The following is a 56,884-nucleotide window of genomic DNA, read 5'->3' on the forward strand; positions in this document are numbered from 1 at the left end:
CGCGAGATCGCCCGGGCCGCCGACATGACCAGCGGCAGCCTCTATCACTATTTTCCGAACAAGTCGGAGCTGCTCGCGGCGACGGTCGCGGAAATCGACCTGATCGCATCCCGACGGCTACGCGAGGCCGCCGACCGCTCCGGTGACGTCGTCGACCGCCTCGAGGCGGTGCTGGACGAGCTGGGCCGGTTGCTGCGCGAGTATCCGTATCTGGCCGCGTTCGATCGAACGATGCGAGCCGAAATGTCGGCACACCCACGCAGCGGCCGGACACGGAATCCGGGGTCAAAAGCGTTGCGCGACATCATAAATGACATCGTCGAGGACGCCCGGGAGCGCAAGGCGCTGCCGCCGGGCACCGACCCGGACGCCGCGGCCAACGCGATCTACGCGCTGGCTCGCGGCCTGACGGAACGTGCGGCCAGCCTGGCGCCGGACGCCCACGCGGCCGCCCTGGAGTCGGCCAAAGAACTGATCAGGGGAACGCTTTTCGCGTCGCAAGCGAGTCGCCGAGAGTCCACAGCGCGACACCGATCAAGACGAGGTCCTTGAGCAGGAACTGGCCCGGCAGCGCGGACAACACGGGCAGGCCGTCGGCGTGCGTCGAAACCACGCCGGGAGTGGTGAACAGGAAGCTCAGCGTCCCCATGAATAGCACCACCGCCAGGGCGCTGCCAACCGCGGATGCCCGCGGCCACACCGGGCGCAGCGCAATGAGAAGCGCGGCAACGATTTCCATGGTTCCCAGCCCGTGCGCGACCACGGTGACGCTGGCCACGTGGTAGATCCAGCTCATCAGCGGGCTGTGCTCGATGAGCACCCGGGATTCCATCTTCACGTATTTGCCGAACCCTATCCAGGCCAAGACGACCACCAACCCGTAGCGGCTGATGAGCTGTCCCGATCGGGTGAGCAGCTGCGAGAGGCGATGCGGTGTCACGGCGGCGGCCGGGGCGCGGACGATCATCGGCGAAGGGTCCTTCCTGCGGGGCGGCGGGCGACCGGACGTCGACCCATAGAGACCCACGAACGACACCCAGATTGGGTTCAGCCGCCCAATCTTTTCAGTGCCGCGGCGATGGACTACCGGCCCGCGTAGCGATCGCGCAGCTTGGCCAGCGTCGCCTCGATGCCCGCGGCATTGGCCTTCCGGAAACCCATCCGTTCGTAGTACTTCAGCCCGTTCTTGACCGCGCCGGCCCGGCTGTAGTCGAACGTCTCGGTGACCCGCGTCCGGGTCGGCGAGAGCGACTCGAACTGCCAGCGCCAGCGGTGCCCCACCGGATGACGCCATTCGACCAGTTCGTTCGGTTTGAGCGCGGTCACGGTGCTGGTGATGCGGTACGGCACGCCATACATCTTCATGTGCGTCGAAAACTTCGAACCGACAGCCAGTTCCGCCGGGACTTTGATGTTGTCGCCGACCGTGCCCGACCCATCCAACTCGTGGTGACGCCGGGGGTCCGCCGCCATCGCGTACAACTCCGCGGCCGGCGCGTCCACTTCAACCGACCGACTTACCTGTCGGGGCCCCGCATCGACAACGTTGACGGTCATGACGGTCTCCTTCCGGGCGTCCATGGCGCCGGATCGACGCTACGCTTCGCCGAGTTGAATTTTTGCAACCGTTCGAACAACGACGTTCAGCATGGAGGCGTTCGGTGAGCCGGTCGATTGAGGGAAGGGTGGCGCTGATCACCGGCGCCGCGCGAGGACAGGGACGTGCGCACGCGGTGCGACTCAGCGCCGAAGGCGCCGACATCATCGCGGTCGACATCGCGGGGCCGTTGCCGCCCAGCGTTCCCTACGATTCGCCGACGCCCGACGACCTGGCCGAGACGGCGCGACTGGTGAGCGCCAACGGCAGGAGGGCAATCACGGCGGCGGTCGACATCCGTGACCTCGACGCGCTGACGGCCGCCGTCGCCGCGGCCGTCGGCGAACTGGACCGGCTCGACATCATCGTCGCCAACGCGGGGATCTGCAGTCCCGCGCCGTGGGATCAGATCACCCCGCAGGCGTTCCGCGACACCATCGACACCAACGTGATCGGCACTTGGAACACCGTGATGGCCGGCGCTCATCACATCATCGACGGCGGTCGGGGCGGCTCGATCGTCCTCATCGGGTCCGCCGCCGGCATCAACATGCAGTCGTTCATGATCCACTACACGGCGAGCAAACATGCCGTCGTCGGGATGGCGCGCGCGTTCGCCGCCGAACTCGGCCGGCACAACATCCGCGTCAACAGCCTGAACCCGGGAGCGGTCGCGACCCCGATGGGCACGGGCCGGATGCGCGACGCGTTGCGATCGGCCGCCGACTCCTACCCGCACCTACGGGGCCTGCACAAACCGCTGCTGCCCGACGGCATCGCCCAGCCCGAAGACATCTCCGATGCGGTCGCCTGGCTGGTGTCCGACCAATCCCGGCTGGTAACCGCGAGCCAGGTGTCGGTCGATATCGGCGTCGGCTACGTCTGATCGGGGTCCTCCCGCGGCGCGTTCACCCGCCGTCCAGGCAGAATGGTGCTGCCCGCGGTAACGGCATCCGGCGCGGGAACACCCACGGCACGGCGACGCGTTTGGCCGTACCCCCGCGGGTATAAGGCCCGGAAGGAGGGTGATGGCGACGAGCGAGTACCGGGTGACCGGCATGAGTTGCGGGCACTGCGAGGCCGCCGTCCGGGCGGAGGTCAGCCAGGTCCCCGGCGTGGACGGAGTGGACGTGAGCGCGCGCACCGGCCGGCTCGTCGTGGCGAGTTCTGTTCCCGTCGACGCGGAGGATGTGCTGAGGGCCGTCGACGAGGCCGGTTACCAGGCGGTCCTGGTCGCGTGAAACCTGCCCCACCGACCGCAGTCCACAGCTTCGACCTCGAGATCGCGGGGATGACCTGTGCCTCGTGCGCGACGCGCATCGAGAAGAAATTGAACAAGCTCGACGGGGTCGATGCGCGGGTGAATTACGCGACCGAGAAGGCAGCCGTCATCGTCCCCGCCGGATACGACCCGCGGGCGATCGTCGCCGAAGTCGAGAAGGCCGGCTACACGGCCGCGCTGCCGACACCGAAACCCGCGCCCGAGGCACCGGAGACCGCCGAACTCGCGGCGCTGCGCACCCGGCTGATCGCCGCGATCGTGCTCGCGGTCCCGGTGATCGCGATGGCGATGATCCCGGCGCTGCAATTCCGTCACTGGCAATGGGTGTCGCTGGCGCTGGCCGCACCGGTCGTCGGATGGGCGGGCCGCCCGTTCCACGCCGCGGCGTGGGCGAACCTCAAGCACGGCGCCGCCACGATGGACACGCTGGTCTCGGTCGGGACGCTGGCGGCGTTTCTCTGGTCGCTCTACGCCCTCGCCCTGGGGACGGCCGGACGGCCGGGCATGCGCCACGGCTTCGAGCTGACCGCCGCGCGTGGCGACGGCGCGGCCGACATCTATCTCGAGGTTGCCGCCGGAGTGACCCTGTTCGTCCTGGCGGGCCGCTACTTCGAGAAGCGCTCCAAACGGCGCGCGGGTGCCGCGTTGCGGGCCCTGCTGCGGCTCGGCGCCAGGGACGTCGCGGTGCTGCGGCACGGCGCCGAGACGCGCGTTCCCACCGATCGGCTGGGGATCGGCGACGAGTTCGTCGTGCGCCCGGGCGAGAAGATCGCGACCGACGGGACCGTGGTCTGGGGATCCTCGGCGGTGGACGCCTCGATGCTCACCGGCGAGCCCGTCCCCGTCGAGGTCGGCGAGGGCGACCCCGTCACGGGCGGCACCGTGAACGCAGGCGGCCGTTTGATCGTCCGCGCGACCCGCGTCGGGGACGACACCCAGCTGGCCCAGATGGCCAGGCTCGTCGAGGCGGCGCAATCGGGCAAGGCCGAGGTGCAGCGGCTCGCCGACCGGGTCGCGGGCGTGTTCGTCCCGATCGTCATCGCGATCGCGGCGGCCACCCTCGCGATCCGGCTGGCCGCCGGCTCTCCGCTCGCGGCGGCGCTGACGGCCGCGGTCGCGGTGCTGATCATCGCGTGCCCGTGCGCGCTCGGGTTGGCGACGCCGACCGCCCTGTTGGTCGGCAGCGGTCGCGCGGCCGAGCTCGGCGTGCTCATCACCGGACCGGAGGTCTTGGAGTCGACGCGCAAGATCGACACCATCGTCCTGGACAAGACGGGCACCGTCACCGCCGGGACGTTGACTCTGGTCGACGTGATCGCCGGCGCGGGCACCGATCGCGCGGCGCTGCTGCGCTGTGCCGGGGCCGTGGAGCACGCCTCCGAGCACCCCGTCGCGCGCGCGATCGCCAAGGCCGCCGCGGCGGAAGTCGGCGCCCTGCCCGTCGCCCGCGACTTCGCGAACGTGGGAGGCCGGGGCGTGCGCGGCGTCGTCGACGGCCGCGCCGTCGTTGTCGGGCGGGAGGGTCTGCTGGCCGAGCGCGGCCAGTGTGCCGACGCGGAGCTCTCGGCCGCCAAAGCCCGCGCCGAGCGCGAGGGCAAGACCGCCGTCGCCGTCGGGTGGGACGGTCGCATGCGCGGCGTCCTGGTGCTGGCCGACACCGTCAAACCCACCAGCGCCGGGGCAATCCGGCAGCTCAAGGCCCTGGGATTGACCCCGATCCTGCTGACCGGCGACAACAAGACCGTCGCGCGGCGCATCGCCGACGAGCTCGGCATCGCGCACGTTATCGCCGGTGTGCTGCCGGCCGACAAGGTCGCCACCGTCGAGCGCCTGCAATCCGAGGGCAACGTCGTCGCCATGGTCGGCGACGGCGTCAACGACGCCGCGGCCCTGGCGGCCGCCGATCTGGGGCTGGCCATGGGGACCGGCACCGACATCGCGATCGAGGCCGCCGACCTGACCCTGGTGCGTGGCGACCTGAGGGCCGCGGTGGACGCGATCCGCCTCTCCCGGCGGACGCTGCGCACGATCAAGACGAACCTGCTCTGGGCCTTCGGCTACAACGTCGCCGCCATCCCGTTGGCCGCGCTCGGCCTGCTCAACCCGATGCTCGCGGGCGCCGCGATGGCGCTGTCCAGCGCGTTTGTCGTCGGCAACAGCCTGCGGCTTCGCTCGTTTGCAAGCACGATGCGCGACGATCCTGTGGGATAGTTGATCGGGCCCACCGCGTCCGCAAGCCACGGCCGGTGGGTTTATTCGCAGAACGATCGGATTGAGCGAAGGTCACGACCGTTGCCCCATTTCGTCGAACAGTGGTCCCTGCTGCACGGCTGGCTGCCGGCGGCGGCGCAGGCCCTGGCGCTGCTGGCGGTCATCGGCGCCGTCGGGTGGCGCAGGCGGCGCTGGCGGGGCTGGGCGCTGCCGGCTGCGCTGGCCGCAGCGGCGGCGGTCACGGCGTTGTCCTATTGGTACATCACGTCGATCGGCGTGGCCGGGGACCCGGCGCCCCTGTTGCTGTGGTTGTGGGTGGCGATGAGCGGGCTCGCGGCCGCCGTGCTGCTGCTGGGCTGGCCGGGCGCCCGCTGGTGGCGTCGTGCGCTGGCGGTGGCGTCGGTACCGCTGTGCGCGCTGTGCGCGGCGCTCGCCCTGAACGGCTGGGTCGGCTATTTCCCCACCGTGGCGGCCGCATGGGATCAGCTGACGTCGCAGCCGCTGCCCGATCAGATCGACCGGCTGAGGGTCACCGCGATGCAGCTCGAGGGGACCAAACCGGCCAAGGGCGTCGTCGTTCCCGTAACGATCAGCGCCGACGCATCGCACTTCCCGCACCGCCAGGAGCTGGTGTATCTCCCCCCGGCCTGGTTCAACAGCAACCCGCCGCCCCGGCTGCCGGCGGTCATGATGATCAGTTCCGCGTTCAACACGCCGGCCGACTGGCTTCGCCCCGGCGGCGCGTTCACCGCGATCGACGACTTCGCCGCCGCCCACCACGGGTTCGCCCCGGTGCTGGTGTTCGTCGATCCCACCGGTTCGTTCGACAACGACACCGAGTGCGTCAACGGCAGCCGCGGCAACGCCGCCGATCACCTGACCAAGGACGTCGTGCCCTTCGTGGTGTCGAACTTCGGCGTCAGCGCCGACCGGTCGAATTGGGGCGTCGCCGGATGGTCGATGGGCGGCACCTGCGCCGTGGACCTGGCCGTCATGCATCCCGAGCTGTTCAGCGCGTTCGTCGACATCGCCGGCGACCGCAGCCCGAGCATCGGCACCAAGGAGCAGACCGTCGCCCGCCTGTTCGGCGGCAACGGCGACGCCTGGGCGGCCTTCGACCCGGCCACGGTCATCGGCCGACACGGCCGCTACACCGGGCTGTCGGGATGGTTCGACGTGCCCGCGTCGTCCGGTGCGCGCACCGTCGCCCAGGAAGCCGATCCCGACCTCGCCGCTCCCAGCACCGACCCCGCCGCCAACCCGGAGGGCCAGGACGCCGCCGCCAACTCGTTGTGCGCCGCCGCGGCGGCCAACGGGATCAGTTGCGCGGTCGTCACCCAGCCCGGCAGGCACGACTGGCCGTTCGCCGCCCAGGCGTTCGCCGCGGCGCTGCCGTGGCTGGCGGGGACGCTGGGAACCCCGAGCGTCGAGCCCGTGCCCTTGCCGCGGCGCGGCGGCGGGGCTGCGCATTGATCCCAGCTAAGCAAGACCGTTACCCTTTCGAGGCTGAATTCACAGCTGACCCTCCTGTAACGAATCCGGCGTGCGCGAACCGGCACTGGTACCGTTCGCTGCTGTGGCGGCGGAGTTTGGCACCGAAGGCATCCGGGGTACCGGGGCGCGTGTGCCGACATCGCACCGCAAAAGACCCACGCGGAACCGCGCCTTCGCCATCACCGCATTCGGCGGCGCCTCGGGCGGGGGCCGCGGCACGCCGGAGCTGAACCGGCGCCGTTTCCTCGGCGCGCTGGCCGCGGCGACCGTCGCCGGCGTGGGGGCGGCCCGTCTGGTGGTCGACCCGCAGCCCCGGACCTTCGCGCAGGCGCCCCCGGCGAACGTCGCGGCAACCTCGGGCCCGATCGCGCCGTCGACGCTGCTGCCGCCGCCCGCGCTCAGCGCTCGCATCCCGCTGCCCGGTGGCGGAGCCCTGACCAAGATCCCTGGCGAGGGCGATCTGCTGGCGCTGACCGTCGACGACGGCGTCAACAGCGAGGTGGTGCGCGCCTACACGCAGTTCGCCAAAGACACCGGCGTGCGGCTCACGTTCTTTGTCAACGGGATCTACAAGTCCTGGACCGAAAACCGGCAGATGCTGCGGCCGCTGGTCGACTCCGGGCAGATCCAGCTGGGCAACCACACCTGGTCGCACCCGGACCTGACCACCCTGCCGAAGGATCAGATCGCCCAGCAGCTCACCCGCAACGACGACTTCCTGAAGAAGACCTACGGCATCGGCGCCAAGCCCTACTGGCGTCCCCCCTACGCGAAGCGCAACGCCGCCGTCGACGCGGTGGCCGCGGACCTCGGTTACACCGTCCCGACCCTATGGTCGGGTTCGCTGTCGGATTCCACGCTGATCACCGAGGACTACATCGTGAAGATGGCCGATCAGTACTTCACCCCGCAGTCCATCGTCATCGGGCACCTCAACCACCCGCCGGTCACCCACGTCTACCCGGAACTCGTGGACATCATCCGCGACCGGAACCTGCGTACCGTCACCCTCAACGACGTCTTCCTCAAGACGCCGTAGCGGCCGCCATCCGGCTCAGGCGCGCGTCGAGCGTGGCGTGGAAATGCCCGATCGCGCTCTCGTGACGGCCGAACTCCACGAACTCGTTCGCGCCGGAGCGCAACCCGCGCTGTACGCCCTCCGACATCTCGTTGTCCTCGGCGAGGCCCCGCTCGATGAAGCTGCCCGCGCCCACCAATCGTTTGGACGGGTCGACAGACGCCCGCTCGGCGACTTCGGGTTTCACCATCGAATAGGTGCTCACCGTGGTGCGATCGACGTCCACCGGGTCGATCACGACCACGGAAACCACGTCAGGGAATGTCGCCACCATCACGTTGGGGAACAAGTGATAGACGTAGGTGATCCGCGCGTCGACGTTCCAGGTCGACTCCGGGCGGTCCCGGAGTCGCTCGATATTGCGGTACGGGAAGGTGAGTCGGCTATTCGGGCCGAACGTCTCCACGACATTGAGGTCGTCGTATTGCACCGGGTAGAAGGTGTCTCGGTGCGTTGAGCGGAGGTGATAGCCCTCCAGAAACTGTTCGACGAGAACCTTCCAGTTCATCGCCCGCACAGTCGAATCCGTATAAACGAGCCGCTGCGCCGGCAGCAATTTGTCGCGCCAGGGGCTCCCGTCGGTCAGCGCGGCCATCGGATCGGCGTCGTCGAGGCCCGGCGGGTCGAGCGGATCGATCACGATCAGCCCGTCCACCTCGCGGCTGGGGACCTCCACGAGGCCCCGGCCCGCCGAGTCCAGGTCGGGGAACGCCTCGGAGTGCGGAACGTGCGCAAGCGACCCGTCCAGCCGATAGGTCCAGCCGTGGTAGCGGCAGACCAGTGCATGCGAGCAACCGGCGCCTTCGACCAGCGCGAAACCGCGATGCCGGCAGGCGTTGCGGAACACCCGGGCCCGTCGATCGTGCCCTCGCACCGCGAACAGGGGCGCACCGAACGCGACTCGCTCGACATGGTCGCCCGGTGTGGCGATCGCGGCCGACGGGGCGAAGACGCTCGGCATCGCACGAAGCAGCCGGACTTCCTCCGCGAATCGTGTTGTGCTCAAATAGTTTTCGACCGGCTCACGCCATGGCGCACCCTCGTCGGTGGTACCGGCGTCGATGTGGGCCAGGACGCGCCGGACGATCTCGACATCGTCGGCGAGCACCGACTTCGTCGGCGAGCTCATGCGGCTCAGTATCACAGCATGGTCGTCACGTGTCAATCAATGAGTGATATGTTTCGTTCCGTGGGCGACCTCATCGACGCTCAACCGCTCAGCGCGCGCTCGGTGCTGGCCTCGGCCCTGCTCGGATCCGACGGCGGGCGCCTGACGGTTGCGGAACTGGTCGCCGTGGCCGCGCTGTTCGGCATCAGCGCGGGCGCGGCGCGCACGTGCCTGTGGCGGATGGTGTCAAACGGCGAACTGACCGCCGACGGCGGCAGCTATGCGCTCGCGGGCCGTTTGTCGGAGCGCCGCCAGCGCGTCGACGAGGCCTCGCGCATCGACGCCGCAGCCGCGCAGAAATGGGACGGGACATGGGAATTGGCGATCGTCGCACTGGAACGCCGATCGGCGGCCGAACGCCTCGAGCTCCGAAAGGCCGCGGCGGCCCTGCATTTGGCCGAGCTTCGTGAGGGTGTGTGGATCCGCCCGGACAACCTTGATCCGCAACGGCTTCCGACATTCCGGGCGGTGGTCGACCAGCAATGCACCCACTTTTACGGCGCCGCGACGGATATGACCGACGACGCCGTGCGATCGCTGTTTTCCCTGGACGAGTGGGCGGAGGACGCCGCGGTCCTCATCGATGCCATGGACGCCGCGCTCGAGACGGACGAGCGCGACGATCACACCGGAAGCTTCACCTACCAGTTCGCGCTCTCTATCGCGGTGGTGCGACACCTGCAACTCGACCCGCTGCTGCCCGTGGAGATCACCGGCGACCGCTGGCCGGGGCACACGCTGCGCAGCACCTACCGCCGTTTCGATCGGGCGTTCAAACGACGAATGAACAGCGCTCACGGCGCTTTCCGTCGACCCTAGCGCCGATGCTTCACAGCGAATCGACAACCTGTTTCGCCTCGCGCAGGCCGGCGCCGGTGAGTTCACGGAACAACTTGATGGCGGCGATCGCGTTCCCGGACCGGGCGAGGGCGGCGACTTCGGAGGGCACACCGCCCTCGAACTGCCCGACCGGGGTGCTGCCCACGTCGCTCCCGAATGTCGGGCACGGGACCCCGAGCCGTTCCGACAACAGACGCACCTGCTGTTCGAGCAACGCGAGACGGCGGTAAACGTGGGCATCTTCCATAGCTCACGATTATGCAATCGCGACGGGCGACTCGGCCCAGTTTCGGTCCCTAAGCCTGTTGGTCGACCGTCGGCCGGTGCAACTCGTTGACCACCGTGCCGACCCACCGCCGCACATGGGCGGGACTGCGCCAGTCACCGGCCCTCTTCTTCGCCATCGCACTGGCGGGAAAACCCTTTGCATCCGGTTCGAGCCGACCGCCGAAGGTCACGTGACCGCGGGCGCCCACGCGATGCAGCAACTTCGCGACCTGAGCCGTGGGCGGGATGTCACGCTTTTCGGCCGAATCGTCGAGCGGACCGCTGCTGACCAGCCAAACGGGCAACCCGCGCAATGCCAGGGTATTTCGGCGCACGAACCTTCGCGCGTCGCGGTGCCACCTGTTGGCGTACAACGCGCCCGCGACGATCACCGCATCGATGCCGTCGAGCCCGCCGGCGTGCTTGGCGGGGTGTACCACCGCGTCGCATCCCGCATCGGTCAGCGCGTCGCTGATCATGGTGGCCAGCCCGCCGGTGCCGCCCCGCTTGGATCCGAAAGTCACCAAAACGCGCATCACTTGATCCCCGCCTCGGCATCGGCCTTTATCGCGTCGAGCGTCGCGCGCATGATGTGCGCGACGAATGGCCGAACCAGCCACCAGTAACGAACGAACCGCCGGTGTGAATCGGAATCGGTTGTGGTGGTTCGACATTGGTAGCTCAGCAGTGTGTGGCCGTCACCGTAGGGTGCCACCGAGAAGTTCGCGGCGATCTTTCCCCAGCCCCGCTCGGCGAATCCGGCGAAATCCTCCGGCGCCACGTCACGCCACTCGATGACCGGCCGCCAGAACTTTCCCACCGCTCCGAACGCGATCTCGCGGTCCGGTCGTTCGCCGAGCGGTAGCCATCCCGGCAGCCCTGTCTTCTCGCTCATCACCAGCCGCGGTGGCGGCGGGACGGCCTTGCCCAGCAGCCGCTCCGGCAAGCCACGGACCCACATCGACGCCGACAGCAACGGCGTGCGGACGGTGAGCAGGTCCAGGGACCTGGCGGCCTGAAACGTGGTCGCCGGATCGGCGGCCACCATCACGTGCTCGGCGATCATCGCGTCGTAGGTCGGGACCGCCGATTCGATCAGCATGCGTTCTGCGCCAATCGCTGCCATGGTGGGATTGTTCAACCGAACGTCGCCGAGTCCTAGGGCCACTGGTCCTTTATCGCGAGGACGGTGGGCACGGATCAGCGATCCCGGTGAGCGGTCTCGGCGCGTTGCTTGATGCCCAGCATCATCTTTCGGACCATGGCGAAGTGCAGCGGTTCACCCACTGCGTAATCGACGATGGCGCCGAGCGCGCACAAGAGGCCGAAGTCCCTGGGGGCCAGCAACCGCAACCAGCCGGCGTCGCGCTCGCGCACCAGCAGGCGGGTGCGATCGTTGGGCAACGGCAGCAAGACGAATGCCCAGGTGCCGATCACCAGCGCATGGTTGGGCTCGAGAACCGTCACCGGGCTTCCGATGCGCACGGAACCGACCGACCCGGTGTCGATCCGGTCACCGATCTCGACCTGCTGCAATTCGGGATGGATGCGAGTGGCCGAGTGACGCCCCTCGACGTAGTGCACCGTTCCGGGGAACAGGTAACGCTCGACCCAGTCGTAGCTGTAGAAGCCCGCCCTGCGATCACCGATCTGCACCAGCCAAGGCCAAACCGCGGCCGGCGGTGCATCGATCGTCACCGCCCGGGTGCGATGGCTCATCACGTCCTGCGCGATGTCGTCGCCCGGCAACCGCATCCGCCGCTCGGCTTCGGTCGCGCCCCAATCCAACAGGGCGCGCCGAACCAGCACGTCGTAGCCGATCAGCCCGGTGACGGGGACAGCCCAGCGCCAGCGCGTCATTGCACCCGGCATTCGGTCGCCGTCCGGGGCGTGATCACGATGTACGCGGCCCGCGATTGCAGGTAATACCGCACCCGCAGCGCCCATAGCCTCAGGTGGCTCAGCTCCACCGCCGCGAACTCCGGTCGAAGGTAGTAGCGCCACGCTATCCGCGCGAGCACCGCGGGCGGCGGCGCACCCCGCACCGCTCGGGCGTATCCGCGCACGAGGAGCCGGTCTGAGTCCCCGCCCTCCCCGCCGAGCAACAGGGCCACCCCCGGGGAAGCGACGACATTGCGCACCGTCCAGGATGCCGCCGAGGTTGTCGCATAGATGCGGCCCCGGAAGGTGACGAACCACAGCGGCACCGCGAACGGTGTTCCCTGCTCCGAACGGCTGGCCAGGATCATCACCCGCGAGCTGTCAAGCGCCGCTTGCAGATTCGGCGAATGCAGGGGCTGGGCGTGGTGCTCGTCGCCGGCCGGCAACGATGTCGGCGGTGACGGTGAGCTCGTGGGCGGCGGGCCCGGGACCTCGCGCAGCGAGCCATAGTCCCAGGCCACGATTCGCCTGGGCACGACGCGATAGGTGGACCGGCCGACCGCCTCGGCCGTACCCCGGACGGTCAGCGAGCGCAGCCGGAACCACTGGGGGCCGTCGTCGGCGATCACCACGACATTGCGACCCGCCAGATCAGGGCTGCCCTCCGGCACCCGCGCGATGCGGGGTGACGACGCGGGATCGACGGGCCGCTCGAGGGTCACGGTCACCGGCACGACCACGAGTTGGTCACCGCCGAAGGCGACCAACGCCGCGCGTGGAGGGCGGATTGCCAAGTCCGCCACCGCGCTCGCCTCGACATCGCGGGTTATCACGAGCGGCGCCCTCCCGGGAGGTCACGACCCAATGGGTTCAGTGGCTTCAGTGGCTTCGGCGGCTTCAAACCAGCTGTCGCACGACCGATTCTGTCATCCCGCCGGCAGGATGTTCTGGTTGATGTGGAACACGTTGCCCGGATCGTATTGCGCCTTGATCTCGGTGAGGCGCTGGTAATTCGGGCCGTAGGTCGCGCGGACCCGGTCCTGGCCCTCGTCCATCATGAAGTTGACGTAGGCACCGCCGGCCGAGTGCGGGTGAATGGCTTCCCAGTACTCCTTCGTCCAGCGCTTCAACACCTCGGCGTTGGCCGGGTCGGGGTCGACGCCGGCGATGACCTGTGAGAAGTTCACGTCCCGGTAGGCCCACGCGGTGGCGGTCTGGCCGACCCGATGGACCGCGCCGTCGACCGGGTACAGGTGCATCGTCGAGTGCATCGTCGGCAGCTCCTCGGTGAAGTGGGCATGGGCCGCCACCGCGGCGTCCGGCACCGTACGGATGAAGTCCCCGCGCCAATACCATTGCAGGCCTTTGGGATACAGCGTATCGAAGGTGGACTGCAGCACGGGATAGGGGGCCGTGGTCACGCCATCGAAGGCCGGCCGCATCTGCCGGACCGGCGCGAACGCCTCGTCGGCCCGAGCGGGATCGCCGGTGTAGCACCACATCACGGCGCACACCTTGTGCAGGTGAAAAGCCTCGGGAAAGTGCGGCGACGGCGGCACCGTCATGCTCGCGAAGAAGCCGTAGAGCTCCTCGTCCTGGGCCGGCAGGAAGTCCCGGTACCAGCCGAGGATGTCGGCGGTGGCCGACGACGGCCACGCCGTGGGACCGCAGATCACGGTGTGCACCGGATGCAGCCGGAACGTGAACGATGTGACCACGCCGAAGTTTCCGCCGCCTCCGCGCAGCGCCCAGAACAATTCGGGGTGCTCCGCCTCGGATGCGGTCACCACGCGACCGTCCGCCAGCACGACCTCGGCCTCCAACAAGTTGTCGATGGTCAGGCCGTACTTGCGGGTCAGGTAGCCGTGGCCGCCGCCCAGGGTAAGCCCGCCGACGCCGGTGCTGGAGATGATGCCGGACGGCGTCGCGAACCCGTGCGCGTGGGTCGCGCCGTCCACCCGCCCCCACGTGGCCCCGCCCTGCACGCGGGCGACGCGCCGTTCGGCGTCCACGTCCACGCGGTTCATCGGCGAGAGATCGATGACGAGTCCGCCCTCGACGCAACCGAAACCGGGTCCATTGTGGCCGCCGCCGCGAACGGCGACCGCGAGGTTCGACGTGCGGGCGTGGTCGAGAGCGCCCGCGATGTCGGTCGGGCTCGCGCAGCGCACGATCACCGCGGGCCGCTTGTCGATCATGGCGTTGTGCAACGCCCGAGCCTCGTCGTAGCCGGCGTCACCGGGGAGGATGACCCTCGCCCCGAATCGGCCACGTAGTTCCTCGGTTGCGGTTGTCAGGCTCATGGCCGCATCTCCTTGTTTGCTCCCGGGTAGTGATGCCGCGACGCTACGACGGGAGAAGGCCACGCGTCATGACCACAACGGAGCATTTCCGGGACACTCAACGATAGTCACATCTGACTATCGACCGACGGACATCAGCGCGGTTACCTTGTTTGCATGGCGCAGTGGGTGCCGCCACCGCTTCCGGCGGAACTGGTGGCACGCCGTCGCGGCCCGCTGGTGGGTCGCGACGCCGAACTCGCGGCGTTCGAGCGGGCCTGGGAGCGCGTCGAGCGCGGCGACCGCCAGGCGGTGTTCATCGGCGGTGAGCCCGGGGCGGGCAAGACGCGGTTGGCCGCCGAGGTGGCCGGGACGCTGGCCGACCACGACGTCGCGGTGCTGGCGGGCCGCTCGACGGCCGACGACGACGTCCCGTACGCACCGTTCGCCGAGGCGCTGGATCGCATGCTGACCGCCGCCCCTGTCGGCTCGATGGCAAACCTGCTCGCCGACGCGGGGCCCCAGCTGCGGCGGCTGTCCGCCCACGTGGACCGGCACGTGCCCGAGGCCGAGCCGGCGATGGACGTCGGGTCGCCGCGGCAGGCGCTCTTCGACGCCTTGACGGGCTTTTTGCGCCGCCTGGCGGCCGACCGCCCGATCGCGTTGATCCTCGACGACCTGCATTGGGCGCAGCTGCCCACCCTCGCGATGCTCGAACGCGTCCTGATCGGCTGCGCCGATGTCCGCTTGCTGGTGGTGTCCACGTTCCGCACCACCGAACCCGACCGCTCCGACGAGCTCACCACCCGGGTGGCCGAACTGCACCGCTTCGAGGGGGTCCGGCGCCTGGATCTCGCCGGGCTGGACACCGAGGCGATCGCCGAGTTCGTCAGCCGGACCCAGCAGCTGGCCCCCGCGACCGCTCGCACGGCCGCCGCCCTGCTGCGCGACAAGACCGGCGGCAACCCGTTTTTCCTGACCGAACTCGTCAACGACCTGGAGAACCGCGGCGGGCTGGCCATGTTGAGCGCTCACCGAACCGTGCCGTCTTCCATCGGGGACGCCATTGCCCGCCGCCTTGCCGGACTGGGGGCCGGCGTCCGTGGCGTCATCGAACAGGCCGCGGTGCTGGGCGAAACGTTCGACCTGCCCGCCCTCGTCGCCGCCAGCGAAACCGATCTGCCGGCGACCCTGGCCGCCGTCGACTCCGCCGAAGCCGTCGGGCTGATCCGGCCGGTTCGCGACTCCGACGGCGACTTCTCGTTCGTGCACGCGCTCACCCGCGAGGCCGTGTTCGGTGGGATGGCGGCCTCGCGACTGCGAATCATGCACGCACGCGCCGCCGAGGCGCTCGAGGGGCGCGCGGACCCGTCCGTCGTTCCCCGCCTGGCGAACCACTACCTGCGCGCGCACGTGCTGGGCTACCACGAGCAGGCGTTGCGCTACGCGCACCAGGCGGCCCGGATGGCCGAACAGAGCCTGGCTTACGAGGACGCGGCGAGGTGGTTCGAGCGGGCGGCGTCGCTGCCCGAACTGAGCCGCGCCGACCGGGCGCGGCTGGACCTCGATGCGGCAGCAAATCATGTGCGCGCCGGCGATTTCGCGCGCTCGCGGGCGATCTACGAACGCCTCAGCGCGATGGACGACCCGCTCATCCGCCTGGGGGCAGCCGTCGGTTACGAGGAGGCGAATTGGCGCCGGGGACAGTCTGATTCGACGGCGGCCGACCTGCTCGCGTCGGCGCTGGAATCCTGCGGGCTGACAACCGACGACCTGCGCTACATCCAGGCGCTCGGCAGTTTCGGGAGGGCGCTGGCATTCGCGGGCGAGGCGGAGCGCGCACGCGAGATCGGCAACAAAGCCATCGACTGTGCGCGAGCCGCCGGCGATCCCGCGGTCTTGATGCACACCCTGAAGGCCAGCCTGTGGCACGGGCTCACCCCGGAGCTCTGCGAAATCCAGGCGGAGCGTTCGGCCGAGGTATCGCGCATGGCGCTGGCGCGCCGCAACTACGAGGTGCTGGGCGCGTCGTCCCACTTTCGCGCCATGGTCAGCTATCTGGCCGGCCGGCCCGACGACCTGGCCGCATCGTCCGCGGACATGCGCCGGGCCGGCGACGCCATCGGACAGCCGGTCTTCGGTTTCGTCGGCGCCTGCGTCGAGCAGGCGCTGGCCTACCTGCGCGGTGACTTCACCGGCGCGCAGCGGTGGGCCGACATCGCTTTGCGCACCGGTGACTTGTTCGACGCGGACGACACCAAGGGCTCCAACGGGGTCCAGATGTTCATGATCCAGCGCGAGACCGGGGACCTGAAAACGTTCGCCGAATTCATCGACGGCAGTGAGACTTTCGCGGGGCGGTGGGTTCCCGGTCTGCTCGCGTTGTACACCGAGCTCGGCTGCGAGGCGGGCATGACCCGCGCCCTCAACCACCTGATCAACCGCAAACTCGGCGACCGCACCAACGAGGCGCAGTGGCCGATGGAGCTGGTGTTCATGATCGAGGCCGCGTTGCAGCTGGGCAACCGCGAGGCGCTGCACGCGCTGCGTCCCTATGTGTCCCGCTACGCCGGCAAGAACCTGGTCGCCGGCCAGTTCGTCGCCCTGTTCGGCAGCGCCGACCGGTATCTCGCCCGGATGGCGGCACTCGACGGCGACACGGCCGCGGCCCAGCGGCATTTCGATGCGGCGCTCGAGATGGATCGGCGGATGGGCTCGGTGGTTCACATCAGCGAGACGCTGGCCCGGCTCGCCGCCTTCGCCGCGTCGGCCGGCGACACCGACGGGGCGCGGCGCCTGGCCGACGAGGCGCGCGCCCTCGCGGTGCAGATCGGCCAGAACCGGGTCGTCGACCTGGTGGATTCGCTGCTGACGGGAGGCCCCGTCGGCCCGGATGGCCTGACCGAACGCGAGGTCGAGGTGCTGCGCCTGCTCGCGGAGGGGCTGAGCAATCGGGCGATCGGCGAACGCCTCTACATCAGCACCAACACGGCCGCCAACCATGTGCGCAACATCCTGATCAAGACGGGCGCGGCCAATCGCACGCAGGCGGCGATGTATGCCGCCGATCACGAGCTGCTCGGCTGAGCTGCCTCAAATCGCCGACAACCCCCCGTCGGGCATGACGCGATCACGCACCTCGACGATGACGTCGGCGGGCAGGCCGGCCCGCGCGGCCGCGGTCCGGATCGCCTCGGGCGACGGCGCCTCGTACAGGCAGTAGGTCTTCCGCTTGTCGGCGGAGAGAAACGAGTACATCCAGCGCACCCCCTCGTGGTCGTTGATCCGGTTGATGCCGTCGGCGACCTCGAAGCTCGGTTCCATTTCCTCGGCAAAGTTGCGCTCGACCATGAAGATGGGCACGGCGGACTCCTGTCATTGTGTTGGGTCGAACCTACGCCCTATAGAAGGCCGGGACCCGGCAATTCCCGACCGGCTTCAATCGGAGGACGCGTCGGCCTCACTGGAGAGCAACGTCTGCAGGGTTTCGCGCAGTTCGCCCAACCGTTGCGGCCCCAGTACCTCTTTCCAGCGCTGCTCCAAAGCGACTGCGTTGGAACGCATCACGCGCAGCGCCTCGCGGCCGCGCGGCGTCAGCTCGATGATCCGGGCTCGGGCGTCGGCGGGATCGATCACCCGGGTGACATAGCCGTGCCGCTCCAGGCTGGCTATCCCCTGGGCCACCGCCTGGCGGCTCACCCTGAGCCGGTCGGCCAGATCCGACGCGTGCAGTCCGCCGGCCGCCAGGGGCACCAGGGCAACCGCTTGCGCCGGGCGGATGCCGTCGAGTCCGGCGACGGCGAAGGCCGCCCTCAACCGCGGCGCCCCCGAGGCGGCCACCAAATTCACCAGCGCCGGGACGGTGGGCTTCCACTCGGCATCGGCAACGCGTCGCATGCAAACGAGTGTGCCACTCCAGCGGAGTTTGACAAGCTGCTTGTCAAATATTGCGATCGGTGCCACCATGGCTCCATGCGGTCGCCACACGCTCGGGCACTCGTCGTCGGTCTCCTCTCGGTCTTGGCGGTCGTGCTCGGCGGTTGTGTGGGCGGCGGGCACGCGTTGGGATCCCCCGGTTCCCAATCGATTCCGGTCGGGCAGTCCACCCAGACGATCGACTCGGGCGGCGTCGACCGGACCTTTCACCTGTACCGGCCTCAGGGCCTGCCGGACGCGGTACCGCTCGTGGTGATGCTGCACGGCGGGTTCGGCAACGGCGCCCAGGCCGAGCGGTCCTACAACTGGGACGCCGAGGCCGACAACGGGCACTTCCTGGTCGCCTACCCCGACGGCCTCAATCGCGCCTGGAATGCCGGGACGTGCTGCGGGCAACCGCAGCGCGACAACGTCGACGACGTCGGTTTCCTGACCTCGATGGTCGGAGCCATCGAGCGGGAAATTCCGATCGATCGCGCGCGCGTCTACGCCACCGGCATGTCGAACGGGGCCATGATGGCGCTTCGGCTGGGCTGCCAGACCGACACCTTCGCCGCCATCGGCCCCGGTGGCCGGCACGCTGCTGACCGACTGTTCCCAGGCGCGTCCGACATCCGTGCTACAGATCCACGGCACCGCCGACGACCGGGTCCCCTACACCGGCGGACCCGGAAAAGCCTTCGCTATCAACGGAAATCCCCGCGTCGACGGGCCCTCGGTGGAGGCGGTCAACGCCACCTGGCGGTCCATCGACGGGTGCGGACCACCGACGTCGACCACCGCCGGCAGCGTGACCACCCAAACGGCGGGGTGCCCGGACGGACGCACGGTGGAGCTCATCTCGGTCGCGGGCGCCGGCCATCAATGGCCCGGCGGCCAGCCCAGCCCGCTCGCCGAGCTCGCCGGGATTCCCGAGCCGTCGACGGCGCTCAACGCCACCGACACCGTCTGGCAATTCCTTGCCCAGCAGCATCGGTGAGACCGCGGACGGCGCGCCGGGCTAGATATCTTCAGCGCCCGCACTGCTATTCGGTGGCGTGAGTCGGCGTTCAAGCGCGCCCGTGATGTCGGTCGTGGTCACGACGAGGGCGATCATGAATTCGATCAGCTGGTCTTGGCTGACATTGACCTGGTGTCGGTACCACTGGGTGGTCAGTTCGAGGAGGCCACCAACGACCGTCAGCGCGGTCAGCGTGACGTTGTCGTCGCTTCCGGCGGCGTCGCCGAGGAGGGCCCGCACCTGACTGACCACGATGCCGGCGAGGACCTCGATCACCTCGTGGCGACGGCCCGAGAGCGCCTCGGCCGTCTGCAGCTCGATCAGTAACCGTGGTCGCCGTGAGTCCTCGCCGAGGAAGTCGAACGCGAACTCGAGGACGGCCCGGGCGCGGGCTTCGAGTTGGTGCGGTGAGTTGGCGACCGTCGCCATGATTCCCGTCAGCGCCAGGGTGAACTGGTCATCGAAAGTCGCGATCAGCAGCTCATGGCAGTCGCGGAAGCTCTCGTAGAAATACCGATCGTTCAGACCGGCTCTCGCGCTGACGGCCCGGACGCGCAGATTGCTCACACCGTGCTCGGCGACCGTGTCGAGGGCGGCGTCGATGAGTTGCCGGCGGCGCTGCTCACGTCGTTGCTCGGCGGTCAGACCACGATGCACTGCCATACCTGCGTTGAACCCTCCAATCCGGCCCGGACTTGCGCTCGCGCCCAACTTTGGTGAAGGATATCACCAAAGCAGTTTGGTGAAGCACTTCACCAATATGACAGGGGGCGTAGGGATGGAAAGTCCGATCTTTCTTCAGCCGGTGCACGTGCCGGGCGGGTGCGGACTGCTGCGGAATCGCCGGGGGCGGCGATGACGGGGGCCGGCAGCGGTGCGACGGCGACCGTCGAGGCGCCGCGTCGTGATGCCGGGCCGCGCCGACGCAGCGGTGAGTACAGTGCGCGCCTTGCCGCGTTGGGCCAGTTCACCCTTCGCCACAAAGCTTTGGTGATCGGGGCGTGGATCGGCGCCGCTGCCGTCCTCGCCGTCATCTTCCCGCAGTTAGAGGCCGTGGTCCGACAGCAATCGGTACAACTTTTGCCGAATGACACGGGGTCGTTTCAAGCGCTCGACCGCATGACGACGGCGTTCGGCGAGCGGGGCGCCAAGACCTCGATTGTCGTCGCGATGGAAGACCCGGCGGGGCTGACCCCGTCGGCGCGGCAACGCTACAACAACCTCGTGGCCGCCCTGCGCGCCGACAAACCGCACATCCTGCTGGTGCAGGACCTCCTTGCGGACCCGACTACCCGGACGCAGGCGGTGAGCAAAGATGGCAGAGCCTGGTTCCTGCCGGTCGGAATCGCCGGCACGCTGGGCGACCCCCGGGCGGCCGAGTCCGTCGACGCCGTGCGCGCGATCGCATCCACCCAGTTCGCCGGATCCTCGACGATCGCCTACGTCACAGGCCCGGCTGCGACATTCCGCGATCAGATCGCCTCGGGCGAACGGGAGTTGCTCATCATCTCGGTCGCGACCGCGGCACTCATCGCGGTCATCCTGCTGCTGGTCTATCGCTCGGTGGCCACCGCCGTGCTACCACTGCTGGTCATCGCCGCGAGCCTGGCCGTCGGCCGGGGCGTCCTGTCGGCACTGGGTGAATTCGGCGTGCCGGTTTCGCAGTTCACCGTCGCTTTCATGACCGCCGTTCTCCTGGGCGCCGGCACCGACTACAGCGTGTTCCTGATCAGCCGCTACCACGAGCAGCGGCGAAACGGCACAGCCCCAGACCAGGCGATCGTCCACGCGTGCGGCAGCATCGGCCGCGTCATTCTGGCTTCCGCCGCCACGGTCGCTTTGGCGTTGGCGTCCATGGTGTTCGCGCGCCTGAGCGCCTTCCAAGGGGTTGGCCCCGCCTGCGCCGTTGCCGTGCTGATCGGGTTCCTGGCCACCGTCACGCTGTTGCCGCCGCTGCTGGCGCTCGCCGCGAAACGCGGCATCGCCGAGCCCCGCGCCGATTTGTCCCGCCGGTATTGGAACCGCATTGGCGTATTGGTCGTGCGACGGCCGGCGCCGTTGCTGGCCGCAAGCCTCGTGATACTGCTTGCCCTCTCCGCCGTCGTGGTCACCATGACGATCAGCTACGACGACCGCAAAGGGCAACCCGCCGGCACCGCGAGCAACCGCGGCTACCAGCTGTTGGATCGCCACTTCCCCAAAGACACCGTCGTCGGCGAATTCCTGCTGGTGCAATCCGGCACCGACCTGCGCACGGCGAAAGGGCTGGCCGACCTCGACGCGCTGGCGTCGCGGGTCGCCCAGCTGCCCGGGGTCATCCGCGTCTCCGGCGTCACCCGCCCAACCGGGAACCGGCTCGATCAAGCGCAATTGTCTTGGCAGAACGGGCGAATCGGCGACAAGATGGCAAGCGCGGCCGCCGACGGGGAAGCCCACAAAGACGACCTCGCGAAGCTCACCACCGGAGCCGACCAACTCGCCGCGGGCCTGGGCCAGCTCGACACCACACTGCGTCGCGCACTGACGCCGCTGACGGGCCTGTTGAAGCAAGCTCAAAACGCGGGCCAAAGGCTGGAGAGCGGCCGCCCCCTGCTGCAACAACTCGACGCCACCGCACCCGCTGTCGATCAAGCCGTACATAGCGGCGCCGGGCTGGGGCCCCTCGCCCGACAGGCCGCCACCGCCATTGCCACAATCGAACCCCTCGTCGAAAGCCTCAATACCTCGGCATGGTGCGCGACCATGCCGCAATGCGCGCAACTGCGCGACGAAACCCGGGTACTCGTCACGCTGCGCAACGACGGATTCTTCGACGAGGTCGCCGGTCTCAGTGACCAATTCGGCCAAACCGCCACTCTCGCCGGCACCCTCAGTGACGTCCAAAACGCCGCCAGCACCATGCGGCAAGCCCTCGGCGCGGCAGGCGACCCCGGCGACATCGTCGGCAACGTCCACCGCCTGCAGGATGGTGTCGGCCGGCTCGCCTCGGGCGCCCGGGCGCTGGCCGCCGGCGTGCGTGCGCTCGCCGACAGCAACATTCAACTGCTCAGCGGCATGAGCCAAGTCGCCGCCCAGCTACAGAACTCCGCCCGCGCAACCTCGGGCTCGGACGCCGCCTCGGGGTTCTATCTCCCCCCCGCCACATTCGAAAATCGCCAATTCAGCGACGTGGCGCGCCAATTCATTTCCCCCGACGGCCGCACCGCCCGATTCGCCGTCACAACCTCGTACGATCCCTACTCCGGCGAGGCGATGGCCCTGAACCACGCGATCATCGACGCGGCGAACGCGGCCAGGCCCAACACCTCGCTGGCCGGCGCCACCGTCTCCATGGCCGGGTTCACCGCCGTCAACTCCGACCTCCAGCACCTGCTGTCCGCGGACTTCAGCCGCCTTGCCGCCGCTACCCTGCTGATCGTCGGCGTCGTCCTGATCCCGCTGCTGCGCGCCGTTGTCGCCCCGCTCTACCTGCTGGGCACCGTGGTGTTGAACTACTTCGCCGCCCTGGGCCTGGGAGTGCTGGTCTTCCAGTACGGATTCGGCCACGCCATCGCCTGGCCGGTGCCGCTTCTGGCGTTCATCCTGCTGATCGCGGTCGGCGCCGACTACAACATGCTGGTGATCTCCCGCCTGCGCGAAGAATCGGGCCGCAACATGCGCGTCGGCGTCCTGCGGACCGTGACCAGCACCGGCTCCGTCATCACCTCGGCGGGGCTGATCTTCGCCGCAAGCATGTTCGGACTCATGATCGGATCGCTCGACATGATGATCCAGGCCGGGTTCATCATCGGCTGCGGGATCCTGCTGGACACTTTCGTCGTCCGGACGCTCACCGTCCCCGCGATCGCCACGCTCGTACGCGAGAGGAGCTGGTGGCCACATCGATGAGGAGCTTCTGCCCGACGCGCGCGGCGATGCCGGCAGATACGCTGCCCGTATGCGAACTGGGCTGGCATCCCCGTTGTTTCGGGTGGTCTACAGGCTCAGCCTGACGCTGGGCGCCGTGGCGGCGATGTGGCTATTGGTCAGTTATGCGGTGGCGAAGGTCGTGCAGCACGACCCACGGCTGCGACCCACATTGCTCAAGCCGTACAACAAGGTCATTCGCCCGATTGCGGGCAGGCCGCATTCACCGTATGCGCTCCTCGAACACGTCGGGCGTCGTACCGGTCGCACGTACGTGACACCCGTGGGCGCCTTCCCTTACGAGGGCGGGTTCGTCATCGGGTTGTCGTATGGCGCCGACGTGGATTGGTGCCGAAACCTCATGGCTTCCGGTCGCGCGGCCCTGACGTGGCACGGGCGCACCTTCAGCCTCGAACGCCCGGAGATCATCCCCATGAGCCCGGCTGTGCTGCAAGCAGTTCCATCATATTTCCGGCTGCCGGCACGGGAGCTCAAGCAGTTCGTGTGGCTGCATCCGCCAAGCGCCTGACTACCCGTTCAGCATCGCGTCGATGAGCCGGTGCAGCACCTCTCCGGTCTCGCGCCGCGCGCGTTTCGGGTCGTCGGCGGTGGCGATGACCATGGCCGCCTCGTCGAGCGCGCCGATGAGTATGTGCGCCAACGGTCGCATCGGTTGCTCGGCCAGCTGGCCGGCCTTGACGGCCTCGGCGAGCAGCTGTTCGGTCATGCCCAGGCTGTAGCGCTGGGCGACGTCGCGGAAGGCGGGCCAGCCGAGCACGCTGGGCGCATCCAGCAAGATCAGCTGGCGCACCTCCGGGTCGCCGGAGACGTCGAGCCAGGCATCGACGGCGGCCCGGATCGCGTCCGCGGGCGTCGTCGCCCCCGACTCGGCCACCAGCGTCGCCATCCGGGCCATCACGTCCTGCTCGACGGCCTCGACCACCTCACTGAAAAGCGTTGCCTTATCGGCGAACTGGTGGTACATCGCGCCGCGGGTAACGCCCGCGGTCGCGACGATCTCCGGGGTCCCGACCTCGGCGTACCCGCGCAGGCCCCACAGCTTGCGGGCAGCCGAGATCAGCGCGTCGCGGGTCGCCGCGGAGCGCTCCTCCTGGGTCCGTCTCTTGATTTCCATACAGCCTGTTGGTAACTTACGAACAGACAGCCTGTTTGTAAGTGTATCTCGAAGGTGGGTCAGCTATGTCGACGATCGACATTAATGCCGGAACCATTCATTACGAAGCAACCGGCCCCGAGAACGGCAGGCCCGTGGTGTTCGTGCACGGGTACATGATGGGCGGCCAACTCTGGCGCCAGGTCAGTGAACGGCTCGCGCGGCTCGGCCTGCGCTGCATCGCCCCGACCTGGCCGCTGGGCGCGCACCCGCAGCCCCTGCGCCCCGGCGCCGACCGCACCATCACCGGCGTGGCCGGCATCGTCGCCGATGTGCTTGCCGCGCTCGAGCTCGAGGACGTGGTGCTGGTCGGCAACGACACCGGCGGGGTCGTCACGCAACTCGTCGCGGTGCACCGTCCCGAGCGGCTGGGCGCGCTCGTGCTCACCAGTTGCGATGCCTTCGAACACTTTCCGCCGCCGATCCTCAAGCCGGTGATCCTGGCGGCCAAGTCCAAGACGATGTTCAAGGCGGTCGCCCAGGCCATGCGGGCGCCCGCCGCGCGCAAGCGCGCGTTCGACGGCCTGGCGCATCGCAACATCGACGACCTCACCCAGGCCTGGGTGCGCCCGGGGCTATCCGATCCGGCCATCGCCGAAGACCTGCGCCGGTTCACCCTGTCGCTGCGCACCGAGGTAACCACCGGTGTCGCCGCCCGGCTGTCCGAGATCGAGATACCCACTCTCGTCGCCTGGTCGGCCGACGACGTGTTCTTCGAGCTTGGTGACGGCGAACGGCTGGCCGCGACCATCCCCAACGCCCGCCTCGAGGTCATCGAGGGGGCGCGCACCTTCTCGATGGTGGACCAGCCGCAACGGCTCGCCGACCTGCTGTCGTCCATCGCCGTGCGCACCTAGGGCCCGCCGGCGCTTGCGGGCGCTACGCTCTCGGTCATGCAAAACGTGCTGCAGGGCCGGCGGATCCTGGTGACCGGCGGAGCGACCGGCATCGGCGCGGCCGCGATCGGGGTCCTCATCGACGCGGGGGCCGAGGTCGTCGGCACCTACCACCGGACCCCGCCGCCGGACGGCCTCGCGGCCACCTGGCTGCAGTGCGACGTTCGCGAGGCCGACGCCGTTTCGGCGATGGTCCAGCAGGCGGCCGAGCGGCTCGGCGGGCTCGACGTCCTGGTGAACGCCGCGGGGCTGTGGCAGGCCGGCATCCCTGGCTACATCGGCGTCGACGACATCTCGTTCCTGCTCGACACCAACGTCAAAGCGACGATCCTCACCAACCAGGCCGCCTACGCGGTGATGAAGGGCCAAGATCCCAAGGGTGGCCGGATCATCAACTTCGGATCATCCGAAGCCGTGATGGGCAGCGCCATCTCGGCGGTCTACGCCGCGACCAAGGGCGCGGTACAGGCGTGGACGCGATCGGCCGCGAAAGCCTGGGGCGCCGACAACATCACGGTCAATGCCTTGGCACCGGCGGTGCAGACACCCGGCTCCGCCCGCTTCCGGGAATTCCTCGGCCCGGAGGCCGGCGCCCTCATCGACCAACAGATGCAGATGATGATCCCGATCGGCGGGGCGCTGGGCGAGCCGGCGCGAGACGTGGGGCCGATGCTGGTCTTCCTGGCCGGCGCCGGTTCACACTTCATCACCGGGCAGCTGCTCGCCGTCGACGGGGGCCTGATGATGGTGGGCGGCTAGCGTCGTGAGTCGTTAATCGGGGGGCCGGCCTCACTCAGGTTCGCCGAACGTGGGGGATATGCACGAAAATCCTTGGAAAAGAGTGCATACGCCCCACGCTCGACGCGGTCTGGGACCGTTCGGGATTGTGAGAATTCGCGACGGAATTGGCGCACTCGATTCCTCAGCACGACCAGCGACCTGTGCAGCTCGAACAGCATGAGCCAATGATGGCCCGCATATGCAACCAGACCGGTTATGTACACGGTCTTCGATGGGGAACCCTCGCCGAAATGGGCATGAAAACTTCTACAACACAAGGTGTTGTCACGCCTGCGGTCCGCCATAACCGCGAGCGGAGCCGCCCGCTACTATAAGACGGACCGTCTCGTCTCGTAGTGGAGGTGGACCGAGCCGATGGCTGACGACACGATTCAGGCGCTGCTGCGCAAGCGCCTGTCCGACCCGGCTGTCGCGGTCAAACACGGTACCCTGCAATGGAGTTGGAGCCAGTACCTGGCCGGATCGACCGCGCGCGCCGCGGCCTTCATCGCCGCCGCCGACCCGCAACGGCCGCTGCACGTCGGCGCCCTGCTGGGCAACACCCCCGAGATGCTGGCACAGATGGCGGCGGCGGGGCTCGGCGGCTACGTGCTGTGCGGCCTGAACACCACGCGGCGCGGCGAAGCCCTGGCCGCGGACGTCCGGCGGGCGCACTGTCAGTTCCTCGTGACCGATGCCGAGCACCGGCCGCTGCTGGACGGTATGAACCTCGAGGGAACCCGGATCCTGGACACCTCGGCGCCGCAGTGGGCCGAATTCCTCGGCGGCGCCGGCGAATTCGTCCCGCATCGCGAAGTCACCGCGATGGACGCGTTCATGATGATCTTCACCTCGGGAACGAGCGGCAATCCCAAGGCGGTGCAGGTATCCCACCTGATGGCGACGTTCGCCGGTATCAACCTGGTGCAGCGCTTCGCGCTGTCCGCACAGGACACCTGTTACGTGTCAATGCCGCTGTTTCACTCCAACGCCGTCGTGGCCGGATGGGCGCCCGCCGTGGTCTCCGGCGCCGCGATCGTGCCGGCGAAATTTTCGGCCAGCAACTTCCTCGACGACATCCGCCGCTACGGCGCCACCTACATGAACTACGTCGGGAAACCCCTCGCCTACATTCTCGCCACCGCCGAGCGCCCCGACGACGCCGACAACCCGCTGCGGGTGGCGTTCGGTAATGAGGCCAACGACAAGGACATCGAGGAGTTCGCGCGCCGGTTCGGGGTTCAGGTCGAGGACGGGTTCGGCTCGACGGAGAACGCGGTCATCGTGATCCGCGAACCCGGCACGCCGAAGGGCTCGATCGGCCGAGGCGTCGAGGGGGTCGCGATTTACAACAGCGAAACCGTCACCGAATGCGCCGTCGCGCGCTTCGACGCCAAGGGCGCGCTGGCCAACGCCGACGAGGCCGTGGGCGAATTGGTCAACACCAGCGGATCCGGTTTCTTCACCGGCTACTACAACGACCCCGACGCCAACGCCGAACGGATGCGCCACGGCATGTACTGGTCCGGCGACCTCGCCTACCGGGACGCCGAGGGCTGGATCTACCTGGCCGGCCGCACCGCTGACTGGATGCGGGTCGACGGCGAGAATCTGGCCGCGGCGCCCATCGAGCGAATCCTGTTGCGGCACAGCGTCATCAACCGCGCGGCGGTGTACGCCGTCCCCGATGAGCGGGTCGGGGACCAGGTGATGGCAGCGATCGTCCTCAACGACGGCGCGCAGCTCCGGCCCGACGAGTTCGAGGCGTTTTTGGGCGCGCAGCCCGACCTGTCCCCGAAGGCCTGGCCGCGCTATGTCCGCATCGCCGCCGACCTCCCCAGCACCGCCACCCACAAGGTGCTCAAGCGCCGGCTGATCGCCGAGGGAACGGTGGCCGGCGAGGGCGAAGTCCTGTGGGAGCGCGCAGCGCGCGGCACCGCGTATCGCAAGCGCGGCGTAGCCGGGCGCTGCGGGTCGCCACCGTCGGCCTAGCGCTGCGGGTCACCACCGTCGGTCTAGCCCGGCTCCCGGCGTGCCCGGCGGCGGATCTGCCCCTTCGACCGTCGCACCCGTTTGACGGGGTCCCGGCTTGTGCCACTGGCGATCTCGTCGCGTAGCTGGGCGATGTTGGAGATTTCCGCATACAGGCCGCGGATCGCGTAGTCGAGGACCGCGAACGAGAAGCGCTGGTCCGGGTCGTCGACGATGCCGAGCTCGCGGGAGCGCTGCCTCGACCACAGCGCCTCGTCCAGCCGATCCCGGGTGGCCACGAGATGCCGCTCCAGCGCGTCGATCACACGTTCCGGCTCCTCGCCGCGGGCGAGCCAGGTCCGCAGGATGACCGGGTGCTTGATCACCACCTGATCCTGATCCGGAAAGTGCTGGACCCAGCGGCGCAGCGCATCCGCTCCGGCGTCCGTGGTCTCGTACAGCGTGATGGCACGCTTGCCCGATCGGGCTCCGATCTCGCTGACCATCCCACGCGCCAACAGCCGGTTCAGTTCGCGCCGCACATGGCTCACCGACGGCGACCAATAGAAGTGGCCCACCGACAGTTCGGCCCGCATCTTCACCTCGCCGGCGGTGAGTTGCTCGTCGTTGGCCGCCAGCACGCCCAGGACCAGGTAGGCGGTCACCGGCAGGCCGTTGCTGGTGCGCGCCACACTCATGGCAATCCGGTGAAATAGGGCAGGGTCACGTCGGCGCCCACGGCGTGGAATTGCACCTGCACCCGCAAGCCGATCGCCAGGTCTTCCGGGTTTACACCGACGAGGTTGGTCAGCATCTGGTAGCCCTCGTCGAGCGTGACGATCGCCGGCGCGTAGGGCGGTTCGAACTCCGGGGTCACCACGCGATGCACCAGGGTCCAGCTGTACACCTCGCCGAGGCCGCCGCCGCGTTCCCAGTGCAGCTCGGCCGAAAGGCATTGGCGGCAATGCTCGGTCGGCGGAAAGTTCGCGAGGCCGCACGCCTCGCAGCGTTGGTAGCGCAACTCCCCGGACCGGCAGCCCTGCCAGAAGGGGATGCTCTGCTGGCTGGCGGCGTGCGGCACGGGGCCGGTCTGCGGTCGCAGGGATTCTGTCGTCATGGCCGTTCGTCTCCGAGGATCAGGACGGTGGTGAACAAGGCGCCGGCCCCCCCGTTGCTGCACAACGCAACATGCGCGTCGGGCACCTGGAGGTCACCGGCCTGGCCGCGCAGCTGCTGGACGGCGCGGATGGCCCGCTGCATCATCTGCGGATTGGAGCCCGCGTGGCTGAATGACATGGTTCCCCCGTCGGTGGTGACCGGATGGCTGCCGTCGATGGCGATGTGACCGTCGGCGACGAACGGACCGCCCTCGCCATCGCCGCAGAATCCGAAAGCCTCGAGCTGGCGGATGATTTCGAACGAAAACGGATCGTAAAGTTCCAGCACGTCCACGTCGTCCGGACGCAGCCCGGCCTGGCTGAACGCGCGCTCCGCCGCGCGCCTGCCGACCACGCCGTTCACGTGATCGCCGCGCCGACCGGCCAGGTCCCACGCGGGCGGGTGCTGATACGACGGGCCGTGGAAGTCCGCACCGCTGCCCAACACGTAGATCGGTTGGCCGGCAACCTCTACCGTGCCGATGTTCGCCACGACCAGCGCGCATCCGCCCTCGGAGGTGGTGGCGCAGTCGAGAAGGTGGAAGGGGTCGGCGATCGGCCGTGACGCGGTGATGTCCTCTGGCGTGAACGGTCCCCGTTGGTAGTAGACGGCTTCGGGGTTGCGCGATCCGTTGTTGCGAATGGTTGCCGCGACGGTCGACAGTTGCTCGCGCGTCGTGCCGTAGACATGCATATGGCGCCGGGCGATGAGCGCGAACTCCGCGGTGGTGAACATTCCCCAAGGGGCCACGAATTCGTTCTCGGGCCGGGTCCACGGCGCCGTGGCCTCGTGATCGCGGTACTCCCCCGCCTGCGCGGCGACCAGGACGACGACGTCGGCCATGCCGTGTTCGATCGCGGTGGCCGCCTCGGTGATCATGCCGACCCCGAACGCGAGCCCCTGCCAGGCCGGCCCGAGGCGCAGGTCGTAGATCAACGTCGTGGACAGCGGCCCCGCGCTGACCCCGTCGACGTCGTCGAGGCTCAGGCCGGCGTCGTCGAGCGCGCCCTGAATCGCCTTGAGCGCCAGGCCTCGCGAGGTTTCGCCGTCCAGCCGGCGGCCCTGCCGGGTGTTGTGCACCCCGACGATCGCCGCGGTTCGCTTCGCCGGGCTAGTTTTCATCCGCGACCACTCCCAGGTAGGTGCCCACAACGTCGTATTCCCGCCCCTCACGGGTAATGGTCCCGATCGTCGTGGCCCGCCCCGCGGCGCGCGCCGTGCCGGGCTCGACCACGTCGATTCGCACGTCGACGGGCCGGGCCGTTTGCGGGTCGGTGATCTCGACGATCATCGCCACCGCCCGTTCGCGCTGGTCCCACTCGACGCCGGTGATCCGGTGCCGGGCGGTCAGCTCCATCACCACCGAGTCCTGCCGCACCAGGAACCGCACCGGTGCGCACAGCTCGCCGGCGCGCGGCGGAACACACAGCGTCACGGCCACTTTCACAGTCCCGCCGGACGCACGCTGGTGACCCCCGCGGCGCGCAGTCCGAGTATTTCCTGTGGGCCGCGTCCCAGAATGCCCGTCAGCACTTCGTCGGTGTGCTGCCCATACAGTGGCGGCACGCGTCGGATCCAGCGTCGGTGCTCGCCGACGAACGCGAAGGGCATGCCCGTGCACAGGAAGGAGCCTGCGACGGGATGGTCGACGGTTTCCCAGAAGCCGCGGGCGAGCAGTTGGGGGTCGCTCAGCAAGGCGGCGGGCGCGGTGACGCGGGCGGCGGCCACGCCGGCGCCCCGCAGCGCCGCGACCGCTTCGGCCACCGGGTGCCGCGCGGTCCAATCGGAGATCAGCTTGTCGATGTCGTCGGCGGCTTCCCGCCACGCGGCCTCGCGCGGACCGAGGTCGGGTCGGTGGATCAGCCGCGCCAGCGACACGCGCGCCGTGTCGTCCAGCGCGGCCAGCGCGACCCATTCGTCGTCACCCGGACACGGGTAGACGCCCTGCGGGGTCGCACCCGGCCCCCGGTTTCCGTTCCGGCACAGCTCGATTCCGTTGTGCGTGTACTCCACCAACATCTCGGCCGCCACGTTCAGCGCGGCCTCGACCATGGTCGATTCGACGTGCATCCCGGCCCCGTCCCGGTCGCGGATCGCCAGCGCCGCGATCGCGGCGAACGCGGCGTGCAGCCCCGCGATCGGGTCGCACACCCCGCGCGGGATCACCGGCGGGCCGTCGGCGTGTCCGGTCATCCATGCCATGCCCGTCGCCTGTTCCATGGTCTGGGCGAAGCCGACGCGGTCGCGCCAGGGTCCGTCGAGGCCGAACGCCGGCATCCGGACCATGATCGCGCGCGGATTGGCCGCGGCGACTGCGTCCCAGGTCAAACCGAAATTGTCCATCACCCGCGGCGAGAAGTTCTCTATCACGAGATCGCTTGCCGCGATGAGCTCCAAGGCGATGGCGCACCCGGTGGCGGTGCTCAGCTCCAGACTCAGGTCGCGCTTGTTGTTGTTGCTGCACAAGAACACCGGGCCCCACTCCCACCACCGGTCCCAGTCGGGCGGGCGGCCGGCCGAGAACCTCATGCCGTCGGGGCGGCGTACACCCTCGAGCTTGATCACGTCGGCGCCGAGCGCCCCCAGGAACTGGGTGGCGACCGGTCCCGCCCAGAACGCGGTCAGGTCGGTGACCCGGATGTCGCACAACGGAAGCGCGCCCGCGTCCGGGCGACGACGGTCCGGTCGCGCAGGCCAGTGGACGCGGCCGTTGTCGGCGCCGTGACCCGGAGGCCGCCCGGGCCGCGCGGTCGCCATCGCCGCGCTGCGGTATGGCACTCGGGGCTGCAGCACTCCGGCCTCTGAGTCGACGAAGACGCCGCGCTGCACGAAGTGGTCGACGGTGGGCAACGTGGCCGGGGTGCCGATGGGGGCCACCGGGATGCGGAACGCCACGGCGATGTCGACGATCTCCCGGGTGGTGCGGGACATGGTCCACCGGGTGACCATGCCGAGGAACTCGTCGCGCCGTTCCACGCGGCCGGCGAACGAGGCCAACTCGGCGTCGTCAACCAGGTCGGCGCGATCGATCATCACCAGAAAGTCCTGGAACTGCTGCGCGGTGATGGTGCAGAACCCGACCATGCCGTCGGCGGTGGGAACGATCGACGGCAGTTCCAGGCTGCGTTGGTACAGCAGGGAATCGGCGCCGAGCACGCTGGCCGACATGGTGGACAGCCCGCCCATCGCGATGACCATCGCCTCGTACGTGGAGACGTCGACGACCTCGCCGCGCCCGCCGCGGGTGGCATGGCGTGCGGCGGCGGCGGCGACCGCCGCGGCGAAGGTGCCCGCCAGCCACTCGCCCAGCTGCCCGCCGGCCTGCACCGGCTCCTCTCCAGGCCAGCCCCGGCTGGCGATCGAGCCGCACAACGCCTGCAGGATGAACTCGTTGGCCACCACCCGGTCATCGACGTAGGGACCCGTCATGCCGAACGGCGTCACGGCGACCACCACCGCCGACGGGCCGGTGCGGGCCGTGATGTCGTCGATGCGCCAGCCGTCGGTCAGGTCGGTGAGTACGATGTCGGCGCCGGCCAGCAGCGCCGTCGCCTCCGCGTCGCTGTTCACCGATTTCTTGCCCGCCGCCAGGTAGCCGAACAGCGCCCCGGTGGGACCGCCGGGGCTGGCGGACCAGTTCCGCATCGAATCGCCTTGGCCTGATTCGAATTTCACGACCTCGGCGCCCGCGTCGGCGAGCATCTTGCCGCAGTAGGACACCGCGATGCCGTTGGACAGCTCCAGCACCCGCCAGCCGGCGAACGGCGCCCGGGCGGCCACGCTCAGTTGCCCAGGGTGGTGGCACGGAACCCGGCGGATCGCCGGGAAATATCAGAAGCTTCGGCCGTCACCTGCGACTGGAGGGCGAACTGCGTCATCCGGGTCCAGGCGTCGCGGTCACGCTGGCCGGCCCGGCGGCCGACATGGGTCACCACGTCGACGTCGGTGGCCTCCGCGCGGAGGTAGCCGGCGCGGGCTTGCTCTTTGGGGATGTACCGGAACGGGTCGAACGAGTATGCGGCCATGGCGTTTTCGTGGGTGATCTTGTTGATGACCGAGTCGTCCAGATGGCCCATCGTCTCGATGACGTCCTCGGGTGCGAACGGCCAGTTGCTGTCGGAATGCGGGAAGTCGGACTCCCAGCACAGCATGTCCTCGTTGAACCAGTCCATGTTGCGCACCCCGACCTTGTCGCTGATGAAGCAGGTGTAGAAGTGGCGCTTGAACACGTCGCTGGGTCCGCTGTAGCCGGGCGGGAACTTCGCGAGGGTCCAGCCCGAGTGCCGGTTGTAGACGTGCTCGGCGCGCCACAGGAAGTACGGGATCCAGCCGACGTCGCCCTCGGTGAGGGAGAACTTCAGTTGCGGGAAGTCCTCCCAGAACTCGGCCCAGAGCAGTTCGGTGAACGTGAACATGCTCATCATCGATGACGCCGTCATCTGCACGCTGGGCGGGGCGTCGCTGGACACCTGCGGCGATCGCGACGCCGAACCGACGTGCGTGCACAGCACCGTCTTGTTCTCGCAGGCGGCCTCGAACAGCGGATACCAGTAGCGAGTGTGAATGCTGGGCATTTGCAAGGCTTCCGGGTTCTCCGAGAACGTCACGGCGTGGCAGCCCTTGTCGGCCAGGCGTTGCACTTCCTTCGCCGCCTCGGCCACGTCGAACAGCGGCAGGATGCCGCACGGGATGAACCGGCCCGGGTAGGCGGCGCACCACTCGTCGACGTGCCAGTCGTTGTACGCCTTGATCATCACCAGGTTGACGTCGCGGTCGGGACCCTGGTTGAGAACCTGACCCGAGAAGCCGGTGAAGTTCGGGAAGTTCAGGCCCGCGAGCTGGCCGCCCGCGTTCATGTCGCGGACCCGTTCGTCGACGTTGAAGCAGCCCGGCCGCATCTCGTCGTAGCGCGAGGCGTCGATGTTGTACATCTCGCGGGGCTTGCCGGCGACGGCGTTCAGGCCCATGTTCCGCCCCCGGACCTCACCGTAATACCACTGCTCGACGCCGTCGGGTTCGGTGACGACCCGCGGCGCACGGTCCTTGAACCTGGCGGGGACATGCGCGTCGAACATGTCGGCCGGCTCGGCGATGTGATCATCCACGCTGATCAGGATCAGATCATCCTTGTTCATGGCCCACTCCCTCGCTTATCGACTAGTAGACAATGAGGTGAGTCACAGTGTCAACGCTCGGCGTTGCCGTGGGGGCGAGCGGCGGCGCGCGAAAATGGCTGGCTCCTAATGGCGTCCGTGGATATAGGCTCCCGCGCCGGGGCCCGCCTCCGCCGGCCGCATTTTTGCTCGATTCTCGAGCGCCGGACTATTAGTCCGTAAGCGGCCGAGCAGGGCAGTTGCCCTCATGTTGGGATCGGTAGCAGCACCGGCGGTATTTGCTTGCCTGACAACGCCCGCCATGAGACACCGGCGAAAGGACTCAGCCATGAAGCGAGGAATCGCGGGAGCCGCAACGACACTGTTGGCGTCCGGCTGCCTGGGGCTGGCCAGCCTTGTTCTCGGCGCGGGCACCGCCCAGGCCGACTCCCCCGGCCCGTACCGCTGGTGCCCGGGCGATTCCATGGTGTACCACGCCACCGTGGGCCCTCATACGGGCCCAGGCGTTGCCTACCAATGGGACATGAACGTTTGCCACACCTGGTACTGGGTGGCGAACGGAAAAGGCAACGTTCCGTACAAGGGCCACCTGCCCAGCGGTGTTTGGGACGGAGACAATCCGCCTCCTCTTCAACCCGATTGGTGCGACTTCTGCTCGTAGGCACCACACGCAACCCGCTGCCCCAAACCAGGCACTGAACCGGCAGGCCCTCTTGTCCTCGACGCCATGCCGGAGCAGCATCTCTAAGGGCTAGCGGGAAGCAGGAGAATATGACAGATATCCAGGCGCCGGTGTCGTCAGAACCAGCCGCGCCGAAGGCGCGCGCGGCGTGGCAGTTCTTCCAGCAGATGGTCACCGACGTCACCAAGATCGTGACCGAGGACGCCGAATCGGAACGCGAACTTCTCGAGGGACTGCGGGTCATCGCCCGCGTCTCGTCGTTGTGCTCGCAACTGTCCGTCGAGGCCGATCCCGACCGGCCGGCCTTCTTCGACATGTGCTCGGACACAAGGATGATCGGCGGACCCAACCCCGACGGCAACTACTACCTGGCGATGATCCGCGGCGACCGGCGCTACCGGATCACCGGCACCCGGGGCACCACTGCATACCTCGGCTTCCAGGTCCTCGCCGGCACCGGGATGACCCCGCGGCGAATGGCCAACTACCTCAGCGACACCGACCTCGCGCTCAACGGCGATGAATTCGCCCTCGTGCTCTCGACGGACGAGCCCGCCGATCTCGCGGGCGCGCAATGGGTCAAGATTCCCGACGATGCGTCCTCGGTCGTCGTCCGGGAGTACATCGGTGACCGCGCCCGCGAGCGGCTCAGCACCCTGAACATTGCGGCCCTCGACGCCGGACCGGTGACACCGCTGACCGACGTCGAGCTCGCCGACCAGTTCACCGCGATGGCGTGGACGCTGATGAAGCTCGTCACGATGCACCGCACGATCAAGCCCGAGCTCCTGGACAAGCCGAACACCCTGCTGACCGCCGAGGCGGCCGATCTCGGCGCCGCCGACACCACCCCGGACAACCTGTACATGATGGGGACCTTCCGCCTCGATCCGGGCCAGGCGTTGGTGCTCGACATCGCGCCACCCGATACGCGCTATTGGAACGTGACGCTGGAAAGCCTTTGGCACGAGTGCCTGGAGCCGCGGCGCCGGCACAGCTCGGTCACCAATCGTGCCGTGCGCCCCGACGCGGACGGTCGGGTGCGCATCGCAATCTCCGCGGAGGACATGGGATTTGGTCACTGGCTCGACACCGGCGGACGGCACCGCGGGTTCATCGTCGTGCGCTGGCTGGACAACCCCAGCCCGCCCGACGTCTCCGTCTCGGTCCGCGAGCGAAAGGAGCGGCCATGACCCTGCGGGAACGGTTCGCCCCGGAACAACTCATCGCCACCGCCTGCGAGGAGGCCGGAAGCGACGACTTCGGCGCGGATGGGTGGCAGGCCGGGCTGCAGCGCCTCACCGACGCGCTGGTCGACGAAGCGCGACTCTCGGCCATCGGTGTGGAGATCGCGCACCTCGACATCATGCGTGCCCTGAAGAACCGGCTCGGTGTGATCGACTGGCGCAACACGCATCCCGACATCGCCGCCAAGCCGATCACCGCGCCGATCTTCATCGTCGGCCAGCCCCGCACCGGCACCACGATCCTCTATGACCTGCTCACCCAGGACCCCGATCTGCGGGCGCCGCTGACGTGGGAGGTCGACGCGCCCTGTCCGGTCCCACAGCCGGAGACCTATCACACCGACCCGCGCATCGCTTCGACGCAGGCCGGCATCGAGCTCTCCGAACAGATCATCCCCGGCTTCCTGGCATTCCACCCGATGGGCGCTCTCGTCGGGCAGGAGTGCGTGCGCATCACCGCCAGCGAGTTCACCAGTATGATCTATTCGGTGCAGTACCGCGTGCCGAGCTACTACCGTTGGCTGTTGTATGAGGCGGATCATGCCGGCGCCTACCGGTTCCACCGAATCTTCCTGCAGCACCTGCAGTCCGGCGTTCCCGGGCAGTGGCTGCTGAAATCGCCCGCCCACCTGTGGCATCTCGATGACCTTTTCGCCGAGTACCCCGACGCGCTCATCGTGCAGACGCACCGCGACCCCCTCAATGTCATCTCGTCCATCGCCGCGCTGACCCACCACCTCCGGCGGATGGGCAGCGACGAGTCGAACATCGCCGAATGCGCCGCGCAGTCCTACGAGGAGATCGTCGTCGGCCTCGATCGGGAAATGGCGCTGCGCGAGGCCGGCGCCATCCCGTCCGGACGCGTGATCGACGTGTTGTTCACCGATTTCGTGAACGACCCGTGGACGACCATCAAAGACATCTACCAGAGGCTGGGCCGCGAACTGAAACCCGAAGCCGCGCAGAGGATGCGGGACTTCCTCGCCACCCACCCGGGCGACGGCGGCGCCAGTCGCTACACGTGGGCCGACACCGGCCTGGACGCCGGCGAGGTCCGCGAGAGGGTGCGCGCCTACCAGGACCGCTACGGGGTGCCGACCGAGCGGCTGCGCTGAATCCCGGCGCTTCACACCCAGATCGACGGCAGCGTGCAAAAGTTCGAGAGGACGTGTCGACAACGTCGATCTCGACGCGCTAAACGTCGGCGGGTTCGTAGCGCAGCATCGTGACGTCGTGCTCGGGGTAGTCGCAGAACACCGGGCGCACCCGCATCCCGACCCGCAGGTCGTCGGGATCGACGTTGACCATCTCGGTGGAAAACCTTGGCCCCTCGTCCCACTCGACGATGGCGAGCAGCTGCGGGACGGCGTCGGCGAAGTGCGGGCCGACGGGTCGGCGGGCGACCGTGAACGAGTACAGCGTTCCCATGCCGGAGATCTCGCGCCATTCCAGGTCGTCGGCCAGCGTGCGCGGCGCGCGCACCCGCGGGTAGAACACATAGCTTTCGGAGGACGGCGAGTACTGGACGACGATGCGGTGCTGCCCCAGCGCATCCCAAAACGGCGCTGTGGTAGGAGTTTTGACGGGCATGGGCCGTTCGAAGTCCATCGTCAGTCCCCCTGCAGGATGAGCGTGGTCTGCTCGGACAGGATGCCGCCGTTGCCGGACACGAAGGCGCTGTTGCAGTCGGCGACCTGGGCGGCGCCCGCGCGGCCCATGATCTGGCGGGTGGCGTCGCACACGTGGTGCATGCCACCCGCCAGTCCGGCCTGGCCGAACCCCAGCTGGCCGCCGGCGGTGTTCAGCGGGAAGTCGCCGCGGAAGGTCAGGTCGTGGTTGGCCACGAATTCCATGCCTTTGCCCTTCTCGCAGAACCCGGCGTCCTCCAGCGACAGCAGCACGGTGATGGTGTAGCAGTCGTAGATCGACACCATGTCCATGTCGTCGCGGCACAGATCCGTCATGGCGAAGGCCGTGTCGGCGGCCGCGGCGATCGGGGTGCGCAGCAGGTCCTCGGCATAGGTGGGCGTCTTGAACGGCACGTTCTCGCCGAATCCCTTGATCCATACCGGACGGTGGCGCGCCCGCCTGGCGAGGTCGGCGTTCGCGACGACGACCGCGGCGCCCCCGACGCAGGGCATCACGATCTCCAGCATGTGCAGCGGGTCGGCGATGACCGGGCTGGCGAGGACGTCCTCGACGGTGAGCGGCTTGTCCTTCCAGATCGCGCCCTCGGTGTGGTTGGCGTTGACCCGCTGGTCGACGACGATCTTGGCCAGCGCCCGCTCGTCGTAACCGTAGACTGCGGCGTAGCGCGTGGCCACCTGGCCGTAGGGGCCGTTCTGGCCGAGGTTACCGTACGGGATCTCGAATTCGGCCTGGGGAGAGCCGTATTGGTTGCTCGACGAGCCGAAGAACATCGCGTCGACGATCCGCCTGGGCTTCTTCTTCGACGAAGGCGTGATGTAGCGGGCGGGCAGCGCGCACAGGACCGCGTCGCAGATGCCGAGCTCGATCGCCGCGGCCGCACGCCAGACCATCGCGGCGGCGCTGGCCCCGCCGAGGTCCACCAGCTCGGCGAATCTTGCTCCTACGCCGAGGTATTCCGCGATCGTCGAGGGTACGAAGATCTCCGACTCGGCCAGGTGCGAGGCCGCGATGCCATTGACTACATCACCCGGCAATCCGGCGTCCTCGAGCGCGGCCGCGGCGAGTTCGGCCCATTGTTCGAGCACGAAGGGCGCCGGCGTGGCCTTGGCCAGCCGCTCGGGCGGCAGCTCGACGTAGCCGACGATCGCGGCTTCTCCACGTAATCCCATGCTGTGTCCTTATTTCCGGGGTAGCCCGAGAATCATCTGCGCGATGATGTTCAGCTGGATCTCCCTCGTTCCGCCGCCGATCAGCTCGGCCGGGAGATGCAGGTAGGGTTCCACGACCGCGGCGTCAGCGTCATCGACCATCGCCACCTGACCGGTCAACTGCAGGGTGGCCTCGAAGGTACGGCGCAGCAACACGTTCATCGCGACCTTGGCGATGCTGGACGCCGGGCCGGACGCCTGTCCGTCGAGCAGCCGAATGGTTTCCCGCACGCCGAGCGCCCGGATGGCGTTGGCGTAGGCGTCGAGTTCGCCGAGCTCACGCAGCGCGTCGTCACGATCCGGACCGGGTTGCGCGGCGAGCCGGCGGAGCGCGACGGCACGGTCGAACTTGACGTATCCACTGATGGCCGAACGCTCTTCGGCCATCGTGGCGATCGCAAGGCTCCAGCCGTCGGTGGGACCGCCCAGCAGCATCTCGTCGGGGACGAAGACGTCGTTGAGGAAGACCTCGTTGAAGTGCGCCTGACCGGTCGCCGTCCTGATGGGCTGGATTTCGACGCCGGGCGATTTCATATCGACGATGAAGTAACCGATGCCGCGGTGCTTGCTCGCTTCGGGGTCGGTGCGCGCCAGCAGCGCTCCCAGGTCGGCGTACTGCGCCAGCGACGTCCAGATCTTGTGGCCGTTGATCCGCCAGCCGCCGTCGACCTTGGTCGCCCTGGTGGCCAGCGACGCGAGGTCCGAGCCGGCTCCCGGCTCACTGAACAGCTGGCACCAATGGATATCGCCGCGCTGGGTCGGCGGAATCAGCCTTTCCTGCAGCTCTTTTGGCGCTGCGGCGAGCACCGAGGGCAGGATCCACTCGGCGATGTTGAGCGACGGCCGCACCAGCCCGGGGCGCCTGGCGAACTCCTCGTCGATGATGAGCTGTTTGAGCGGACCCGCATCGACGCCCCACGGTGCCTTCCAGTGCGGCGCCAGCAGACCGGCGTCGGCGAGCAGTGTGCGCTGCGGCCCGGAGGCCTGGTCCGGGTAATCGCCGTGCGGAGCCGGTGTGTCGTTGCGCAACTGCATTGCCGCATCCAGCGTCTCGGAGACCCAGGACCGGAAGTCCGACTCGGCGTCGCCCAGATTGACCGACATGTCGCGTTGGCGGGTGCGCGTCAGTTCACCCAGGCGCCGGGCCCAGCGATTGGCCGGACCGATCGATCCCGCCAGGCTGATCGCCCGCCGCCAGTAGAGGTGCACGTCGTGTTCCCAGGTGAAACCTATGGCGCCGAGCATCGTCAGGGCATCGAGCACCAGATCCGGGATCGGCGAGACGGCAGTCACCGCGGCCCCGGCTGCGGCCAGGCGATGTTGGTCGGGCGGCTCGTCGACGGCACGCACGGCGTCCCAGGCCGCCGCGGTCGCCAACTCGCTGTTGACCAAGAGCATCGCCGCGCTGTGCTGCAGCGCCTGGAAGGTCCCGATCACCTTGCCGAACTGTTCCCGCGTGCGCAGGTGCGCCGTGACCGCTTCGACGCACCACTCCGCGATGCCGGCCGTCATGCCGGCCACCAGCCCCACTGCGACGCACCGCGCGCGTTCGGCGTCGATACCGGTCAACGCCGCGGACCCGGGGCCGCGATAGTCGTTCAGCCGCAAGATTCCGACATCGCAGACCAGGTCGGTTCCGCGAATCGATTCCACAACGGCCGACGAGTTTTCGGTGTCGATCGACACCCAGACGATGTCGCCGCCCTCGGACCGGGCGGCGACCAGGATCACCCCCGCCGAACACAGGCCCGCGGTGACGTCCGACTCCCCGCTGAGTAACCACCCGTCGCCGTCGGCGCTGACCCGGAAGTCGCCGCCGTCGGGAAGGACGACGGCCGCGGGTAAACCGGATGCGAGATCACGCAACAATGTTTCGGCGGCCGGTGTCGGATCGGCCAGCAGCGCAACGGCTCCCGTCGTCACCGTCGGCAGCAGCGGTCCGGGCAGCAACGTCTTGCCCGCCGCTTCCAGGACGCAGGCGGCATCGATCAGTCGTCCGCCCTGGCCGCCGAGGCGCTCCGGGAGGTGTACCGCGTGAAAACCGGTTGCGGCCAAGGAGTCCCACCACGCCGGGACCCGCCCCGCGGCCAGCGCGTCGAAACTGGCGCGGGTGTCGGCGATCGGGGCGTGTCGAGCAGCGAACTGGACGACGGAGTCGCCGAGGGCCTGCTGCTCCGGGCTGAGGCCCAGCGTCATGGGGGCCCCGCGCGGCTGAGACGACACGCCATCGAAGACCGCTACCCTTTCCCCATACAAGACGAACCGTCTCGTCTTGTGGCAGACTACGGGGCGGGTCAGGATATGTAAAGCGGGCCAGTCAGCAGTGAGGATCACCACATGCCAAGCGATCTCGTCCGGGCGGGCCCGCCACGGCGCCGCAGCGAGAAATCGCGCACGGCCATCGTCACCGCCACGAGGGAGCTGCTGCTCGAGCGCGGATTCGACGGCCTGACCATCGAGGCGGTCGCGGCCCGGGCCGGCGTGGGAAAGCAAACCATCTATCGCTGGTGGCCGAGCCGCCCCGCGCTCGTCGCCGACGTCATGCTGGAGGATGCCGACAAGATCCTGGCCTCGGTCGACCACACCGATGACGTGTCCGCAGACCTGGTGCGGTGGGTGGGCAAGCTCGTCGCGAGCCTGACGACGGCGCGCGGCATGGCCATGCTGCGAATACTGACGGTCGCCGGCATGGAGCACGAGGACACCGCGGTCAAGCTGCGCGCCGGGTTCAGCGCACCACTGCACGACAGCGTACGGGCCCGGCTGATCGCCGATGGCGTCGATGCGGCCGCCGCCGAATCAGCCGCGGACGCGATCGTCGGCGGCGTGGTATTTCCGATATTGTCTGAGCCGCAACAGTATTCACGGCGCCGGGCCGAACGCACCACCCGATTCATCGTCGAAGCGCTCGGGTCGCGCCGCCGACCATGACCGCAACGGACGCAACAACGCGTTCTTCTTGTAGTAGTGCTCCGCCATTCGCCGCATGATGTTGTCGAGCACGGTGACGGCGTCGTCGAGGTACGGGCCCTTGTTCAGCATCACGCACTCGGCCCGCTCGCTCATCGCCGCGTCGCTGATCTCCGCGCGCGACGGGTGCCCGGTCTTCGCGAGCTGCTCCAGTACCTGGGTCGCCCAGATCACCGGGAGGTGGGCGGCCTCGCACAGCCACAGAATCTCTTCCTGCAGCTCGGCCATCCGCTCGTAGCCACACTCGACGGCAAGATCGCCCCGGGCGATCATCACACCGACCCGCGGCCGGCGCATCGCGGTGAGTAGTAGCTGGGGCAGGTGTTCGAAGGCGCGCCGGGTTTCGATCTTGAGCACGATGCCCAGATCGTCTCCACCGAGGCGATCGAGTTCACCCAGCAACCGCTCGACGTCGGCCGGGATGCGAACGAACGACATGTCGACCAGGTCCGCCAGTTCCACCACGGTGGACAGGTCGGCGACGTCGCGCTCGGTGAGCGCCGAGATCGGCAAGTCGGTGTCGGGCATGTTGATGCCCTTGCCCGCCTTCAGGCGGGCTTCGCCCTGCTCGGGGTGATCGATGCGCACGGTGAGGACGTCACGGTCGACCGTGAGCACCCGCCCGCCGATCTTGCCGTCGTCGAAGTGGACCGCATCGCCCGGCTGGGCGTGGTCGAAGGCCTCCGGCAGCGTGCAACCGATCCGAGGGATGGCCTGGCCCCGGGCGACCGGGGCCGGTGAGCAGTCGCGGGTCAGCTGCAAGAGGCCGCCCGCGCGCAATGCCAAGCTCTGCTCCGTCTCGGGGAGCGGGCCCACTTCGGTCGGTTCCCCGCCGCCGTCGGCCCGCAGCACCGTTCCGGTTTCCAGGTACGTGGTCTTGCGCGCGGTCAGCACGAAGCCACCCGAAGCGGGCTCGTCAACCACCTCGAGCGTCAGTCGACGCGCGGACCCGCGCGCGTCCCGCAAGACCAGTACGTCGCCGGCGGCGCGGCCGGCCAGCCACGGTCGCGGCACCGTGACCACCGTCATGCCGGCTTCGGGAGCGGGCATCGGTTCCTCGGTCGACGTCAGCCACGCCCGCGCCGGGGTGACGACCTGGCCGAGGGTGTCGCGCCGCGGACGCAGTTTGACAACACGGGGTCCCGGCTCCAGTGGACCGGTCCGTAGCTTTGGCCCCGCCAGATCCATTGCCACCAGGCATGTTTGACCCGAACGCGCCGCCGCGTCCCGGACGTGGTGCGCCATCGCCCGCCACGCCGGTGGATCGTCGTGTGCGCAATTGATCCGTGCGATGTTCATTCCGCGCTGCACCAGCCCGCGGACCAAGTCGGCGTCGGTCGCGGCCTCCGAGGGGAGCGTGACCATGATGCGCGTCACGCGATGCGGCGGCTGGGAGCCCAGCAACTCGACCGTGCGCCGCCGCAATATCTCCGGCCCCTGCTCGATGGGAACCGCCGACGGTGGCGGCGGCTGCCACTTTCCCGCCACGATGGCGGCGATCGCCGAGCGAACGGCTGAAAGCGTGGCCTGGACGTGTGATTCGCTGCGGCCCAGGGAAGAAAGGCCGAACACCGCCAGGCCCGTCTGCAGGTCCCGCAGGTCGAACTGGCGAATCGCCCAGTAGTGCACCAGGTTCCGCGCGCTCGGCCGGTGCTCGGGCGCGACGGCGGACAGCCATTCTGCCCAGGAGAGTTCGGCATCCGACAATCGGGCCAGCAGGCCGTCGACCCGGCCGAGCAGACCCACCAGTCGCCGGTCGCTGTCGGTCTCGGCCGACGGCCGTGCGCCGTGCGGGGTGCCCTGCAACCGGTCGGCCATGCGCTCACTGGGCACGACGGGCTCCTCGCTTCGTGGGCTTGCGGCCACACAGTGTTAACGTCTCCGTAACGGTTCTTGATGCGAATCACCAAGGCAGACATGAGATTAGTCGCGTTTCGCCGGGTTTCGGCAGAGGAATTGGTCCCGAATCCGCCAGGCCCGGGCGGCGCACCGCGGGAACCGACCGGCACACGTCGCCGGCCGCGTTCGGGCTCCCGTTAAGCTTTGGCGGGTTCTACGCCTGAGGAGCGGCCGTGGACGAAGATTGTCTGAAGCTCACCACATATCTGGCCGAGCGGCGACGAACCGACGAAGGCTTCGTCTCCGACGTGCTGCTCCGCCTCTATGCGCAGCACCGCATCGCCTGCGGCGTGGTGTTGCGTGGCATCGGCGGATTCGGCACGGGGCGCCACCTGCGGACGGATGAGTCGCTGACGCTGTCCGAGGATCCGCCGGTGGCGATCGTCGCGGTCGACTCCAAATCAAAGATCGAGGCGCTGCTCGACCCGGTACTGGCCATCAAGCAGCGCGGCCTGCTCACCCTGGAACGCGCGCGTCTGCTGCGCGACGAGCTCGCGCCGATGGAGCTCCCTGACGAGTTGCGTGAGGCGGTCAAGTTGACGATTTACGTAGGCCGCAAAGAGCGCGTCGACGGTGTGCCGGCCTACATCGCCGTCTGCGACCTGATGCACCGCCGCCGCATCGCCGGGGCATCGGTGTTCCTGGGTGTCGACGGCGTCACTCACGGACAGCGGCACCGCGCGCGTTTCTTCGGCCGCAACGCCAACGTGCCGATGATGGTCGTGGCCGTGGGGCACGGCGACCGGATCGGTCCGCTGCTGCCTGAACTCGGCAAGCTGCTGGGGCGGCCGATGTTCACGCTCGAACGCGTGCGGGTGTGCAAGCGCGACGGCGAGTTACTGGAACGGCCGCATGCCTTGCCCGGCGTCGACGAACATGGCCTGCCGTTGTGGCAGAAGCTGATGATCTACACGTCCGAGTCGGCCCTGCACGGCGGGCTGCCGATCCACCGCGCGATCGTCCAGCGGCTCCGTCAGCGTGAAACGCCCGACGGCGCGACGGTGATCCGCGGGATCTGGGGTTACCACGGGGACCACCAACCCCACGGTGACAAGCTGCTCTCGCTGCGCCGTCGCGTCCCCGTGGTCACGATCGTCATCGACACGCCGGCCAACATCGCCGAGTGCTTCGACGTGGTCGACGAACTCACCCGCGACGAGGGGCTGGTGACGAGCGAAATGGTGCCCGCTGTGGTGTCAGACGAGGGCGATGGCGGCGAGGGCGGACCGCCCATGGCCAACCATCGCTATTGAGCGATCGGCTCAAACCGCCGCGGTGCGAATGAATTTCGCAGTAGTCGCCCGTCCCGGCCTCAGCCGCCGACCGACGCGTCGTAGATCGACTGGATCGACTTGTCCAGCGTGGCGTTGAACTGCTCGTCGGACTGGTCGACCGAAAGCCCCTCGGTCAGCGCGCGGCTGAAGCTGGCGATCAGCCCCGTGTTCTTCGCCAGCAGCGCGTTGGCCTCGTCGCGCGAGTAGCCACCGGAGAGGGCGACGACCCGCATCACCTTCGGGTGCTCGATGAGGGGGCGGTAGAAGTTGACCTCGGTGGGCAGGCTCAGCTTGAGCATCACGCGCTGCCCGTCCGGCACCGCTTCGAGCTGCTTGGTGATCTCGTCCCGCAGGATGTCCTCGGTCTGCGCCTTGTCCGGGATCGAGATGGTGACCTCGGGTTCGATGATGGGCACCAGGCCGTGCGACAACACCTGACGGGCGAGCTCGAACTGCTGGGCGACCACCGCGGCGATGCCCTTCTGGTTGGCCCCGCCGATCACCGACCGCTCCTTGGTGCCGAAGACACCCTTGCTCACGGCCCGCTCCAACAGGTCGTCCAAGCCCGGGATCGGCTTCATCACCTGCACATCGTCGGACGCCTCGGCCAGGCCCTTGTCGATTTTGAGGATCGGCACCACGCCCTTGGTCTCCCAGAGGTAGGTGGTCGACGGCTTGCCCTCGATGTCGCGGTCCATCGTCTGCTCGAACAGGATCGCCGCCAGCACCCGGTCGCCGTTGAACGCCGGAGAGGTGATGATCCGCGAGCGCATCTCGTGGATCAGGTCGAACATCTCCTCCTCGGAGGAGTACGCGTCCTCCTGGATGCCGTACAGGCGCAGCGCCTTGGGCGTCGAGCCCCCGCTCTGGTCGAGCGCTGCGATGAATCCCTTGCCCGATGTCATCCGGTCGGCTTGCTGCTGGTTCGGCATGGAACTTCCCCACTCCCTCGTGGCACTGTCGGGTGCCGATCATATTCGTCTCATCGGGGCGCGAGCAGGCAGGCCATCACCAGGACTGGGCAAGCTGGTCTCGCCCGAACACCCCGCGTATACCCGCTGCGGTCCTCACTTCAGCGCGGCTTCAGCGCGTCCATGACCTCGTCCGCGCTGCGGATGGCACCTTCCCGCCCTCGGAGACGAAGCCGTTGTACGGGTCGATCGCGGCCGGTGAGGTCCCTCTCGTAGGTCACGCCGTCACATGCTGATCAGCGGCGTTCATCCGGCTCTTGCCGGGTGGCGCGTCCGGTGGGCCAGACCGCCATCCGGTCCAGGAGCCCGTCGCGCAGCACCAGCGTGTGGAACAGCACCGCGCAGACGTGCGCGGTGAACGTCAGGAACAGCAGGAACGCGCCCACGTTGTGGGCCTGGCGGAGCACCGCGTACAGGTCGAGGTTGTGCGGCGCGATGCCCGGCAGGTGAACCGGCCCGGCCAGGGTGATGGGGAACCGCGCCGCCGACAGCATTGCCCACCCGATCAGTGGCTGCAGCAGCAACAGCGCGTACAGCAGATATTCCGACCACGACGCGATGCGGCGTTCGGCGCGGCTCATGGTGGCCAGGAACGGTGGCAGCCGGTGGGTGAGCCGGTTCACCAGCCGCACGACGGCGAACGCGAGGATCAACACCCCCAACGGTCGATGAATGGCCAGCAGCAGCGGGTAGTAGCTCAACGAGGCGATCATGATCACTCCGATGAGCAGCTGCACGATCACCATCGGCGCCATCAGCCAGTGCAGTATCCGCGAGGGAAGCGCGAAACGCTTTGGCGCGGTGGTGGTTTCGTTCGCCTGGGTGGTCATGCGAGCACCCGGGCCACGTTGACCTGGCTGGGCGACTTGGGCTCCTCGGCGCGGCGTGTGAACGAGCGCGCGTAGACCGCCGATCTCGCCGGCGGCAGCGGATCGTCGGACGCGGTGATGCCGTCCGGTAGCACCAGCGGGTCGAAATTGATGTCGCGGGCGTTCCCGGCCTCCTCGGTCTGCACCGCGGTGATGGTGATGGTGCCGGCGTCGATGGACCGCCGCGATTGCGGCCACGGCTTGGTGGCGTCGTTGGTCGGGTCGCCCGGCTCGCCGATCGTGAGCATCAGCCGCCAGTTCAGGGGTCGCTGAGCCAGCGTCCGGATGAGGTCGTCGAACAGGTAGTCCTTGCCGCGCGGTGGTTGCGGTGCCCCGGCGCCGCCGGCATCCTGCGGGACCACCGACCAACGCACCGGAACGGTGGCGCCGGCGCCGTTGGTGAACCAGAAGGCGTTCAGCCCGTAGAACGTGCTGCCCGCGAACCCGGCGCTGGGCGGTGACTGCTTGATGATCTTCATCGCGGCGACGGTTTCGGGATGCCGATCGAGGAATGCGGCCATCTTCTGCGGGTCGGCCTTGCCCGTTCCAGGCTGCGGTTTCGACGCGAGGATCCGCTCATAGAAGCCCTCGGGGGTGCTGTCGGTGAACACGGGCAGGTTGATCATCGCGGTGCGCCACTGCTGGCCGCCCGCCTCGAACAACAGGCCGAGCCCGCGCACGGTGTCGGGCTTGTCGGGCTGGTCCGGCAGGCCGCCGCCCAGCGAAAACCGGCCGACGAGCGGAACGGTGCCCGCCCGGAAGACCGCGGCCCGGCAGATGGCCGCGCCCGCCCCGTTGCTCGCGAAAGATCCGGTGGCGGCCAGCCCTTTGGCATGGTTTCGCCGGAAGCCGTCGTGGCGGCCGTAGATGGCTTCGAAGCGATCGGCGAACCTCGAGGGGGTGGGCGGCGTCCACGTGTCCGGCCGCAGCCAGCCGCCGGCGTAGGCGAACCCGCCCACATCCACCGCCGCGAAGCCGGCGACGGCACCCAGGCCGAGCAACGCGCTTCGTCGGGTCAGGGCGACGCGGCGGGGAGGCGCGGGCTTGATGTCAGCGGTTTCGTCGTCGGGCCTGCCATCGTGATCGCCGGGCTCCATGCCCACCGTCCTTTCCCGCATATCCGGGCCTAGCCGCACAGCCTGGGAACGAACTCGGTGGTCGCATTCACCCACGGGAGGCTGCCGTGCGCAACTTTTGCGGCGGTCGTGGCGCACACCCGGACCACGTCGGGGCGCCGGGATTCGTTCAGTCGGGTTGGTCACAGCGCGACGGCTGCAAGCGCCGTTTTCGGCATGGCTTAAAATCGACTGAGCACGTGCGGCTGCGCCTCCGCCTAGCGGTGCAGAAGAGATGGAGTGTTTCGCCCCAGAAGGGCGTATTACGCGGGTTGAGTCGACAGCCCCGGCTTGGCAATGGCTGTTTGATTCTCGGTGTCCCGGGCGGGGCGAATGTGAGTGAGAAGCATGATCGAACAATCCGGCAATTCAGTCGATCCGACGACCTTTGAGGTGGGAAAAGACCAGGTAGACGGCGCGGTCGTGCTCACCGTCTCCGGCGAGGTGGACATGCTCAGCGCACCTCAGTTGGCCGAGGCGATACGCACCACACTGGCCGCCGGACCGCCGGCGCTGGTCATTGACCTGACCAAAGTGGACTTTCTGGCCTCCGCCGGGATGACGGTCCTGGTGACGGCGCAGGCCGAGGTCGCGCCACCCACCCAGTTCGCGGTCGTCGCGAACGGGCCGGCCACCAGCAGACCCATCAAGCTCATGGGACTGGACAGCATCTTGTCGCTCTACAGCACGCTCGACAGCGCGCTGAGCCGCATCGCCGGTGGTTGAACCTCGAGCGAGTGAGGATGCCAAGGGGACATAGTGGGGACATGGGGCGCTTTGAAGACGGGCCGGACGAGGTGTCCGACGTCGACGACCGATCCCGCTTCGTACGCCGGCGCCTGCCCGCCGATGCGCGAAGCGCGGCCCGGACGCGTGCGGAGTTCCGGCTTTGGCTCGACCGGCACTTCGCCCTGGGCGCAGAGCGAACCAACGACCTGCTACTCGCGGTGAACGAAGCGTTGGCGAACGCCGCGGAATTCGCGTACCTGGACGCCCCGCGGCGCGGCGGCGTGGAACTCAGCGCGGCCTACGACCACGACGCCGACACGCTCACCGTCACCATCACCGACCGAGGCCGTTGGCGTCCGACCCGCCCCGAGCCGGTCGCCCTGCCGCCCCAACCGCAGATCCGCGGTCGCGGCATCCCGCTGATGCGGGCGCTCGCCGACCGGGTGACCATCGACCGCACCCCACCGGGGACGCGGGTCACCCTGGTCTGGACGGGGCTGTCGCGGCGCAACCAGCGGTCCAGTGCCTGAACAGTGCTCGCCCGTGCTGGAGGGCTGACCGCTTGTGCCGCAACATCATTCGTCGGCGCTCGTTCGGCCTGCGGATACCCCGCACATCAGATAGCGAAGTAGCACAACACATCCCGTAGCATCGGCGCCATGGAGCCGAGCCGGTGGTGGGGCGACGACCGCGCCATCCTCGACGACGAGGAGGCCCGCAGACGAATCCTCGACGCCGCCGGCCGCTGCATCGTCCGCCGCGGCAACACCCAGTTCCGGATGGGCGAAGTGGCCGACGAGGCCGGGGTGTCGCGGTCCACGGTATACCGGTACTTCCCGGGCCGCGGCGATGTCCTGCTGGGCCTGATGCTGATGCGGGTGGACCGGGCGCTCGGTGATCTGGTGCGCTCATTGCCGGCGCCCGACGACCCCGTCCGCTCCGTGCCCGAGATGGTCCTGGCGCGGGTGGAGTCGGTGGACGGCAATCCGCTGAACGAGGCGCTGTTCGCCGCCGAGAGCACCGCGGTGGCCACGGCCCTGGAGAAGGGTTCGGAACCCGTCGTGCAGCTGCTATTGCGACACTACGAGCCCTTGCTGGACCGGTGGAAAGCGGCAGGGCGCCTCTACGACGATCTCGAGCCCCGGTCGATCGTGCAGTGGTTGCACGCCACGACGCTGTTCTTGCTGGCTCCGTCCTGGCGGCACCGGCCGGTGGCCGACAAGCGCAAGTTCGTCGAGCAATTCGTGGTGCGGGCCATGGTGCCAACAATCAGACAAAAACCCGGTATTGTCTGAAGTTCGGACGTAAGTCTGGTTTCGTCCGACGGGCCGCGGTGCCGATTCCGCGACCCCACTCGCCGGTGACGCATGCGCAGGACGGATGCATATGAAAAACGTTGCGGGACAGGCTCGTTCGGTCGTCGGCCTGGCCGCCCACCTGGGCCAGGGGGTCTGCCGGGCGACCACCGACGCCGTGCTGGGCGCGCGCTTGGGGCCGCCCCGCACCGTCGAAGACATCGACGCCGGAACCCTGTCGAAGATCCTGGGGACGACCGTCAGGTCGGTCCGTGTCCTCGACCGGGATGCGGGGACGTCGTCGCGGGCGCGGCTGGTGCTGACGGGGAAAGACGTCCCCGAGTCGGTGTTCGTGAAGGTCGCGGCCACAACTGCCGCCACCCGGTTGATGGGTGAACTCGGCCGGCTGGGCCAGACCGAGGTGCGCTTCTACAACGAACTCGCGCCGCGGCTCACCGGTCTCCCGTACGCGTACGGCGCGGCGTTCGACGCCTGGACGGGCCGGTACCTGTTGGTCCTGGAAGACCTGCCCGCCGCGGCGTGCGAATTCCCCGACACCCTGCACCCGATCTCGCCCGACCAGGCCAGCCTCATCATCGAGCTGCTGGCGGACCTGCACGCCACCTTCTGGGGCCGCCTGCCGCGCGACGGGCGCGGCCCGCTGGGCTGGCTGTACACCCCGTCGGGCGACGTCACATCGCTATTGACCGGATCGCTGATGCACGCGTCGATGAAGCGACTCGCCGACCGCAGCCCCTTCCCCGTCGAGAACGGACGCTTCATCGCCGACAACTATCGCGCCGTCGCCGCACTGATCGACACTCCACCGCACACGGTCATGCACGGCGACGCCCACCCCGGCAACATGTATTTCTATGGCGGCAAGGCGGGCCTGTTGGACTGGCAGGCGGTGCGGCGCGGACACCCCTCGCGCGAATTGGCGTACACGCTGATCACCAGCCTGACGCCGGAGGATCGCCGGGCCACTCAACGCGACCTGCTCGACGACTACCGGCGCGCGTTGGCGGCGGCCGGCGGCCCCGACCTGGACCGCGAGGACCTGTGGCTGCGGTACCGACAGGGTGCCCTGTACGCATACGTGGCCCCGCTGATCACCGCGGGGATGGGCGGAATGCAGGTCGAAGGCATCGCCATGGAGGGTCTGCGGCGCGGTGTGGCCGCGCTCGATGACCTGGAAACCGTTGCGGCACTGCGAAGTTCTTTGTAGCACCGGCGCGGTCGCACCAGCGCGGCGCCCGGCCGCGAACTTCGCGCGATTCATTGACTCGAACCATCGGGAGGCATATCGTCGTACTTACGCTACGCAGCGTAGCGTAATGCCGCGTGTCTGACGGCGACACCGCCCGGCGACAAGGAGAGGCCCTCATGTTCGACCTGAAGATCACCGGCGGCACGGTCGTCGACGGCACGGGCGCCGAGCGATACCGCGCCGACGTCGGCATCAAGGACGGCGTGATCGTCGACGTCGTCCGGCGTGGCGCGAGCGACCCCGAGATGGGCGGTGAGGCCGCCGAAACCATCGATGCGACAGGGCATGTGGTGGCCCCCGGCTTCGTCGACATTCACACCCACTACGACGGGCAGGTGAGTTGGGACGGGCTGCTCGAACCGTCCAGCGGTCATGGGGTCACCACGGTGGTCACGGGCAACTGCGGCGTCGGCTTCGCGCCGGTGCGGCCCGGCAGCGAACAGTGGCTGATCGAATTGATGGAAGGCGTCGAGGACATCCCCGGCACGGCCCTGACCGAGGGCATCACGTGGGGCTGGGAGACCTACCCGGAGTACCTCGACGCGATCGGCAAGCAGAAGTTCGCGATCGACGTGGGCAGCCAGGTCGCCCACGGCGCCATCCGCGCCTACGCGATGGGCGAGCGGGGGGCGCGCAACGAACCCGCCACTCCCGAGGACATCGCGGCGATGGGCCGGCTCGTCACCGAAGCGATCGAAGCCGGCGCCCTCGGCTTCTCCACGTCGCGCACGATGGGCCACCGCGCGATGGACGGTGAACCGGTGCCCGGCACCTTCGCCGCCGAGGACGAACTGTTCGGTCTCGGGCGGGCCATGGCCGCCGGCGGCCGGGCCGTGTTCGAGCTGGCCCCGCAGGGGGCCGCGGGCGAGGACATCATCGCCCCGAAGAAGGAGCTCGAGTGGATGCGGCGTCTGGGCGGCGAGATCGACCGGCCGGTGTCGTTCGCCCTCATCCAGGTGGACGCCGACCCGAAGCTGTGGCGCGAGATGTTGGACCTGTCGGCCGACGCCCACGCGTCGGGCAGCCGGTTGTACCCGCAAATCGCCGCGCGTCCGTTCGGCATGATGATCGGCTTCCAGGGCCACCACGGGTTCAGCCACCGGCCCACCTACCGGCGGCTGGCGGCCGAATGCGGCCGCGAGGAGCTCGCGCAGCGGTTGGCCGATCCCGCCGTGAAGGCCGCGATTCTCTCCGAGGACGACCTGCCCGCGGATCCGACGCTGTTGTTCGACGGGATGTTCGCCCTGGTGCAGCACTCACTGCACCGCTTGTACGCGCTCGGCGACCCGCCCGACTACGAGCCCACCCCGGACCGCACCGTCGCCGCGATCGCCAGGGCGCGCGGGGAGGACCCGTTGTCCACCCTCTACGACCTCATGCTCGAGTCGGACGCGACCGCCATGCTGATGCTCCCGCTCTACAACTACGCCGACGGCAACCACGACGCGATCCGTGAGATGATGCTGCACCCCGCCGGGGTGCTCGGGCTGTCCGACGGCGGCGCGCACTGCGGGATGATCTGCGACGCTTCGTATCCCACGTTCCTGTTGACGCACTGGGCGCGCGACCGCCACCGGGGCGACAAGTTGTCGCTGGAGTACGTGATCCGTAAGCAGTCCCGCGACACCGCCCACCTGTTCGGGCTCACGGATCGCGGCACCATCGAGCCGGGCAAGAAGGCCGACATCAACGTGATCGACCTGGAGGCACTCAGGCTGCACCCCGCGGCGATGGCCTGGGACCTGCCGGCGGGCGGAAACCGGATCTTGCAGCGGGCGAGCGGCTACGCCGCCACGATCGTCAGCGGGACGGTCACCCGGCGCAACGACGCCGACACTGGCGCGCGACCGGGCCGCTTGGTACGCGGAGCCCGCTGAGGGCCGGCCATGGCGACGGCCGCGCGCAATCCGGCCCGCACCCGCGATGAGGACGCGATCGGCACCCCGCCCGAGCGCCCGACGCTGGTTCCGGCGGAGCGCTATTACTCCCCGGAGTTCGCCGCGCTGGAGCTCGAGCGGATGTGGCCGAAGGTGTGGCAGCTGGCCTGCATGGTCGACCACGTCGCCGAGCCGGGCGACTATTTCGACTACCGCTGCGGCCCGTACGGGGTGCTCATCGTGCGCGGCGACGACGGCGAACTTCGCGCGTTCCAGAACGCCTGTCGCCACCGCGGCAACACGCTGTGTGCGGGCTCGGGGTCGGGGCTGCGCGAACTCAAGTGCGGCTATCACGGCTGGACCTGGGACCTGGCCGGCACGCTCAAGCGGGTGCCCGACCGCAAGGGCTTCGGCTCGCTGCGCATGTCCGACTTTCCGCTGGTGCCGGCCCGGGTCGACACCTGGGAGGGACTCGTCTTCGTCAACCTCGACCTCGACGCGATGCCGTTGGCCGAGTACCTGGAGGCGGTGCCCGACGACATCGCCTGGTGCCACCTGAGCGACTTCCGCTGCTACGCCACCCTCACCGTCGACGTCGACGCCAACTGGAAGACGATCGCCGACGGCTACAGCGAGACCTACCACATCCAGACGCTGCACCCCGAGCTGCTGCGCTGTGTCGACGATATCCATGCGCCACAACAGATTTGGGGCCACACGGGCAAGTCCGACCAGCCCTACGGGGTGCAGAGCCCACGCTTCGACGGTGCGCTCACCGACGAAGAAGTGTGGGACGCCTACGTCTACACGCAGGGCGCGCTGATGGGCACCGCCGAGGGCACGCCGTTCCCCGCCGACGAACGCCGGCCGGGAGAGACGGTCGCCGATTTGATCGCCGCGCGCACGCGCGCCTTCGCGGCCGGCCGCGGGGTGGACCTGGACTGGGCCGACACCGACCGGATCACCCGGCTGCACCAGTACAACGTGTTCCCCAACATGACGCTGCTGGCCAACGCCGACCACCTGACCGTCATGTGCTCGCGCCCCGGACCGGACCCCGATCACGGGGAGCTCGTCATGTTCCTGATGACCCGGATGGCCCCGGGCGCGCCGCGCAGCAAACCGACGGATGTGCGCACGACAGCCGGCGAAGCCGAACCGGGCCTGGTGCTCACCCAGGACATCCGCCTGCTCGCCGGCCTGCAGCGCGGCATGCACCAGCCCGGCTTCACCCACCTGGTGCTCTCCAGCGAGGAACGGCGCGTGATCAACATGCACCGAAACCTCGAGCGGTACTTGAATCTCTCCGAAGACATGCCCGGCGCCGCGCGGATGAGCCGCGATGAAAACGCGCCGACGTAATCGCTGTAGACCTCCCGAAAACGGGTATAGGCGAATTAGAATCCCGGCTTGTGACGAGTGCGTCCGACGCTTGGGGCTACGAACGGCGGCAACTCATGCATCAGGTGCAGATGCGATGTCAGGCTCTCGGCCGAAGGCGTGCGCGACGGCTGTGCCACCACTTCGAGCGCGTCGGCGTGCACACCGCTCCCGAGCGGCTCCAACAGATAGTGGCCGGCGCCCCCGTCGCGGACGACGAGGTGACGGATGTCAATTTCGCGTTGATCGCGATGGAACTGAACCGTGAGGCGCGCGGCGCTCGGGTCAAGCGCCTGAAGCGTCAGGGCACCCGATCGCTGATGTTTGCCGGCTTGGTCCTGGTCGTCCTGAACTTCCTGTTCTGCATCGCCTACGTCCTGCTGAACCTGGCCCAGCAGGCCACCCCCATGTGAAAGCTGATCGCCCCGCCTTCCCGGCGCCTCAGCTGTTGTTGGACACCCTCGTCGTGCGGGCACTCGTCGTGCCCTCTGTCGTCGCGCTGCTGGGCCGGTGGTTCTTCTGGCCCGGCAACTCGCCCCGTTGCGCCAGCACGACGACGAAAGTGCGAGTCAGGCAACTGGTTTCGGCGGGCCTTGCCTAGGTCTCAGGATGCCGGGCCGCGGCCGTCGCCCGCGAGCTTGAGCAACAGACGCGTGCCGCCCAGCGGGCTGGCGTGCAGCGCGGCCGAGCCGCCGTGCAATTCGGCCTGCTGGGCGACGAGTGCCAGTCCCAGCCCGGAGCCCGAGCGGGATGCGGTCGACCCGCGGGAGAAGCGGGCGAACACCGCGGTGCGTTCGTCTTCGGGTATGCCCGTGCCGTTGTCGTCGATCGCGATCTCCACGCCGTCGCCGGAACTGCTTACGGTGAGCCGGATTTCGGTCGCACCGCCGTGCTTGACCGCGTTGGCGATGGCATTGTCGATCACCAGTCGCAAGCCGGTGGGCAGCCCCACCATCAGCACCGTGGGCGACGGCACGAGAGACACGTCGACGCCGGGATAGATGCGCAGCGCGTCGTGGGCGGCGCGATCCAGGAGCTCGGTGATGTCGAAGGGCACGAAATCGTCGACGGTGGTCAGCTCCCCCTGGGCCAGCCGTTCGAGCGCCGTCAGCGTCGCCTCGATCCGGCTCTGGGTGCGTATGACGTCGCCGAGCACCTCGTTGCGCTGCTCGGGTGGTAACTCCAGGGTGGACAACACCTCGAGGTTGGTACGCATCGCCGTCAGCGGGGTGCGCAGCTCGTGGGAGGCGACGGCGGCGAAGTCGCGGGCCGACTCGAGTGCGGCCTTGGTGCGCTCTTGCTCGTTGCCGATGCGGGCCAGCATGCCCTCGACGGCTTCGGCGATCTCCACGGCCTCGCGCACCCCACGGACTTGCACCTCGTCCGGGCTGGACTGGGCGTTGATGGCGCGCGCCTGCTGCGCCAGCAACAGGAATGGATTGACCATGATCAACGAGATCACCCAGCCGACGAGCACCGTGCCGCCGATGACGCTGCCGCAGATCAACAGCACCCGCAGGTGCAGCTCGTTGATGCGATGTTGAGCCTCGGCCAGCGGGGCCGCGAGCGCGATCGAGGCCGGCCCGGCTGTGAAGGTGCGAACCCGGTACTGCACCCCGTTGATGGTGGTGTTGGCGTACCCGTTCGGCAGTTTCGGCAACACGATGTTGCCGGGAACGGACACCGTCACGTCCCCGATGCGCGCGGTGCGGACCAGGTTGCCGTCCGGCATGGGCCGGTCGGAGGTGTCGAGCTGCCCGTTGTTGATCAGTGTGTTGATGTCGCCCAGGCTGGTCACCGAATCCAGGCGGCGGTCGAGCTGGCTGTATTGGTCGTTGGTGACGCCGACCCAGACCCAGGTTCCCAACAGCACGACAAGGGCGATCACCCCGAGCGCGGCGACGATCACGATGGTGCGCAGCGACAGCACCCGCATCGGCAGCCGGACGTGGCCGAGCAAGGGAATGTCGTCCGCCGTCGCCGGGCCCGCACCGCCGGCGCCATGACGGGCGGTGGCTTCCTTGGCCCTGTCCTCCGTCGAGGCGTGGGTCCGAGACGATTGTCCCGTCAGATGCGCCACTCGGTAGCCCTCCGCCCGTCGTGTTGGCCAGTACCAGTTCGGATGCTAGTTCGTCGACCCCCATTTGCGGTCATCCGAGGTGAGTGAGTACTCTCTCACCATGCAGACGTCGGGACGCGGCCGGCTCCTGGCCGAGGCGCTGAAGCTGTTCGCCGCCAAGGGGTACGCGGCGACCTCGGTGGCCGACATCCAGCGGGCGTCCGGCCTGGCGCCCGGTTCGGGCGCGCTGTACAAGCACTTCGGCTCCAAGCGCGAGCTGCTGGAGGCCGCGGTTGCCCACCGGATCGACAGCATCGTGGCGGCGCGGGAGCAGTTCGACGCCGGGGAGCCGGC

53 protein-coding genes and 2 pseudogenes (1 of these 55 cut by a window edge) are annotated in these 56,884 nt (G+C 68.6%); 28 read left to right on the forward strand and 27 right to left on the reverse strand.

Annotated features, from left to right (window positions below):
* Positions 1–552: TetR/AcrR family transcriptional regulator (locus A5705_RS17875; protein WP_068278948.1), on the forward strand; the 552-nt coding region annotated here is incomplete at its 5' end.
* Here A5705_RS17875 and A5705_RS17880 read toward each other — a convergent pair.
* Positions 476–967 (reverse strand): DUF417 family protein, encoded by a 492-nt coding sequence (locus A5705_RS17880; RefSeq protein ID WP_067875741.1) that lies wholly within the window; start codon positions 965–967, stop codon positions 476–478. The genes A5705_RS17875 and A5705_RS17880 overlap by 77 nt on opposite strands.
* 116 nt (positions 968–1,083) lie before the next feature.
* Positions 1,084–1,557, reverse strand: a complete 474-nt coding sequence (locus A5705_RS17885; RefSeq protein ID WP_067875738.1) for an SRPBCC family protein — start codon at positions 1,555–1,557, stop codon at positions 1,084–1,086.
* A gap of 104 nt (positions 1,558–1,661) precedes the next feature.
* Between A5705_RS17885 and A5705_RS17890 the strand changes: the two genes are divergently transcribed.
* The 5 genes from A5705_RS17890 (at position 1,662) to A5705_RS17910 (ending at position 7,623) form a co-directional block, all read left to right on the forward strand.
* Positions 1,662–2,483 carry a mycofactocin-coupled SDR family oxidoreductase gene (locus tag A5705_RS17890; protein ID WP_067875734.1) on the forward strand — a complete coding sequence of 274 codons (822 nt, stop codon included), beginning with the start codon at positions 1,662–1,664 and terminating at the stop codon, positions 2,481–2,483.
* Positions 2,484–2,625: 142 nt separating this feature from the next.
* Positions 2,626–2,838, forward strand: a complete 213-nt coding sequence (locus A5705_RS17895; RefSeq protein WP_067875731.1) for a heavy-metal-associated domain-containing protein — start codon at positions 2,626–2,628, stop codon at positions 2,836–2,838.
* Between the two features lie 50 nt (positions 2,839–2,888).
* Positions 2,889–5,090 (forward strand): cation-translocating P-type ATPase, encoded by a 2,202-nt coding sequence (locus A5705_RS17900; protein WP_068278952.1) that lies wholly within the window; start codon positions 2,889–2,891, stop codon positions 5,088–5,090.
* A gap of 81 nt (positions 5,091–5,171) precedes the next feature.
* A complete protein-coding gene (locus A5705_RS17905) occupies positions 5,172–6,563 on the forward strand; it encodes an alpha/beta hydrolase family protein (RefSeq protein WP_068278955.1) in 1,392 nt (463 codons plus the stop codon).
* A gap of 247 nt (positions 6,564–6,810) precedes the next feature.
* Positions 6,811–7,623 carry a polysaccharide deacetylase family protein gene (locus A5705_RS17910; RefSeq protein WP_067875782.1) on the forward strand — a complete coding sequence of 271 codons (813 nt, stop codon included), beginning with the start codon at positions 6,811–6,813 and terminating at the stop codon, positions 7,621–7,623.
* Here the strand turns inward: A5705_RS17910 and A5705_RS17915 are convergent.
* On the reverse strand, positions 7,610–8,791 hold the full coding sequence (locus A5705_RS17915) for an SRPBCC family protein (protein ID WP_068278958.1): 1,182 nt from the start codon (positions 8,789–8,791) through the stop codon (positions 7,610–7,612). The two genes, A5705_RS17910 and A5705_RS17915, sit on opposite strands and share 14 nt — an antisense overlap.
* 60 nt (positions 8,792–8,851) lie before the next feature.
* On the opposite strand from A5705_RS17915, the gene A5705_RS17920 reads away from it, so the two are divergent.
* Positions 8,852–9,649 carry a PaaX family transcriptional regulator C-terminal domain-containing protein gene (locus A5705_RS17920; protein ID WP_231964256.1) on the forward strand — a complete coding sequence of 266 codons (798 nt, stop codon included), beginning with the start codon at positions 8,852–8,854 and terminating at the stop codon, positions 9,647–9,649.
* 10 nt (positions 9,650–9,659) lie between these two features.
* Here A5705_RS17920 and A5705_RS17925 read toward each other — a convergent pair whose 3' ends face one another.
* From A5705_RS17925 to A5705_RS17950, 6 genes are all read right to left on the reverse strand, one after another.
* Positions 9,660–9,917, reverse strand: a complete 258-nt coding sequence (locus A5705_RS17925) for a hypothetical protein (RefSeq protein ID WP_067875716.1) — start codon at positions 9,915–9,917, stop codon at positions 9,660–9,662.
* Positions 9,918–9,966: 49 nt separating this feature from the next.
* Positions 9,967–10,473, reverse strand: a complete 507-nt coding sequence (locus A5705_RS17930) for a flavodoxin domain-containing protein (protein ID WP_068279095.1) — start codon at positions 10,471–10,473, stop codon at positions 9,967–9,969.
* The gene (locus A5705_RS28200) at positions 10,473–11,063 is read right to left on the reverse strand and encodes a hypothetical protein (protein WP_156738290.1); all 591 of its coding nucleotides are present in this window, start codon (positions 11,061–11,063) and stop codon (positions 10,473–10,475) included. Before A5705_RS28200 ends, A5705_RS17930 begins: the two co-directional genes overlap by 1 nt.
* Before the next feature lie 74 nt (positions 11,064–11,137).
* Positions 11,138–11,797 carry an SRPBCC family protein gene (locus tag A5705_RS17940; RefSeq protein WP_197516912.1) on the reverse strand — a complete coding sequence of 220 codons (660 nt, stop codon included), beginning with the start codon at positions 11,795–11,797 and terminating at the stop codon, positions 11,138–11,140.
* Positions 11,794–12,621: a pyridoxamine 5'-phosphate oxidase family protein gene (locus A5705_RS27335; RefSeq protein ID WP_156738289.1), complete on the reverse strand. Its 828-nt coding sequence runs from the start codon at positions 12,619–12,621 to the stop codon at positions 11,794–11,796. The genes A5705_RS17940 and A5705_RS27335 overlap by 4 nt, the downstream gene beginning before the upstream one ends.
* Before the next feature lie 123 nt (positions 12,622–12,744).
* Positions 12,745–14,121, reverse strand: coding sequence for an FAD-binding oxidoreductase (locus A5705_RS17950; protein ID WP_068278960.1), 1,377 nt, complete (start codon positions 14,119–14,121; stop codon positions 12,745–12,747).
* Positions 14,122–14,277: 156 nt separating this feature from the next.
* On the opposite strand from A5705_RS17950, the gene A5705_RS29025 reads away from it, so the two are divergent.
* Complete coding sequence (locus A5705_RS29025; RefSeq protein WP_068278961.1) at positions 14,278–17,187, forward strand: helix-turn-helix transcriptional regulator; 2,910 nt, start codon at positions 14,278–14,280, stop codon at positions 17,185–17,187.
* 6 nt (positions 17,188–17,193) lie between these two features.
* Here A5705_RS29025 and A5705_RS17960 read toward each other — a convergent pair whose 3' ends face one another.
* Together A5705_RS17960 and A5705_RS17965 are read right to left on the reverse strand one after the other, a co-directional pair.
* Positions 17,194–17,463, reverse strand: coding sequence for a DUF4242 domain-containing protein (locus A5705_RS17960; protein ID WP_067875702.1), 270 nt, complete (start codon positions 17,461–17,463; stop codon positions 17,194–17,196).
* Between the two features lie 75 nt (positions 17,464–17,538).
* Positions 17,539–17,997, reverse strand: a complete 459-nt coding sequence (locus tag A5705_RS17965) for a MarR family winged helix-turn-helix transcriptional regulator (RefSeq protein ID WP_067875700.1) — start codon at positions 17,995–17,997, stop codon at positions 17,539–17,541.
* 75 nt (positions 17,998–18,072) lie between these two features.
* Between A5705_RS17965 and A5705_RS17970 the strand changes: the two are divergent.
* Positions 18,073–19,015, forward strand: a pseudogene (locus A5705_RS17970) (PHB depolymerase family esterase).
* 21 nt (positions 19,016–19,036) lie between these two features.
* Here the strand turns inward: A5705_RS17970 and A5705_RS17975 are convergent.
* Positions 19,037–19,747, reverse strand: coding sequence for a TetR/AcrR family transcriptional regulator (locus A5705_RS17975; RefSeq protein ID WP_231964255.1), 711 nt, complete (start codon positions 19,745–19,747; stop codon positions 19,037–19,039).
* A 144-nt stretch (positions 19,748–19,891) separates the two neighbouring features.
* Between A5705_RS17975 and A5705_RS17980 the strand changes: the two genes are divergently transcribed.
* Both A5705_RS17980 and A5705_RS17985 read left to right on the forward strand, forming a co-directional pair.
* Positions 19,892–22,924 (forward strand): RND family transporter, encoded by a 3,033-nt coding sequence (locus A5705_RS17980; protein ID WP_068278965.1) that lies wholly within the window; start codon positions 19,892–19,894, stop codon positions 22,922–22,924.
* 49 nt (positions 22,925–22,973) lie between these two features.
* Entirely contained in the window at positions 22,974–23,471 is a 498-nt protein-coding gene (locus tag A5705_RS17985; protein ID WP_156763155.1) for a nitroreductase family deazaflavin-dependent oxidoreductase, read from the forward strand.
* Here the strand turns inward: A5705_RS17985 and A5705_RS17990 are convergent, their stop codons facing one another.
* Positions 23,472–24,077, reverse strand: a complete 606-nt coding sequence (locus A5705_RS17990) for a TetR/AcrR family transcriptional regulator (protein ID WP_068278972.1) — start codon at positions 24,075–24,077, stop codon at positions 23,472–23,474.
* Between the two features lie 65 nt (positions 24,078–24,142).
* Between A5705_RS17990 and A5705_RS17995 the strand changes: the two genes are divergently transcribed.
* From A5705_RS17995 to fadD1, 3 genes are all read left to right on the forward strand, one after another.
* A complete protein-coding gene (locus tag A5705_RS17995; RefSeq protein ID WP_067875684.1) occupies positions 24,143–24,973 on the forward strand; it encodes an alpha/beta fold hydrolase in 831 nt (276 codons plus the stop codon).
* Positions 24,974–25,009: 36 nt separating this feature from the next.
* Positions 25,010–25,771, forward strand: coding sequence for an SDR family NAD(P)-dependent oxidoreductase (locus tag A5705_RS18000; RefSeq protein WP_068278979.1), 762 nt, complete (start codon positions 25,010–25,012; stop codon positions 25,769–25,771).
* A gap of 396 nt (positions 25,772–26,167) precedes the next feature.
* Positions 26,168–27,784 carry a fatty-acid--CoA ligase FadD1 gene (fadD1, locus tag A5705_RS18005; RefSeq protein WP_068278982.1) on the forward strand — a complete coding sequence of 539 codons (1,617 nt, stop codon included), beginning with the start codon at positions 26,168–26,170 and terminating at the stop codon, positions 27,782–27,784.
* Positions 27,785–27,807: 23 nt separating this feature from the next.
* Here fadD1 and A5705_RS18010 read toward each other — a convergent pair whose 3' ends face one another.
* From A5705_RS18010 to A5705_RS18035, 6 genes are read right to left on the reverse strand one after another with little or no spacing between them, the layout of a single operon-like run.
* Positions 27,808–28,461 carry a PadR family transcriptional regulator gene (locus A5705_RS18010; protein WP_067875675.1) on the reverse strand — a complete coding sequence of 218 codons (654 nt, stop codon included), beginning with the start codon at positions 28,459–28,461 and terminating at the stop codon, positions 27,808–27,810.
* On the reverse strand, positions 28,458–28,880 hold the full coding sequence (locus tag A5705_RS18015; RefSeq protein WP_068278989.1) for a Zn-ribbon domain-containing OB-fold protein: 423 nt from the start codon (positions 28,878–28,880) through the stop codon (positions 28,458–28,460). The genes A5705_RS18010 and A5705_RS18015 overlap by 4 nt, the downstream gene beginning before the upstream one ends.
* On the reverse strand, positions 28,877–30,043 hold the full coding sequence (locus tag A5705_RS18020) for a thiolase family protein (protein ID WP_067875671.1): 1,167 nt from the start codon (positions 30,041–30,043) through the stop codon (positions 28,877–28,879). The genes A5705_RS18015 and A5705_RS18020 overlap by 4 nt, the downstream gene beginning before the upstream one ends.
* The gene (locus tag A5705_RS18025) at positions 30,033–30,362 is read right to left on the reverse strand and encodes a hypothetical protein (RefSeq protein ID WP_067875668.1); all 330 of its coding nucleotides are present in this window, start codon (positions 30,360–30,362) and stop codon (positions 30,033–30,035) included. The genes A5705_RS18020 and A5705_RS18025 overlap by 11 nt, the downstream gene beginning before the upstream one ends.
* Before the next feature lie 2 nt (positions 30,363–30,364).
* Positions 30,365–32,701: a CoA transferase gene (locus A5705_RS18030; RefSeq protein ID WP_068278992.1), complete on the reverse strand. Its 2,337-nt coding sequence runs from the start codon at positions 32,699–32,701 to the stop codon at positions 30,365–30,367.
* Between the two features lie 2 nt (positions 32,702–32,703).
* A complete protein-coding gene (locus A5705_RS18035) occupies positions 32,704–34,056 on the reverse strand; it encodes an amidohydrolase family protein (RefSeq protein ID WP_067875663.1) in 1,353 nt (450 codons plus the stop codon).
* Between the two features lie 307 nt (positions 34,057–34,363).
* Here A5705_RS18035 and A5705_RS27340 point away from each other — a divergent pair, with 307 nt between their 5' ends.
* The 3 genes from A5705_RS27340 (at position 34,364) to A5705_RS18045 (ending at position 37,079) form a co-directional block, all read left to right on the forward strand.
* A complete protein-coding gene (locus A5705_RS27340) occupies positions 34,364–34,696 on the forward strand; it encodes a hypothetical protein (protein WP_082956536.1) in 333 nt (110 codons plus the stop codon).
* A gap of 110 nt (positions 34,697–34,806) precedes the next feature.
* Positions 34,807–35,910: a DUF1214 domain-containing protein gene (locus tag A5705_RS18040; RefSeq protein ID WP_067875660.1), complete on the forward strand. Its 1,104-nt coding sequence runs from the start codon at positions 34,807–34,809 to the stop codon at positions 35,908–35,910.
* Positions 35,907–37,079, forward strand: a complete 1,173-nt coding sequence (locus A5705_RS18045; protein WP_068278995.1) for a sulfotransferase — start codon at positions 35,907–35,909, stop codon at positions 37,077–37,079. Before A5705_RS18040 ends, A5705_RS18045 begins: the two co-directional genes overlap by 4 nt.
* Positions 37,080–37,158: 79 nt before the next feature.
* On the opposite strand, the gene A5705_RS18050 is transcribed toward A5705_RS18045, so the two are convergent.
* The 3 genes from A5705_RS18050 to A5705_RS18060 are packed head-to-tail and all read right to left on the reverse strand — an operon-like array spanning position 37,159 to position 41,018.
* Positions 37,159–37,572 carry a Zn-ribbon domain-containing OB-fold protein gene (locus A5705_RS18050; RefSeq protein ID WP_068279001.1) on the reverse strand — a complete coding sequence of 138 codons (414 nt, stop codon included), beginning with the start codon at positions 37,570–37,572 and terminating at the stop codon, positions 37,159–37,161.
* 2 nt (positions 37,573–37,574) lie between these two features.
* Positions 37,575–38,783 carry a thiolase family protein gene (locus tag A5705_RS18055; protein ID WP_068279004.1) on the reverse strand — a complete coding sequence of 403 codons (1,209 nt, stop codon included), beginning with the start codon at positions 38,781–38,783 and terminating at the stop codon, positions 37,575–37,577.
* Positions 38,784–38,792: 9 nt separating this feature from the next.
* Positions 38,793–41,018 (reverse strand): acyl-CoA dehydrogenase, encoded by a 2,226-nt coding sequence (locus A5705_RS18060; RefSeq protein ID WP_068279007.1) that lies wholly within the window; start codon positions 41,016–41,018, stop codon positions 38,793–38,795.
* A 141-nt stretch (positions 41,019–41,159) separates the two neighbouring features.
* Between A5705_RS18060 and A5705_RS18065 the strand changes: the two genes are divergently transcribed.
* Positions 41,160–41,753 carry a TetR/AcrR family transcriptional regulator gene (locus A5705_RS18065; protein WP_067875646.1) on the forward strand — a complete coding sequence of 198 codons (594 nt, stop codon included), beginning with the start codon at positions 41,160–41,162 and terminating at the stop codon, positions 41,751–41,753.
* Here A5705_RS18065 and A5705_RS18070 read toward each other — a convergent pair.
* The gene (locus tag A5705_RS18070) at positions 41,685–43,610 is read right to left on the reverse strand and encodes a pyruvate kinase (RefSeq protein ID WP_082956537.1); all 1,926 of its coding nucleotides are present in this window, start codon (positions 43,608–43,610) and stop codon (positions 41,685–41,687) included. The two genes, A5705_RS18065 and A5705_RS18070, sit on opposite strands and share 69 nt — an antisense overlap.
* A gap of 254 nt (positions 43,611–43,864) precedes the next feature.
* On the opposite strand from A5705_RS18070, the gene A5705_RS18075 reads away from it, so the two are divergent.
* The gene (locus A5705_RS18075) at positions 43,865–44,944 is read left to right on the forward strand and encodes a DUF190 domain-containing protein (RefSeq protein ID WP_068279010.1); all 1,080 of its coding nucleotides are present in this window, start codon (positions 43,865–43,867) and stop codon (positions 44,942–44,944) included.
* Between the two features lie 59 nt (positions 44,945–45,003).
* On the opposite strand, the gene A5705_RS18080 is transcribed toward A5705_RS18075, so the two are convergent.
* From A5705_RS18080 to A5705_RS18090, 3 genes are all read right to left on the reverse strand, one after another.
* On the reverse strand, positions 45,004–45,897 hold the full coding sequence (locus A5705_RS18080) for a fructose bisphosphate aldolase (protein WP_067875640.1): 894 nt from the start codon (positions 45,895–45,897) through the stop codon (positions 45,004–45,006).
* Between the two features lie 275 nt (positions 45,898–46,172).
* Positions 46,173–46,766, reverse strand: a complete 594-nt coding sequence (locus A5705_RS18085; protein WP_067875636.1) for a cytochrome b — start codon at positions 46,764–46,766, stop codon at positions 46,173–46,175.
* The gene (locus tag A5705_RS18090) at positions 46,763–47,902 is read right to left on the reverse strand and encodes a catalase family peroxidase (protein WP_304528559.1); all 1,140 of its coding nucleotides are present in this window, start codon (positions 47,900–47,902) and stop codon (positions 46,763–46,765) included. The genes A5705_RS18085 and A5705_RS18090 overlap by 4 nt, the downstream gene beginning before the upstream one ends.
* 366 nt (positions 47,903–48,268) lie before the next feature.
* Between A5705_RS18090 and A5705_RS18095 the strand changes: the two genes are divergently transcribed.
* From A5705_RS18095 to A5705_RS27345, 8 genes and pseudogenes are all read left to right on the forward strand, one after another.
* Positions 48,269–48,646 carry an STAS domain-containing protein gene (locus tag A5705_RS18095; protein ID WP_067875633.1) on the forward strand — a complete coding sequence of 126 codons (378 nt, stop codon included), beginning with the start codon at positions 48,269–48,271 and terminating at the stop codon, positions 48,644–48,646.
* Positions 48,647–48,687: 41 nt separating this feature from the next.
* Entirely contained in the window at positions 48,688–49,179 is a 492-nt protein-coding gene (locus A5705_RS18100) for an ATP-binding protein (RefSeq protein WP_068279023.1), read from the forward strand.
* A gap of 129 nt (positions 49,180–49,308) precedes the next feature.
* Complete coding sequence (locus tag A5705_RS18105; RefSeq protein WP_068279028.1) at positions 49,309–49,944, forward strand: TetR/AcrR family transcriptional regulator; 636 nt, start codon at positions 49,309–49,311, stop codon at positions 49,942–49,944.
* Between the two features lie 91 nt (positions 49,945–50,035).
* On the forward strand, positions 50,036–51,172 hold the full coding sequence (locus A5705_RS18110) for a phosphotransferase (RefSeq protein WP_197521297.1): 1,137 nt from the start codon (positions 50,036–50,038) through the stop codon (positions 51,170–51,172).
* A gap of 158 nt (positions 51,173–51,330) precedes the next feature.
* Complete coding sequence (locus tag A5705_RS18115) at positions 51,331–53,091, forward strand: amidohydrolase family protein (protein WP_068279033.1); 1,761 nt, start codon at positions 51,331–51,333, stop codon at positions 53,089–53,091.
* Positions 53,092–53,100: 9 nt separating this feature from the next.
* The gene (locus A5705_RS18120; RefSeq protein ID WP_068279035.1) at positions 53,101–54,453 is read left to right on the forward strand and encodes an SRPBCC family protein; all 1,353 of its coding nucleotides are present in this window, start codon (positions 53,101–53,103) and stop codon (positions 54,451–54,453) included.
* 50 nt (positions 54,454–54,503) lie between these two features.
* On the forward strand, positions 54,504–54,884 hold the full coding sequence (locus A5705_RS18125; protein WP_231964253.1) for a hypothetical protein: 381 nt from the start codon (positions 54,504–54,506) through the stop codon (positions 54,882–54,884).
* 32 nt (positions 54,885–54,916) lie between these two features.
* Positions 54,917–55,072 (forward strand): annotated as a pseudogene (locus A5705_RS27345) (MMPL family transporter); the annotation flags it as partial.
* 3 nt (positions 55,073–55,075) lie between these two features.
* On the opposite strand, the gene A5705_RS18130 reads toward A5705_RS27345, so the two are convergent.
* Complete coding sequence (locus A5705_RS18130) at positions 55,076–56,407, reverse strand: sensor histidine kinase KdpD (RefSeq protein ID WP_068279105.1); 1,332 nt, start codon at positions 56,405–56,407, stop codon at positions 55,076–55,078.
* A 244-nt stretch (positions 56,408–56,651) separates the two neighbouring features.
* Here A5705_RS18130 and A5705_RS18135 point away from each other — a divergent pair, with 244 nt between their 5' ends.
* Positions 56,652–56,884: the 5' end (the start) of a TetR/AcrR family transcriptional regulator gene (locus A5705_RS18135; protein ID WP_068279037.1), read on the forward strand. 370 nt of this gene lie beyond the right edge of the window; only the first 233 of its 603 coding nucleotides appear in the window; the start codon lies at positions 56,652–56,654; the stop codon falls past the right edge of the window.

It is taken from the genome of Mycobacterium sp. E787, from assembly GCF_001668725.1.
In the GTDB taxonomy this organism is placed as follows: domain Bacteria; phylum Actinomycetota; class Actinomycetes; order Mycobacteriales; family Mycobacteriaceae; genus Mycobacterium.

Excerpts from the sequence above, each read along its gene's own strand:
- A5705_RS17880 (WP_067875741.1), bottom strand. The coding sequence starts at position 967 with ATGATCGTCCGCGCCCCGGCCGCCGCCGTGACACCGCATCGCCTCTCG.
- A5705_RS17885 (WP_067875738.1), bottom strand. The coding sequence starts at position 1,557 with ATGACCGTCAACGTTGTCGATGCGGGGCCCCGACAGGTAAGTCGGTCG.
- A5705_RS17895 (WP_067875731.1), top strand. The coding sequence starts at position 2,626 with ATGGCGACGAGCGAGTACCGGGTGACCGGCATGAGTTGCGGGCACTGC.
- A5705_RS17900 (WP_068278952.1), top strand. The coding sequence starts at position 2,889 with ATGACCTGTGCCTCGTGCGCGACGCGCATCGAGAAGAAATTGAACAAG.
- A5705_RS17915 (WP_068278958.1), bottom strand. The coding sequence starts at position 8,791 with ATGAGCTCGCCGACGAAGTCGGTGCTCGCCGACGATGTCGAGATCGTC.
- A5705_RS17925 (WP_067875716.1), bottom strand. The coding sequence starts at position 9,917 with ATGGAAGATGCCCACGTTTACCGCCGTCTCGCGTTGCTCGAACAGCAG.
- A5705_RS17930 (WP_068279095.1), bottom strand. The coding sequence starts at position 10,473 with ATGCGCGTTTTGGTGACTTTCGGATCCAAGCGGGGCGGCACCGGCGGG.
- A5705_RS28200 (WP_156738290.1), bottom strand. The coding sequence starts at position 11,063 with ATGGCAGCGATTGGCGCAGAACGCATGCTGATCGAATCGGCGGTCCCG.
- A5705_RS17940 (WP_197516912.1), bottom strand. The coding sequence starts at position 11,797 with ATGACGCGCTGGCGCTGGGCTGTCCCCGTCACCGGGCTGATCGGCTAC.
- A5705_RS17950 (WP_068278960.1), bottom strand. The coding sequence starts at position 14,121 with ATGAGCCTGACAACCGCAACCGAGGAACTACGTGGCCGATTCGGGGCG.
- A5705_RS29025 (WP_068278961.1), top strand. The coding sequence starts at position 14,278 with ATGGCGCAGTGGGTGCCGCCACCGCTTCCGGCGGAACTGGTGGCACGC.
- A5705_RS17965 (WP_067875700.1), bottom strand. The coding sequence starts at position 17,997 with ATGCGACGCGTTGCCGATGCCGAGTGGAAGCCCACCGTCCCGGCGCTG.
- A5705_RS17980 (WP_068278965.1), top strand. The coding sequence starts at position 19,892 with ATGACGGGGGCCGGCAGCGGTGCGACGGCGACCGTCGAGGCGCCGCGT.
- A5705_RS17985 (WP_156763155.1), top strand. The coding sequence starts at position 22,974 with ATGCGAACTGGGCTGGCATCCCCGTTGTTTCGGGTGGTCTACAGGCTC.
- A5705_RS17990 (WP_068278972.1), bottom strand. The coding sequence starts at position 24,077 with ATGGAAATCAAGAGACGGACCCAGGAGGAGCGCTCCGCGGCGACCCGC.
- A5705_RS17995 (WP_067875684.1), top strand. The coding sequence starts at position 24,143 with ATGTCGACGATCGACATTAATGCCGGAACCATTCATTACGAAGCAACC.
- A5705_RS18000 (WP_068278979.1), top strand. The coding sequence starts at position 25,010 with ATGCAAAACGTGCTGCAGGGCCGGCGGATCCTGGTGACCGGCGGAGCG.
- fadD1 (WP_068278982.1), top strand. The coding sequence starts at position 26,168 with ATGGCTGACGACACGATTCAGGCGCTGCTGCGCAAGCGCCTGTCCGAC.
- A5705_RS18010 (WP_067875675.1), bottom strand. The coding sequence starts at position 28,461 with ATGAGTGTGGCGCGCACCAGCAACGGCCTGCCGGTGACCGCCTACCTG.
- A5705_RS18015 (WP_068278989.1), bottom strand. The coding sequence starts at position 28,880 with ATGACGACAGAATCCCTGCGACCGCAGACCGGCCCCGTGCCGCACGCC.
- A5705_RS18020 (WP_067875671.1), bottom strand. The coding sequence starts at position 30,043 with ATGAAAACTAGCCCGGCGAAGCGAACCGCGGCGATCGTCGGGGTGCAC.
- A5705_RS18035 (WP_067875663.1), bottom strand. The coding sequence starts at position 34,056 with ATGAACAAGGATGATCTGATCCTGATCAGCGTGGATGATCACATCGCC.
- A5705_RS27340 (WP_082956536.1), top strand. The coding sequence starts at position 34,364 with ATGAAGCGAGGAATCGCGGGAGCCGCAACGACACTGTTGGCGTCCGGC.
- A5705_RS18040 (WP_067875660.1), top strand. The coding sequence starts at position 34,807 with ATGACAGATATCCAGGCGCCGGTGTCGTCAGAACCAGCCGCGCCGAAG.
- A5705_RS18045 (WP_068278995.1), top strand. The coding sequence starts at position 35,907 with ATGACCCTGCGGGAACGGTTCGCCCCGGAACAACTCATCGCCACCGCC.
- A5705_RS18050 (WP_068279001.1), bottom strand. The coding sequence starts at position 37,572 with ATGGACTTCGAACGGCCCATGCCCGTCAAAACTCCTACCACAGCGCCG.
- A5705_RS18055 (WP_068279004.1), bottom strand. The coding sequence starts at position 38,783 with ATGGGATTACGTGGAGAAGCCGCGATCGTCGGCTACGTCGAGCTGCCG.
- A5705_RS18060 (WP_068279007.1), bottom strand. The coding sequence starts at position 41,018 with ATGACGCTGGGCCTCAGCCCGGAGCAGCAGGCCCTCGGCGACTCCGTC.
- A5705_RS18065 (WP_067875646.1), top strand. The coding sequence starts at position 41,160 with ATGCCAAGCGATCTCGTCCGGGCGGGCCCGCCACGGCGCCGCAGCGAG.
- A5705_RS18070 (WP_082956537.1), bottom strand. The coding sequence starts at position 43,610 with ATGGCCGACCGGTTGCAGGGCACCCCGCACGGCGCACGGCCGTCGGCC.
- A5705_RS18080 (WP_067875640.1), bottom strand. The coding sequence starts at position 45,897 with ATGCCGAACCAGCAGCAAGCCGACCGGATGACATCGGGCAAGGGATTC.
- A5705_RS18085 (WP_067875636.1), bottom strand. The coding sequence starts at position 46,766 with ATGACCACCCAGGCGAACGAAACCACCACCGCGCCAAAGCGTTTCGCG.
- A5705_RS18090 (WP_304528559.1), bottom strand. The coding sequence starts at position 47,902 with ATGGAGCCCGGCGATCACGATGGCAGGCCCGACGACGAAACCGCTGAC.
- A5705_RS18095 (WP_067875633.1), top strand. The coding sequence starts at position 48,269 with ATGATCGAACAATCCGGCAATTCAGTCGATCCGACGACCTTTGAGGTG.
- A5705_RS18100 (WP_068279023.1), top strand. The coding sequence starts at position 48,688 with ATGGGGCGCTTTGAAGACGGGCCGGACGAGGTGTCCGACGTCGACGAC.
- A5705_RS18105 (WP_068279028.1), top strand. The coding sequence starts at position 49,309 with ATGGAGCCGAGCCGGTGGTGGGGCGACGACCGCGCCATCCTCGACGAC.
- A5705_RS18110 (WP_197521297.1), top strand. The coding sequence starts at position 50,036 with ATGAAAAACGTTGCGGGACAGGCTCGTTCGGTCGTCGGCCTGGCCGCC.
- A5705_RS18115 (WP_068279033.1), top strand. The coding sequence starts at position 51,331 with ATGTTCGACCTGAAGATCACCGGCGGCACGGTCGTCGACGGCACGGGC.
- A5705_RS18120 (WP_068279035.1), top strand. The coding sequence starts at position 53,101 with ATGGCGACGGCCGCGCGCAATCCGGCCCGCACCCGCGATGAGGACGCG.
- A5705_RS18130 (WP_068279105.1), bottom strand. The coding sequence starts at position 56,407 with ATGCGGGTGCTGTCGCTGCGCACCATCGTGATCGTCGCCGCGCTCGGG.